This window comes from Streptomyces sp. NPDC050704 (genome assembly GCF_040654355.1).
Taxonomy (GTDB): domain Bacteria; phylum Actinomycetota; class Actinomycetes; order Streptomycetales; family Streptomycetaceae; genus Streptomyces.
In genome coordinates this window covers 1-43,859 of the sequence record NZ_JBFAHW010000036.1, presented here as the reverse complement: position 1 = coordinate 43,859, position 43,859 = coordinate 1, and the positions used below count along the sequence as shown (strand labels likewise).

The following is a 43,859-nucleotide window of genomic DNA, read 5'->3' as shown; positions in this document are numbered from 1 at the left end:
CGGTTTCAGTTTCGGCGAGATCGAGTGCGATCGCGTTGTCCTGGCCCTGCGGCAGGTCGAGCCGGGCGGACGTGCGGTACCAGCGCACGCCGGGCCCGGTCCTCCCGGCCTGCTCGGAAAGGCGGGCGCTCTTCCAACTGCCGTCGGGATATCCCGGCAGCGACCAGCCGGCCCGTTCCCCGTACAGCCCCCCGTTGTTGTACGGACCCCGGGCGGTGTCGACCGGGTCCTCGCCGCCCCGGCTGCCCTGGATCTTCCAGGTGAGCGTGGAGGCCCCGCCGATCACCTCGGCGCCGAGCAGACCGCGCGGCTCCTTGGAGTAGTCGTGGCCCCATTCCTCGTTGTGGCCCGCGTTCTCGGCGAGCACGGAAAGGATGTTGTCGCCTTCTGCCTTGAGCGTCCCTGACGGGATGTCGAAGGTGTGCGCGCCGTCGCCGGAAGTGCCGAGGTAGCTGCCGTTGAGCCAGACCGCGTACTGGCCGGTCGGGCCGGTGTTGGCGTTCAGCGCGAGCGCGGTCGCCTTGCCCGTGGTCTTGAACCGGCCGCGGTACCAGACGTTGCCGTGGTGGTAGCCGTACTCGTCCATCGCGAGGACCGGCAGCGACCCGGCGAGCTCCGGGTTGTTGGCGGTGAGGCGGTCGGCGGTGGTCCAGGTGGAGTCGTCGAAGCCGGGGGCCGCCTCCGGCGCCTCCTCCTTGTACTTCCACGTCGTCAGCTCGGGAAGCTCGACAGGGCGCGGCACCTGGGTGACGGCGACCGTGCGGCCGTTCCAGGTCACCGTCCTGGCGTCCGCGATGACCTCGATCTTCGCGGCTTTGGTGGAGTCGCCGGTCAACTTCAGGGTGCCGCCCGCCAGTTCGGCGGTACGGACGAGGGCCGGGCCGCGTACCAGGACCGGGCCCGCGGCCGTGTCCTGCCGCCACCAGTGCGCGGTCTCGGCGGTGTCGGCGATCAGCAGTTCCATGCCGTTCACCAGCACCCGGGCCAGGCCCTTGTGCGCGTAGTTCAGGCGCAGGTCACCGCGTTCGGCGTCCCAGGTGGTGGTGACATCGCCGTCCAGGACGGTGACCTCGGGCCGCTCGGCGTACCGCAGCACGGTTTCGCCGGTCTCGCCCTCACGCCCGTACAGCAGCGCCACGTCCCGGTCATCGATCCGGGCGTGCGTCATGATCTCCGAGGTGGAGTAGACGAGCCGCTGGTCCTCGCCCAGGTCGTAGCCCGCGACGAGGAGTTTGGCGTCCCGGCCGTCGACGGTGACCGTGCCCTCCTGAGGTACGCGCGGGTAGTCGCCGTCCGCACCCTTCAGCGACAGGGTGGTCTCGTCCTTGTCCTTCACCCGGGTGTCGGCGTGCCGGACGGTGAAGAACTGGGTGCCGTCGTCGGGGTTGACGCGCCGGTCGATGCGCAGGGCGTCGTCGGACGGGGCCGGGGCCTCGGCCTTGTCGGTGCGCGCCAGTGAGGTGACGGAGTTGACCATGTATCCGAGGCGCTTGAACTCCTGGTACTTCTCCGTCAGTTGGCGGGACTCGTTGATCGGGGCCCCGTAGTCGTACGACGTGTAGACCGCGTTGGGGTCGGCCAGCCAGCCCCAGTTGGTGCCGCCGTACGTCATGTAGAAGGACTGGCCGCTCACCCCGGCGGCGATGTTCATCTTGCCGAACACCCGGGTGAAGTCGGTGCCGGTGAGTTTCGCGCAGTCCTGGTATCCGGTGCCGCCCCAGGGGTCGAAGGCGCCGCCTTGCGCCTCCGGGATGATCAGCGGGGACTCGGGCTTCCACTCGTTGACGTACGAGTAGTCGGGCAGGTCCTTCCAAGTGTCGGGGTCCTTGCAGTCGAAGCCCTGCGGGTAGGCGTCGAAGCCGTAGATGTCCGGGGCGCCCTTGCCGCTGACCCAGTTCTTGTTGGCACCGCCGTCGTTGACGAAGGTCGGGACGTCGATGCCGTCCTGCCTCGCCCAGTCGATGAGGGTCTGCATGTAGTCGGCGTCCTCGCGACCGCCCTGGTACTCGTTCTCGACCTGATAGAGGATCACATTGCCTGTGCCGCGCGTGAGTTGGTGCCGCGCGATGATCGGGTTGATCCGGCTCATCCACTCCCGGGCCGCCTTCAGGTACTCCGGCTCGGAGGTGCGGTTCACGCCGGCCTGTGTCTTGCGCCAGGCGGGCATGCCGCCGCCGGAGACCTCCGCGTTGATGTACGGGCCCGGGCGGGCGATCACGTACAGGCCCGCGCGCTCGGCCTCGTCGAGCAGCCGCTCCACATCGCGGGTGCCGGTGAGGTCGTAACTGCCCGGCTTGGCCGAGTGGTAGCCCCAGTCGAAGTACAGCGAGACCGCGTTGAATCCGCCCGCCTTGATCTTCTGGAGCACATCACGCCAGGCATTCGGGCTGGGCAGCCGGAAGTAGTGGAACTCGGCTCCCCAGATGTACAGGGGTTTGCCGTCGACCCGCACGGAGTACTGGTCGTAGGTGACGGTGTGCGTGGTTTTCGGCTTCGCGTCAACCGGTGCCGCAGCAGCACCTGCGCTGGTCAGGGGCATGACAGAGAGGGCTCCGGCGAGCAGCAGTGATCTCCACTTGCCCCTCATGAGGTCAGCCCCTTCACGACGGCCGCCCGCGCGGTCTCGATGTCGCTCACGTCCTTCGTCCGGCCGTCGAGGTTCCGGGTCGCGGTGGTGAGGGCCTCGGTCAGCGCGGCGCTGTCGGCACCGCCGTCCTTCTTCCGCAGCTGGGCGATGAGTTCGTAGTCCTCGATGCCCTCCTTCAGCTGCTCCCAGCGGATGCTGGACATCGGGCCGTCCTTGCCCGGGTAGACCAGGTACTCGTCGCCCTGAGTGAAGATGTGCACCGGCTGCTTGAAGGGGTCGCTGGTCCAGCTGTTGTAGGACCAGCGCAGGAAGCCGTCCAGATTCCGCTGGGCGGAGATCCACGGCAGCATCCGTGACTCGACGGCGGGTGAGTACGACAGCGTGTTGGGGTGGGCCGGCGCCCCGTACACGTAGAAGGTCGTGATCTTGCCCGCCTTGCGCCGCTCCGCGACCTTCTCCTTCGTCATCGCGTCGATGCCGCCCCAGTCGACGGACAGGTTGGACGCGACGCCCTCGGTGCTGATCGAACCGGCCACGGAGATGCGGTCGTCGAAGACCGGCGCGACCTCGTGGACGAAGTCCTTGACGACCGTCATCGTGCTGATGGGCCGCTCGTCGAAGGACAGCCAGGTGTCCTCCAGCCAGCCCTTGGCCTTCAGGTGCTTCTCGAAGGCGGGCAGGAACGTTCCCCATGCCTCGCGCCAGCGGTCGCCGCCCAGATCGACGTTCTCGTAGACGGTCTTGCCGGTGCGGGTGTCGGTGTAGGTGAGGTGCTCCTGGTCCTGGAACGCCAGCATGGAGAAGGCGCCGATGTCGGGCCCGAGACCGGCGCGTCTGGCGGTCTGGACGTACTTGTCCCAGCGGTTGAAGTCGAAGGAGAACGTCTTTCCGTTCCAGGTCCAGCCCACCATGCTGGTGTACGGCGTGGCGGTCTGCGACTCCCGGGTGCCGAGCGACCACTGGTGGTGCCACGGGTTGTCGACGATGGTGGTGTTGATGACTTTCTGGCCGCGCGACGCCAGGTCACGGTTGTACTTCTCGATGAGCTTCCAGTGCTGGTCGGACCAGAGCTTGACGCCGTGGTTCTTGGCCATCGTCTCCGGCTGCGCCCATACGTCGAGGAAGAAGTCGTAGCCCTTCGGGTCGGGCACGCTCGCGTCCGCGACCTCGATGGTCAGCGGGTAGGTGGTCTGGGTGCGGCCGTCGGCGTTGACCTTCACCGTGCCGGTGTAGGTGCCGGGCCTGGCCGACTTGGGGATCCGGAAGGTGAACCACAGCGGCTGCGCCGCGTACGCGGGCACGTCCACCGAGGACTCGTCCTCAAGCGCGTCGCCGACCACATCGGGGTTGCGGTCGCCGGACACCTCCTTGCCGGAACTGACCTGGTCGATGGTGGCGGACCAGTCGACCTCGCTCTTGGAGCGCTGCACGGGCACGTACTTGACGAACCGGACGTCCGTGTCGGCGCCGGACAGCTTCGCGCCGCCGGGCCCGGTGAGGTCGCCGACCACGGCCTTGACGTTGTCGAGGTCCTGGCCTGAGGCGATCGCCAGCTGCGCCGAGACCTGCTCGTTGCGGACGGCGGACAGCTTGAGCTCCTTGGTGTCCTTGCCCTGGATGGCGGTCATCGGGTAGCGCGGGACCCGCTCCTCCGCGGAGCCCGCGAAGGAGCCGGTGGGGACCCAGGTGATGGTGTCCCTGGTGCCCATGGCGTCGGCGACCTTGACGGTCAGCCAGGTGGTGGTGGCCTTGGAATCGAGGTCGGAGCCGGTGGTCGTACCCGTGGTGCCGGTGACGGCTATCGCGGTGGTGCTCGCGGCCACGACCACGCCCGCGACGAAGCCGGCGACAGCTGAGGACGTACGTGCCATGGGGGTGGGTTCCCTCTCTCATGGACGTGCAGGGGCTGGTCCCCGGCAGGCCCCCATGGGGGTGGGGACCTGCCGGGAAGCGGGGTGTGCCAGTGGTGTCGGGAGAGTGGCGCCCATGGAGTCAGCGGCGCCTGCGGTGTCAGGAGGTGACCGAGAATCCGCTGAACACGGCTTCGATGTTCTCGCCGGGGTAGTTCACGTTGGCCGCGCTGGCGACCATCCCGGCGTCGCCGGTGCCGGTGGCGGACGGCACCTGGGCGGTGCCGACCTGCGACCAGGTCTCGCCGTCCTTGCCGGCGTACGCGGTGTAGGTGGCGCCGTCCCGGGTCAGCTTGAGATACGCCGGGTGGTAGGTGGAGCCACCGCCCGCCCAGGTGTCGAGCTTCCCGTCACCGTCGCTGTCGGTCATGAACTCAAGGCCGTACTTCTCGGTCATGACCAGCACCGCGTAACCGCCCTTCTCGGGTGCGGTCAGGTCGTTGGCAAGGGCGACGCCGGCCTTGCCGACCGGTGAGGCGCTGTTCTGGGAGACCAACTGGGCCTGCACGGTGGCCTTCTCCCCGGCCGCGTCGTCGCGGTAGATGACGCCCTTCTCGTCCTTCCAGCCGGACAGGTCCTGGCCGCCCGCCCAGATGGCGAACTGGTCGCCGCCCTGGGCGTATTGGGCGCCCCCGGAGGTCGTGTCGGCCGTCAGGTACGGCTCCTGCACACTGCCCGGGGCGGCCTTCACCTGCGCCGGCACGGTGTCGGACACCTTCTGCGAGCCGTTGGATCCGGTGTAGGTGGCGGTGCCGGTGAGGTCGTGGCTGGCCCAGCGGGCGTCGTCGGCCGGGGTCACCGTCCAGGTGGTGGTGAGTGTGGCGCCGTTCTTGAGGGACTTCGCGGTGGTCGGGCCGGTCGCCTTGGCACTCCAGCCGTCGGGCAAGTCCAGTCCAGCCTTGGCGTTCTTGAGGGTCCCGGTGCTCCAGTTGGTCACCTCGGTGGTCACCTCGAACGGCTTACCGGCGTCGGTGGACGGGGCGTCCGGGGTGATCAGGACAGAGGCGGCCGGCGCGTCGTCGCGCTTGAGCGCCTTGACGGCCTTGGCGGCACCCTTGGCCTTGAGGTTCACGAACGCCGGGGTCACCCCGAGCGGCGCCGCGTACCCCTTGAGGGTCTTGGGACCGCGGATCACGGTGCCCTGGTTCACGTCGTACCAGGTGCCCGGCGGCAGATGGACGGAACGGGTGGCGCCGGTGCTCAGCTTGGGCGCGGCCAGCACGGCCGGGCCGAGCATCCACTCGTCGGTGACCGTGTAACTGGCCTCGTCCTTCGGGAAGTCGAAGAACAGCGGCCGCATGATCGGATCGCCGGTCTTCAAGGTGCTCTGCACCTGATCCCAGATGTACGGGGCGAGCTTCTCGTGCGTCTCGATCGCCTCCCGGTAGAGGTCGACCGTCTCCTGGTCGTAGTCCACCTTCTGGCCGGTGGTGGTGTCGTTCGTATCCACCGGGGAGGTCGAGGCGTACATCAGCGGCATCAGCGAGGCGGACTGCGCCCACCGCACGAGTACGTCCTTCGTCGGTGCGGGCTGGCCGCCGGAGCCGCCGATCATGTCCGACTCGACGAACGGGTAGCCGATGGTGGAGATGGCGAGGTTCTGGGTGGCGGAGGCGCGCAGGGAGTCCCAGCCGGTGCCCTTGTCGACCTGGCGGGTGACGAAGCCCGCCTCGTGGGCCGTCCGGTTCCAGTGCACCCGGATGCCCGCGCCCTGGAGGTCGAACTCGTCGGCGAGCCGCGTGCCCAACTCCTGGTAGTCCGTGGCCTGGTGGCCCTCGCGCGGCGCGCACTTCTCGTCGAAGAAGCGGGTGTCGAACTTCAGCCCGTCGATGTCGTACGTGTCCATCAGCTTCTTGAGGTTGCCCTCGTACCAGGCCTTGGCGTCGGGGTTGGCCAGGTCGATGATCCCGGCCTGGCCGTTCCACCAGGTCACTTCGCACGGCTTGCCGGTGTCCTTGGCGTCCATGAGCAGATAGCCGTTGTCGACCGCGTACTGGTAGTTGTCGGAGTCCAGGTTGATCCACAGGGTGACCCAGATGCCGAAGTCGAAGCCCATGTCGTGGATCTTCTTGGACAGGCCCTTGGGATCGGGGAAGGTCTTGGGATCCCAGGTCAGATTGCCGTAGTTCGACTCCCACTTGTCGTCGAGCTGGATGGTGTGCCCGTCCAGACCGTTGTCGTGGAGGTCGGTGGCGTAGTCGAGCAGCTTCTCCTGGTCGATCTTGGTGTAGAACTGCGCCCAGGAATTCCACAGCGGCTTGGCGTACTGCTCGTACGTGGCGTCGCTCTTGGTCGGCTTGCCCACGATGCCGATGTAGTCGCGGTAGACCTCCAGCGGGGTCGACTCGACGAACACGGTGGCCTTGTAGGTGTCGGGCGACTCGACGATGAACTGGCCGAGGCCGTCCTTGCCCTTGTTGAGCGCCACGTCCATGACGTTCCCGGTGTCGACGCGCAGACCGGTCGACTTGGAGGTGTACCAGAACGGGTCGATCATGTTGTACGACGCCGGGCCGAAGGTCTCGTGGTCGACCTCGCCGGTGTCGAGCGGCCAGGGCTGGTTGACGCCGGGGCCGCCCTGCGGGGTCTCGGCCTCGCCGTGGCCGTACCAGTGGCTGGCCGACGACAGGTCGTAGGCGAGGCCGAGTTGGTCGGGGCTGCCGCCTTCGACGTCCCAGTCCAGCTGGTAGCGGTCGGCCTCGGGTGTGAGCCGGGCCGTGACGGTGGCGCCGTCGAGGGTGGTGTCGGTGGTGAGGGTGAGGACACCGTCCTTCCATGTCCAGTCGGTGACCTCGGTGGCGTGTTCCCACTTCTCGTCGGAGCGGAAGCGGAGTCCTCCGGTGTCGCCGCCCGCGGTGCCGAGCACGGTTTTCCCGGAGCGCTCGGTGGTGAGCGCGAGTTCGTCGGTGGCGATGTCGACGGTGTAGCCGGGTGTGTTCCTGGTGCCCGGCACGGACATGGTGAGGCCGTCCGCGCTCTGGGTCACCTTCGGCCGGTCGACGGTGTCCGCCTGGGCCTTTGGGGTGAGGGGTTCGGTGACGGGCGGTACGAACGTCAAGGCCAGCACGGTGGCCAACAGCGTTGCGGGTCTACGGGATATGCGCCGCCTGAGCGGTTGGGTGCGCACTCATGACCTCCTGCGGGGCGGGGCGTTGCTTCGCGGGGCAGCACGGCAAGATCATGCTCATTTCTGCTCATGTTCTGGCTATAAACGTCAGCTGTCAACATTCACTTCCATGATTCTCGGCAGCATCACGGGCCCCTGTCACCCCTGGTGACGGTGAACCGACCGGGCCGGCGCCCTGCTCAGAGAGGGGGCGGAGCGCGCGGAATCGGCTGTAAATTCTGCGTGAACCCCGCCTGATTCGCTGGGTTCCGCCCCCTCTGCCCGGGTTCACCACACAGGCGGGACTGGCGCGATCACCGCCACTCGGCCGAGGCCGCGACGTAACGCACCGGCAACCCTTTCTCCCTTGACATCATGCGCAGCCCGTTGGGCATGATGGTGATTAATGCTTGAACTGAGCCTGTTTCGAGCAGAAACAATCACTAGGTTGCAGCGAAGGTGGTATCCCGTGAAACGGCACCTCATCGGTATCGCAGCAGGTGTGGCCCTCGGCCTGGTCCTCAGCGGATGCGGCAAGGGAGGTTCGTCCGGCGGCGGCGACTCCGACGGGAAGACGATCAGATTCGTGGCCGCCAAGTACGACGACGACACCCAGCCCTACTGGGACAAGCTCATCAAGGCCTTCGAGGCCGAGAACCCCGGCTACCGGGTCGAGTTGGAGGTCGTCGACTGGGAGCAGCTGGATTCCAAGGTCAAGACGTACGTCCAGACCGGGCAGCAACCCGACGTCCTCAACTACAACAAGTTCTCCGACTTCGCCCGCGACAACCTGATCTACCAGGCCAAGGACATCGTGTCGCCGAAGGTGCTCGACGACTTCCTGCCGCTCTTCGCCGACCAGGCGCGGTACGAAGGCGTCCAGTACGGCCTGCCGTTCATCTCCAGCGCGCGGCTCTTCTTCTACAACAAGGACATCTTCGACAAGGCCAAGGTCTCCGAGCCGCCGTCCAGCTGGGCCGAGGTCGAGGCCGCCGCCAGGAAGATAAAGAAGGCCGGGGACATCCCGTTGGGCCTGCCGCTCGGCGCGGAGGAGGCCCAGGCCGAGTTCTACATCTGGGCGATGAACAACGGCGGCGGCTGGACCGACAAGTCGGGTGAGTGGACGGTCGACCAGCAGGCCAATGTCGAGACGCTGGGCTACCTGCGGAAGCTCACAAAGGCCGGACTGACCCAGCCCAACCCCGAGGCGACCAACCGCAAGGACGTCTTCAACCAGTTCGCCCAGGGGAAGATCGGCATGCTCAACGGCGCCGTCTTCATGCGCAAGGGCTTCATCGACACGGTCGACAAGAACCTGAACTACGGCGTCGCACCGCTGCCGAGCAAGGACGGCACGACGCACAACACGCTCGGTGTCCAGGACTACCTCGTGGCCTTCAAGAAGGACAAGGACAAGAACCGGGAAACCGTCAACAAGTTCCTCGACTTCTTCTACCAGAAGGAGAACGCCTCGAGGTTCCTGTCCACCGAGGGCTTCCTGTCGGTCACCAAGTCGGCCGGTGACGCGCTGAGTTCGGACTCCGCCTACTACAAGCCGTTCGTCGACGCACTGTCCGGCGCACGGTTCGCACCCACCGACAACCCGAACTGGGCGACCGTCGAGGGCGCCGTGAAGCAGCGCATCGGCACCGCGGTGTCGGGCGCCGAGCCCAAGAAGGTCCTGGACGAAATCCAGGAGACCGCCGAGAAGAACGGCTGACGGGGTGGCCGTACAGGACATCACCATGCGCAACGCCGGGTCCGGTGACGGAGATGGGAAGGAACGGACACCGGCACCGGCAGGCGGCTCCCGCCAAACCCGGAACGGTCGCCGTCTGCGAGCGCTGGAACCACTGCTGTGGCTCGGGCCCGCACTCGCACTGATCCTGGCCGTAGTCATCTGGCCCGTCGTCGAGATGGTCCGCACGTCCCTGATGGACATCAGCTCCACCGGACTGACCCGCGGCTTCGCGGGCGGCGACAACTACGCCGAACTGTTCGCCGAGCCCGACCTGCCGGGAGTGGTGCTGCGCACCCTGGTCTGGGTGGTGGGCGTGGTCACGGTCACCATCATCGTCTCGCTGGCACTGGCGCAGTTGCTCAACTCGCGGTTCCCCGGGCGCCGGATGGTCCGCTGGGCACTGATCGTGCCCTGGGCGGCATCGGTCCTGATGACGGCGCTGACCTGGCGCTGGATGCTCAACAACTTCTACGGCGTCGTCAACCGCGTACTGATGGACGTGGGAATCCTGGACAAGCCGGTGAACTGGCTCGCCCACCCGGCCCAGGCGTTCGCCTGGATGATGGCCGTGGCGGTCTTCGTCTCGCTGCCGTTCACCGCGTTCGTCATCCTCTCGGGCCTCGGGACCATCCCGGCCGAGGTGTACGAGGCAGCCCGCCTGGACGGGGCGGGACCGGCCCGCACCTATCTCTTTGTCACGCTGCCCCTGCTGCGCCCCTCCCTGCTGGTCGCCGCCGTCATCAACGTCATCAACGTGTTCAACTCCTTCCCGGTCATCTGGGCCATGACCCGCGGCGGTCCCGGCTTCGCCACGGACACGACCACCACATACATGTACAAGCTCGCGTTCGACAACCAGGCCGTCGGCGAGTCGGCGGCCATGGCCGTCGTGAACTTCTCGCTGATCCTCCTGGTCGTGCTGGTGTACCTGCGCGTCGTGCGCGGGCGAGAGGAGACCGGCTGATGTCCGCCGTCACGGCCCGATCCACAACAGTCGATTCCCGAACAGTCGAATCTGGAACAGTCCAATCCACAACGGCACGGTCCGCGACGGTCCGGCGGCGGCGTCCGCCCCGGCTGCGCACCGTCCTGCTCACCGCCGTGGGCTGGCTGGTGGCCCTGTTCTTCCTGGCGCCGTACCTGCAGATGCTGCTGACAGCCCTGAAGCCGACGCCGGAGCTGATGAAGTCGCCGCCGTCCTATCTGCCGTCGCAGTGGGAGTGGTCGAACTTCGCCGACGTCTGGTCACTGAAGGATCCGCCGGTCTCCGACGCACTCTGGTTCTCGCTGTACGTCGCCGGTATGTCCACGCTCCTCGCCCTCGCCGTGGGGCTGCCCGCCGCGTACTACACCGCCCGCCATCGGTTCCGCGGGCGCGGCGCCTTCCTGCTGCTGGTGCTGGTCACCCAGATGTTCGCGCCGACCGCACTGCTGGTCGGCATCTACCGGGAGATGGTCAGCCTCGATCTGACCGACACCGCGGAGGGGTTGATCCTGGTCAACGCGGCGTTCAACCTGCCGTTCTGCATCTGGATCCTCAACGCGTACTTCGCGAGCATCCCCAGGGAACTGGAGGAGGCGGCGTACATGGACGGGGCCGGCCGACTGGGCGCGATGGTCAGGGTCACCCTCCCGCTGGCGCTGCCCGGTGTGGTGACCGCGCTCGTCTACACGTTCATCGGCGCCTGGAACGAGTACGTCGTCGCCCTCACCATCACCTCGTCCGGCGACCGGACGACGCTGACCAAGGCCATCCCCGGATTCGTCACGGCGTACCAGGAGCAGTGGCAGTACCTCTTCGCCACGTCACTGATCGCGATCGTGCCGGTCGTCGTCCTGTTCGTCTTCGTGGAGCGCTATCTGATCAGCGGTCTGACGGCCGGCGGCATCAAGTGACCGTCAAGTGACCAGCCGGGCCCATCCGTTGGGCCCCTTCCCGAGCAGGCTCAGGCCCGGACGATCTCCACGCCGGCCGCGGCGAACGGCTCGGTCAGTTCCGGGCCCGCCGCCTTGTCGGTCACCAGCACATGGACGTCTTCGACCGGGCAGATCCGGGCGAAGGCCCGCCGACCCAGCTTGGAGGAGTCTGCGACCACGATCACCCGTTCGGCGCGGCGGGCCAACGCCCAGTTGATACCGGCCTCGCCCTCGTCCTGGGCCGTCGCCCCGTGCCGGACGTCGAACGCGTCAACGCCGATGAAGGCATGGTCGAGCGTGAGCTGCGCGAGCATCCCGGTGGCCAGCGGTCCGGTGAGCTCGTACGAGGCCGGGCGGGCCACTCCCCCGGTGACGACGAGCTTCACATGGCGGCGTACGACCAGTTCACTGGCGATGTTCAGTGCGTTGGTGACGACCGTCAGCGAGGGACCGGCGCCCTCCCTGCTCAGCTCGGGCCTGATGGCCAGCGCCCGGGCGACCGCGGTGGTCGTCGTGCCGCCGTTCAGACCCACCACGGAACCCGCCTTCACCAGGCCCGCCGCCGCGCTGGCGATCCGCTCCTTCTCCGGAGCGTTGCGCGCGGCCTTGTAACGGAGCGGCAGGTCGTACGCGATGGCGTTGATCACGGCCCCACCGTGGGTACGAGTGACCATCTGCTGGCGCGCCAGCTCATCCAGATCACGTCGGATCGTGGCGGCGGAGACGTGCAGTACTTCCGCGGCGGCCTCGACCTCGATCCGCCCGTCGCGCGTCAGCATGTCCAGCAAGGCGCTCCATCGGTCCTGCGGTGCCGCCATGCGTCGTCCCCTGTCCATGATGTGCAGACCCGCGACAGCACGAGCCGTGTCCGATTCCCTGCAAGGCAATGCCTGTTTCAGCAGCTTAGACGGCCAAAGCCGACACTTCCGCGCACGATCATCGCAGCCGCGAGAGCAGGCCGGCATCGGCGTTTCGGCCCTCGGGCCGCGCAGCGCGACCCGCGCGACCCAGGGGGATGCACTCCGCATGGTGGGCCTCCGCGCTCCTGTACGGAATCCACTCCGCCCAAAACACGTGCGTTCGACATCGCGGTCGACGTCGTTGGCTGCGGTGTCAGCCCTTCGACGCAACGACCGTGCGGGAGATGCCGGTTGACGCCGGCCACCCCCAAGGACACACAAGCTATCGCCCCACCACCGCCGGCCGAGCGCTCCCGGCCGGAGCCCGCGCATTCGTCGCCGAGGTGACGGACATCCGGGTGTGAACCCCGCCGGATTGTCGATGATTGTCGATGTCATGACAAAACTGACCCCTGCCTTATAGGCTCGGACAATCTGTCACCGACAAGCCCATGGGGGGTCTCGTGACACCACGCCCGTTCGCCGGATCATTCAGAGGGTTACGCCGTATCGCGGTCCTCACCGCACTCGCCCTGACCGTCCCACTGACGGCCACCACCGCCGAGGCACAGAGCGGCGTGGAGGCCGCCCCGGGCAATCCCGTCATCGCCTGGAACATCCACGCCCAGACCGCCATCTACGACACCGCCAAGCAGTCGCCCACCACCGGCAACCGCAGCTTCGCCATCGTGCAGGGCGCCGTGTACGACGCGGTCAACGCCGTCGCCGGCCGTCCGTACGAGCCCCTGGTCAGCGCGCCCCGCAGCCGCCCCGGGGACTCCACCGCCGCGGCGGTGGCCGCGGCCGCCCACGACACGCTGCTGTGGCTCTTCCCCGGGCAGGCCGAGTCGCTGAACGCCCGGTACGACGAGGCGCTGGCCGCGATCCCCGACGGCCGCGCCGAGGACGGCGGGGTGGCCGTCGGCAGGGCCGCCGCCGCGGCGATGACCGAGAGCCGCCGTGACGACGGCTTCGACCCCACCGCGCCGTGGACCGTCGGCACCGAGCCGGGCGAATACCGGCCCACCCCGCCCGGGTACGTCGGCGTCGGCGCCTGGGTGCCGAACCTGAAGCCGTTCGTCGTCCCCGACGCCGGCGTCTACCGGGTCAAGCCCCCGCCGGCCCTGACCGGCGCCGCCTGGGCCCGCGACCTGAACGAGGTCAAGAGCCTCGGCGCGGCCACCAGCACCGTCCGCACCGAGGACCAGACCGAGGCGGCGATCTGGTGGGACGACCCCCAGATGGTCGAATGGTCGATCACCCGGCAACTCGCCGACGCGCACCGCCTCAGCAGCCTCCGGACAGCCCGGCTGCTCGCCATGGTGTACGTGGCCTCCACCGATACCCTGATCGCCTGCTACAAGGCCAAGGCGCACTGGAACTTCTGGCGCCCGGTGACGGCCATTCCGCTCGCCGGCACCGACGGCAACGCGGCCACCGATCCCGACCCGGACTGGACGCCGCTGCGGGTCACCGCCCCGTCGCCGGAGTACCCGTCGGGCCACGCCTGCTTCACCACGGCGGTCATGACGGCCCTGGGGTCGTTCTTCGGCCGTGACGACCTCACGTTCGCCGCGTACAGCCCCGCCTCCGGCACGACCCGCCACTACGACAGCCTTCGGGCGGCCACAGCCGAACTCCTGGAGGCGCGAGTCTGGGCCGGCGTGCATTACCGCTTCGCCTCCGAGCACGGGCACCGGCTCGGGCTGGCGGTCACCCGCGACGTCCTGAACCACGCCTTCCAGCGGCGCTGACGCGGCCGCCCCTTCCACCACCGGGAGGACAGCTCGGAACAGCACCGACACCGGCGCCCTGGCCCGTCTCCTCGAAGCCGACAGATACCGCTTACGGCCGGTCCGTCGCCGTATCCGGTCATGCTGCCTGGTTGTTGGGGCAGGGTGCGACACTCAGCCTTTTCCAACCTCAGTTGAGGCGTGGTTAAGGACGAGAACGGTCTTCACGATGCCGGCGATCCGGTTGGTGCTGCAGCGGAGCTTTCGCAGGAGGCGCCAGCTTTTGAACGTGGCCATGGCCTGCTCGCCGATGCATCGGATCTTGGCGTGGCTGCTGTGGCGGAGGCGTACTGGCCGGCAGCCGCGTCCGCGCGGAGACGACGGGGCCGTTCCCGGTGACACGCACCGGGGACGGGCCCTCGCCCGTTCGTTCAGGAAGCCCGGATCGCCCGGTCGATCTCCGCGCCGGTACGGGCCATGACGATGGGCCACTCCTCCCTGAAGGAGGCGGGCAGAAGCTCGCGGTCCTCGTCCCGCTGGATCATGGTCGGCCCGCCCGGGACGACGAGCACGGCATCCAGCCGGTGCAGCAGGACGGCCAGGAGGTCCATGATCGTTGCCCTTGTCGTACTGTTCTACGGCTACCTGGCCAGGAGCCGCACGGTCATCGGCATCGGAGTGGTGATTCTCCTGTTGCTGCTCGCCCGGCCTGTTGTCTGACACCTCGCACATCCTGCTCCCCGACACCGGCGACACCTCGATCGAGCGCCTCGACCGACCGTCCGTCAGGTCGCCGCCTGGCTGACCCGCTACCCAGACCGACTCACCCAGGACGACAAGCTCCGCGGACTGCGGCGTATGGCCTGGTGATGCTGTTGTCACCGAGCGGCCTCCCAGGCGGTCCACAATCCGGCGTACACACCACCGGCATCAACCAGCTCTCCGTGGGTGCCGGTCTCGATGATCCGGCCGCGCTCCATCACCATGATCCGGTCGCAGGTTGCTGCTTGGGAGAGACGGTGCGCGACTACGACTGCGGTGCGCCCAGCGAGGACAGCATCAGCAGCGCGGTCGAGCTGTCCGGCGTAGGTGGAGCCGGCCTCGGCGGTCGCTTCGTCAAGGATCACCAGATCAGCGTCGGTGAGCAGCAGGCGGGCGAGGGCGAGTTGCTGCGCCTGTGCGTCGGTGAGTGGGTGTCCGCCGACACCCAGCAGGGTGTCCAACCGGTCGGGGAGAACATCGAGGATCGATGCAGCGCCGGTGGCTTCAAGCGCTGTATGGAGGTCGCGGTCGGTGGCCCCGGGTGCGGCGAGGGTGAGGTTGTCGCGCAGGGTGCCCGCGAAGACGTGGCCCTCCTGGGTGATCATCGCGGTACGGCTGGGGCGAGTCACCGTCCCGGTCTCAGGTAGGTGGGTGCCGGCGACCACGCCGGCGAGCGTGGTCTTGCCTGCCCCGGACACGCCGACGACGGCCACGCGCTGACCGGACGGGATGTTGAGGGTGATGTAGTCGAGCACCCGTGGCCCCTCGTCGTAACGGAATGAGACCTCGTCGAGTTGTATGGCGGTGCTCGCGGCCTGCGCTGGGACATCCGACGAGCTGAACGGAATCGTGACCACCCCGATCATGCGGCTCAGCGATGCGAGGGCGGACTGGAGAGTGTCGATGACCAGCAGCAGCTGGTTGACCGGTCCGAGCAGGCGTAGCACGAGCAGCATGGCGGTGGTGGCGCCGCCGACGGTCGATGCCTTGTGGTCGATGAGGACGAAGCCGACGACGAGTACAGCGGCCAGGCTCAGGCACTCCCCGAGGTTGAGCCGGGCATTGAGCATGCTCAGCACGGTGCGTGCGCGTAGCGACTGCCCCGCGACGCGCCAGGAGTTCGTCATCACAGCCCGGTGCCGTTGCTCGGCGAGCCCGAAGCCGAGCACGGTGGCGTAGCCGCGCTGGGACTCGAGGATCTGCTGGGCACGCGCGCTCATCGCCGTGCGCTCGGCGCGGTAGACCCCTAGCCCGATGCGCAGATACCACCGCACGGCCAGCGCGTAGAACGGCAGCACGACGGCGAAGGCGGCCGCGTAGGGCCATTCCAGTGCCGCGAGCCCGCCCAGCGACACGACGATGGTGAATGCGGTGACGGTGAGGACCGGGATCACGGCGGGGGCGGCGTCGGCGACCGCGGTGACGTCGTCGCTGGACCGCGAGATCAGGTCTCCGGTACCGACGCGCTCGACGAGGTGCTGTGGGAGCGTCATGGCGCGGCTCACGAGCTGCTCGCGCAGCGCGGCGAGGATGGAGTGGTAGACGCGGGTGGCGAGCACGATCGTCAGCGCGGTGCCCGCAGCACCGAGGACTGCCGAGAGCGCCATGACGACCGTGACCGTCAGCACTGTGGCGAGGTCCGCGGTGCCGGCCTGCACGCGGTCGACGAGGAATCCGATCGCCACGGAAACGATCAGGTCGACGCCGGTGCTGATGATCCCCAGCACCCCGGTCGCGGCGAGCCGGAGCCGGTACCCGTGGCTGAGTCGCCACACCTCCCTGACCGTCTCCCGGCCGCTCGCGACCGGCAGCCCGGTGTTGGAAGCTGCGGTCTCGGGTACGGCGGAGGTGCCGCTCACTGCGCTGTCCTTGAGGTCGCGGGTACGTCGTCAGGCAGCTCGACGACGCGGTCGCAGGCAGCGAGCAGCGCCGGAGTCGAGGCGATCAGCAGCGTCGAGCGGCCTGCCCGGACACCGCGCAGCCGGCCCGCGATCGTGTGCTCGGTGACCGAGTCGACCGCGGTGGTCGGGTCGTGCAGCACGAGCACCGGTGCGTCGCTCGCCAGGGCGCGGGCGAGCGCGACCCGCTGACGCTGGCCGCCCGAGAGCCGGTTGCCGCCCTCGCCGACCGGGACGTCTAGGTCGGCCGCGAAGTCGTCGCAAGCGGCGGCTCGCACCGCGGCGTCCACCCGCTCGGGCGCGCCCGCGATCACGGCGACGTTGTCGCGGAGGGTGCCGCTGAACAGCGTGACGCGGTGCGGCGCGACGGTGACCCGGGAGCGGTACTCGACCGGGGACAGCTTCCGCGCCGCGATCCCGTCGAGCCGCGCCTCGATCTCTCCTTCGGCCCACGGGTCCAGCAGCGCCTCGACGACACGGGCGGCGGTCCGGTCGTCGGCGCGCACGCCCACGAGCTCGCCGGGCTCGACCCGGATCGTCATGCCGGGCCCGGAGACGCTCGGCACGACCACGTCCAGCTCCGGCAGCGCGGTGACCTCCCGCCGGGTCGCGTCATCGGGCCCAGCCGTCGACGTGGCGTTGTCCCGCAGCACGTCGAGGACACGCATGGACGAGGCGCGGGCGCCGGCGAGGTTGGGGATGGACGTGCTCGCGATCGCCTGGATCTGCGGCAGCAGTGCCTGGGCGAGGCCGACGGCAGTGATCAGCCCGCCGATGCTGAGCTGTCCGTCCACGGCGAACCAGCCCGCCAGCCCCACCACCGCGGCGACGAACGTGCCGCTGACCACGCCTGAGCCCACCAAGAACCTCCCCAGCAGGCCCGCGTTGCGCCTGGCGCCGACAAGGGTTTTTTGGCTTGCCTGCCGGTACCGGCTGGTCGCCTCGGCCTCGGCACGCATCCCCTTGATCACCCGGTAGCCGGCGACCAGGTCCGTGGCCTGTCCGACCGTGGAGGCCAGCAGCTCCTGGTACTCGCGGGTGTCCCAGGAGAGCCGCTGGCTGAGCACGCCCATCGACCAGACCGCGACCGGCGCCCCGAACAGCACCACGAGTCCGAGCAGCCAGTGCGTCGCCAGCAGCGATACCGCGATGAATCCGATGGCTGTGATCCTCGAGACCGGGATGATCATCAGGATCACCGCGTTGGACAGGCGCGCGACGTCGTTCGTCATCACCGAGACCACGTTGCCGTCCGGCGCACGGCCTGTGCCGCCGACCGGGTGCAGCACGCCCGTGGAGAGGGTGCCGCGGAGTCGGTGCTGAAGTACCTGCACCGCATGGGCGGTAAGCCGCAGCGAGAGCCTCGCCGCCGACGTCAGCGCGACGTAGAGGGCCACCAGCATGCCGAGCCACAGGGCCAGCTGTCCCTCATCCCCGGTCGCAACGGCCTGGTCGATCGCGAGTCCCATCACCACCGGGACCGCGGACTCGCCCACCTGCCACACGATCGCCAGCAGCATCGCGGGAACGCTGACTCGTCTCACCGAGAAGATCACGCGCAGCAGGAACCGGCCCGGGGTGGTCCCCGGCCCGCACTCGAACGGCCGAGCACCGAGCGGCTCGGCGGGAGCGAGCAGGAGCACTGGCAGCCAGCGGGTCAGCGGTCCCCGCCCCAGTCCTGCGGTGTCGGCGCCCGAGAAACGCGAAGAGCTGCTCACGCCTGGCTCCCGTCCCTGCTCCTGAGCGGGAAGCACCAGAGCAGGGCATCGGCGAAGATGCCTCGCCACCATGCGTAGTCGTGTCCGCCGGCGAACTCCCGGTAGAGGGTGTCGTAGCCCTTGCCGGTGAGCACGTGGTCGAGCCAGCGGCTGTGGGTGAGCGAGCTCTCCAGCTCACCGACGTCGTGGAAGATGCGGATCGGTGCCGTCTCCTCAGTCAGGAAGTCGGCGATCAGTGTCGGTACGGGGGTGCGGCGCAGCAGCTCACCTGCCCCGGTGCCCCATGTGAGATCGGGGTGGTACCCGCACGACGGGGACTGGAGAATGGCGTTGCCGAACGCACTCGGGTGATGCAGCGCTGTCCAGCCGACACACAAGCCGCCGAAGCTCTCGCCGGCCAGCGCCACGTCGGCGGGGTCGCGCGAGAGCGGATACCGGTGGTGGAGCCACGGCAGCAGTTCTTCGACCAGCATCCGAGAGAACGCCGGATTGCAGAGCAGCTCTTTGTAGCGCTGCAGTCCGAGCTGATCGACGAGGACCACCGCACAGGGCCGGATCAGTCCCGCCTCGACAAGGGCATCACGGACGCTTGGCGCGCTGTGATCCGGTGTCCCGTCCAACTGGATCACGAAGGGCAGTGCGCTCCCGTCCGAGAGCTCGCCAGGGGGCATCGAGACCCAGAAGCGTCGTTCGTTTCCCAGGAACTCACTCGCCAGCACGGCGGAATCCATTGCCGGGGCCGGCCGCGCCTCGGCCTGATCGAGCCAGGCCAACGGCACCGCGTCGGGCAGCACGGCCACCGAGGCCCCGGAGAACCGCTCCACCGAGCACTCCGAGAACCTCCGCGGCGGGTTGAACGGGTCCGCAACCTGTTCGCCCTCGCCTGCCGGCCCACGTCGTGCGAATACGTACGAGAAGCGCAGGTCCGAACGCATCCGCAGGGTGAGAACGCGAAACGGCGTCCCCGCCACCGAGGCGAACTCCGTGTCGATCGGGTTGAAGCCGATTCTGGGGCCGATCACCACCGAGAGGGTGACCGTCGTGTCGTCTCCGGGCTCGTCGACGAAGGTCACCTCCACCTCGTCCGCAGAGACCCGCTCGACAAGCGGTGTACCTGTCTCCTGGAGATGTCGTCTGAACCTCTCCGGGCTCCACTCACCGGTCGACAGCTTCTCGACAGAGGGATCAGACATTTATCGCGCTCTCTGCATCGGTGTTGTCAGCGGACCTGTGCCGGGTTCGTTCGCGGCCGAGCGGCACCACCTGGGGGCTGCCGGCCACCGGATCGCGCATCACCAGGCAGCGCAGACCGAACACCTCCTCGACCAGCTCGGCCGTGACGACCTCGTCCGGAGTACCCGTGGCGACCACGACGCCGTCCTTCATGGCGATCAGGTGGGTGCCGTAGCGGGCAGCGTGGTTCAGGTCGTGCAGTACGGCGACCATGGTGTGGCCGGCGTGGTGCAGGTCGGTGAACAGCTCAAGGAGCTCGATCTGGTGGGTGATGTCGAGGAAGGTGGTCGGTTCGTCGAGCAGCATGATGTCGGTGTGCTGCGCGAGCGCCATCGCCACCCACACGCGCTGGCGCTGCCCGCCCGACAGCTCGTCCACCAGGCGCCCGGACAGGTCGGTGACCGAGGTCTGGCGCATCGCTCTGAGCACGGCCCGCTCGTCGTCCTCGGTCCACTGCCGGATGAACCCCTGGTGGGGGTACCGTCCCCGGGCCACCAGGTCGGCGACGGTGATCCCGTCCGGGGCGATCGAGGTCTGCGGCAGCAGTCCGACCCGCCGCGCCACCTCTTTGGTCTTGTACGAGTTGATGTCGGCGCCGTCGAGGACGATCTGCCCGGCCGACGGCTTCAGCAGTCGGGACAGGCCGCGCAGCAGGGTGGACTTGCCGCACGCGTTCGGGCCGACGATGACCGTGAACGACTCGTCGGGGATCGTCACCGAGAGGTGCTCGGAGATGATCCGCTTGTCGTAGCCGATCGTCGCCGACTCCACGCTCAGGCGCGCGGTGTCGGTCGAGATTGCGCTCACAGGCGTCTCCTTGCTTCGGTGAACAGCAGGTATCCGAGGTAGCCGCCGCCGAGCACGACGGTGATGATGCCGACCGGCAGCGGGGTGGGGGCGACGTGCTGGGCGAGGTAGTCCGACGCCAGGCACAGCAGCGCCCCGACGAAGGCGGCGGGGACGAGGGTGATCCCGGCGGTGCGGGCGAGTCGGCGTGCGATCTGGGGGGCGACCAGGGAGATGAACGCGATCGGCCCCGACGCGGCCGTGACCGTCGCCGTCAGCGCCACTCCCACCAGGATCAGGCCGAGGCGTGCGGACGAGACCCGTACCCCTTGCGAGGCGGCCGCGTCGTCACCCAGCTGCATCTGCCGCATCGGCCGGCTCAACATCCCGGCCAGCAGCAGGAGTACGGCGATGCAGGCGCCGCCGATGACGACCTGGTTCCAGGACAGGCCGTTGAGCGACCCGGCACCCCACGCGGCCGCGGACATCGCCTGGTCCAGGTCGGCCTTGAGGATCAGCCAGGTGTTGAGCGACCCGAGCATCGCCGAGACGCCGATGCCGACGACGATCAGCCGGAACCCCTGCACCCCTCGCCGGTAGGCGAGCACGTACACGGCCACGGCGGTGGCCATCCCGCCCAGCAACGCCCCGCCGACCAGCTGCGCGTAGGTGCCGTTGACGACCAGGATCACGACCAGCGCGCCGGTGTAGGAGCCCTGGGAGAACCCGATGATGCCGGGGTCGGCGAGAGGGTTGCGCAACAGTGACTGGAAGACCGCCCCGCTCACGCCCAGAGCCGCGCCGAACACCAGCGCCGCGGCCACCCGGGGCAGCCGCCACTCGACCACGATCTCGTGGACGAAGCCGGTTTCCCGACCGGTCAGTGCGGAGAGCACCTGCCCGGGACCCAGCGAGTACGAGCCGGTCATCAGCGCGAGCACCGCCGTACCGGCGACCGCGACCGCGAGCACCGTGCAGACGACGACCGAGCGCCACTGGAGCCGGACCGCGATCCGCCGGTGCCGCAGCACCAGCACCCGCCGCCCGAAGTCCACCCGCGGAAGGTTTGTGTTCACAGTCCGCTCGCCTTCTTCCGCCGCACCAGCGCGACGAGGACGGGAGCGCCGACGAAGGCGGTGACGATACCCACGGGGATCTCACCGGGTCTCATCACGACGCGGCCGAGGATGTCGGAGACCAGCAGCAGGCTCGGGGCGAGGAGGATGCTGTAGGCGAAGATCCAGCGTTGGTCCGGGCCGACGATCCAGCGGGCCACGTGCGGCACCATGAGTCCGACGAATCCGATGGGTCCGGCGATCGCGGTGGCGCCACCGGCAAGGAGGGTGAGTGCGATCACCGCGAGCACACGGGTGCGTGCCAACCGGACCCCTTGGGCGACCGCCAGCTCGTCACCCAGAGCCAGAGCGTTGAGCGGGCCCGACACCGCGAAGGCCAGGACGAGTGCCACCGCGAAGAACGGCAGGACCGGCCACACGACCTCGAGCGGGCGACCCGAGATCGACCCGGCGTTCCAGTACCGCATCGCGTCGAAGGCGTCCGGGTCGGTCAACTGGAGCGCTTCCCTGGCGCCGCCGAGCACGGCGCCGACGCAGACCCCGGCGAGCACCATGACCACCGGCGAGGAGCCCTTCCGTGTCGACCCCAGGGCGAGCACCAGGAGCGTGACGATCAGTGCCCCCGCGAACGCGAACCACATGTAGCCCTGCGATTCGCGGACGCCGAGCAGGCCCACGGCGACCGTCACCGCGAAGGACGCACCGGCATGGACGCCGAGGACACCCGGATCGGCCAGAGGGTTGCGGGCGAGCGCCTGGATCAGCGCGCCCGACAGACCGAGTGCGACGCCGACGACCAGACCCACGATCGTGCGCGGCAGCCGGAAGTCGCGGATCGCGAACTGATCAGGGTTGGGAGACGGGTTGAACAGTGCGTCCCAGATCACCGAGACCGGTATCGCTTTGGAGCCGACCATCACGCTGAGCACCATCAGCACGATCAACACGGCGAGGGCTGCGACCAGCCCGATGATGCGGCGGCGTCGATGCGAGACCGCAGGCGGCGGCTCTTCTGTGAGGATCGCCGTTTCCGTTGCGTCCACGAGCGTCATCCGGCCTCGGGCAGCGTTGCGAGCGCCTCCTTGAGCGACTTGAGCGTCGGGACCTTGCTCGCACAGGTCATGGTCCGATTGCACCGAATGCCGAGGGCGCGGCCATCCTTGACCTGCGGCAGCGACTTCCAGATGTTGGTCTTCAGCACCGGCGCGAACTCGGGTTTCACGCTCCCGTCAGCCTCGAGCGGGTAGAGGATCACATCCGCGTCCGCCACGGTGTCACTGAGCTGCTCGATGGACAGTTCCCGGTCGAGGTCTCCGTTGGCCGAAGCTTCAGGGATGATGTCCAGCCCGGCATCCATGGCATAACTCGTGCAATAGGAGCCGGGGTATTCCATATTGAGCGTTCCGGCCTCGGGCGTGAAATCCCCTCCCCAGCGCTGCAGGACCTTGAAGGTCGTAGAGCTGAGAAGGTCGGCGTGCTCGTCCTTGACCTCGGCAAGGCGCCCGACCTGGGTCTTCCAGGTGTCGTTTTTGAGCTCGATGTAGACGGTCGGGGCGATCGACTGGAGCCTCTCCTCGTTGTACGAGTCTCCCGCCAGCGCGTGTTCGGGCTCGTGGACGACGATGAGATCCGGGTCGAGGCCCGCGACCTTCTCATAGTCGACTTCGTCGCCGACCTCGACGACCGAGTCGTTGACCTGCGCCGCCTCCTCGGGGAGCCATGCGAGGTTGAGCTCCGTAGCCTTCTCTCCGAAGGCGATGGGCTTCGCGCCGAGGGCCAGATAGGTCTGTGGCGAGCCGAGTGCGACGATCCGCTGCGGGGCGGTGGGGATCTCGATCGTGCCGTTGTCGGCCTTGAAGCTGCGCGTCTCGCTCGCGGCGCCCGTCTTGTCGGTCGATGTCTTCTCGGGGCTGCCGCTGCACGCGGTGAGGACGAGCGCGGCGCTCACGAGCGCGGCGGCAAGGGCCGTGCCGCGCCGTCTCAGGGGTGTCAAGGTCATCGCCTTGCTCTGCTTTCCTTCGTTGTTGGGAGTGAGGGGCAGTTGGTGTCGTCGGGTCCGAGTCCGTGGATGGTGGTGCCCCGGCCGATGGTGTTCTACTTCGGAGGGAGCGTCGCCAGAGCACGGTCGAGCGAGTCCAGGTACTGCAGGACGGGCCCGTAGGAGTTGTTGCTGGGGCAGAAGAGTCCGAGCGCACGACCGGAGCTCACGGCGGGCAGCGCCTTCCACGTGTTGGTCTTGGTCACCGGCACGAAGGGCTCGGTCGGCGGGCCTTCGGCGTCGACGGGGTAGGTGATCACGTCGTACTTGGACAGCTCACCTATCTGCTCGAACGGCAGGGACTCGTAGGCCAGGGGGTCCTTGCCCTCGGCCGCCTCGGGCAGGTCGAGGCCGATGTCGTCCCGGGCGATCTCGGAGCAGCCGATGTCCGCGATGTAGAACGTTCCGGGATCGCTCCAGTCTCCCCGGGAGACATCGACGAACGAGGTGTCGGCGATGGTCTTGCCGTAGGTCTCCTGGATCTTGCCGACCTTCTCCTTGAACTCCGCCTTCTGCCGGCCGAGTTCGTCCGTGACGTTGCCGGCCTTGGCGATCGCGTCGGCGAGGGCCTTCCACTCGGTGTCGAGCCCCCAGTACACGGTCGGGGCGATCGACTCGAGTCGCTTGCCGACCTTGCCCCAGTCGTTCGAGTGGAACTGGACCAGGATGAGGTCCGGCTTGAGGGCGGCGAGCTTCTCGAGGTCCACCTCACCCCCGTTGCTGCCGATGACCTCGGCTGCCTCGTACGTGGTCTTCTGTTCCTGCGGCAGCACGTCGAGTTCGGAGTTGGACACCTCGGTGACGCCCACCGGCTTGCCACCCAGATCGATGAAGGGGAGGTTCGTGTTGCCGATCGTGACGATCCGCCGGGGGTCGGCGGGAATCTTGACGGTGCCGTTCTCGGCCTTGACGCTGCGGGTCTCAGCGTCGGCCTTGTCGCCGGTGGCGTCGCCGTCACCTCCGCAGGCGGTGAGGACGAGCGACGTACTCAACAGGGCAGCGGCGAGGGCCGTGCCGCGCCTCGTTATAGGCGTGCTGCTCATGGTGGTTTTCTTTCTCTTCTTGCCCGGGTGGAGGGGTGTGCCCGGGTGGAGGGGTGTGCCCGGGTGGAGGGGTGTGCCCGGGTGGAGGGGATCAGTCAGCGGTGGCGCGGACGAGTTCGTGGACGGTGACGCCCAGGCCGACGGTGCGCGCCGACCTGCGCGTGAGGCCGGCCCTTGCGATGACGGCGTCCAGCTCCGCCGCGGTGCGAAGGCCGGAGCCGTGGCAGACCAGGCCGATCAGGTCTTCCTCGCCGTCGTGCTCGTCGAGGTCGTCGGTGTCGAAGACTTCCTCGATCAGCAGCACTCGTCCGCCGGGAGTGAGGTTCTGGGCTGCCCGGCGCAGTGCGTGAGCGGCGTCGGCGTCGGGCAGGGTCTTGAAGGCTCGGCTGATGAGCACGGCGTCGGCTGCCGGGCCGGGCTCGAAGACGGACTGCTCCAGCACGCTGACCCGCGTGCGTTGCCGCTCGTCGGGGATCGTGGCGGGCAGGTCGCGGCGCAGCCAGTCGGCCTGGGCGGGCAGGGCGCAGATCGTCACGCGCAGGCTCTCGTGGGCCGCGACGTACTCACGGGCGTGGGCGCCGGCACCACCGGAGTGGATCACCAGGTGCCGGACTCCGGCGAGCAGGTCGGACGTGGCGATCGGTCCGGCCAGTGCGGGCTGGAACTTCGCCAGGCGCTCCAGGTGACGGTCCTCGTAGTCCTGCTCGGCTCGCACGTCGTCAAAGGTCCGGCCGGTGACCGAGGCGTAGGCGGGCCGGCCGGTGCGAACCGACTCCGTGAGGCCGTGGATCCCGAGCATCTCGCGACCGACCACCCCAGCGGAGTGGAGCCGGTCGGCGATGAACTCGAGAGTGAGGACGTCGCCGACCGGCGTCAGGGCGTAGTGACACGGTTCTGTCTCGGTCACCACGTCCAGGGTGTGCAGGTAACGCAGCAGCTTGCCCAGAGCGCGCTCGTCGGCACCGACCTTGGCGGCCAACTCGGTCACGCTGGTCACGCCGCGGGAGACCAGATCGGGAACGCCCAGCTCGACGGCGGTGCGGATCGCGATCGGCGCGACGAGCTCGGTCATTTCGTGAAGCTTTTGGAACGGGGTGACCGTCCTCTCCGGGTCGGGTACCGCCCCGTCGGACTCCAGAGCGACGACCTCGGAGCGACGCCAGTAGCCGGCGAAGTCGATGTCCTCCTTGGGCACACCACGGTCCTCGACCAGGTGCCGGCGGATGTCCCGGACGGCCATGTGCTCACCGGCCAGCCACACGAACGCCTGGCCTGACCACCACTGCGTACCGCGGACGGCCTCGGTGAGCGGCGAGGCGGCCCCGGCCGTCGCTCCGGAGCGGACCAGCCACGTCACGTCCACCCCGGGCAGCTCACGCAGCTCCTGGCGGTGGGCGTCCTCGGCGATCTCGATGAACACCTGCGCCCGGGCGTCGGACGGGAGCTCGTCGAGCAGGCGGCCGATCGCGGGGAGTGCGGTGTCGTCGCCTGCCACGAGCCACCAGTCGGCGCCGACCGGGAACGCCTTCGACGTGCTCGGGCCGCTGAGGTGGATCCGGTCACTCGGCCGGGTGCGGTAGGCCCACGTCGTTCCCGCGCCCACCCCGTGCTTGACGAAGTCCACGTCCAGCTCGCCGGCCTCGGGGTCCCACCGGCGGACCGTGTAGGCCCTCGAAAGCGGTCGAGGATCCTTGGGCACGGTCAACTTGGCCTCGCCCTGGACCGGGAGCACCGGATCGCGCTGACCTGGGTACGGGAAGTAGAACACGAGGTCGTCGTCGAAGCCTTCGGACTCGAAGGCAGGCCGCGCGAAGCCGTCCTCGGCGGTGAACGCACGCAGCTGTGCGCCGCTCAGTGTGACCCGCCGCATCCCCGGGGTGATGTCGACGGTCCGGACCACCTCGACCTCACGCAGGGTCGGCGGGTGCACGGTGAGCCGGCGCGAGGTCTTGGGCATGCGGGAGACCGAACTTTCTCATCGCTTCGAGGGAAGGAACCGCGCGCCGACATCAGGAGGGCGCGCACCGGTAAGGTTAGGGGAACCTAACCTCGGATAGCGTGCGCAGACTGCCGTACGATTAGGACATGGTCATGCCCTCATCGTTCGCCAAGGGTTCCGGCTGCCCTCCGCCGATTCCGGGCGCGCGGTGGAGTCCGGCGGACGCGCCCGTCCGACCGCTGCTGCTGTGGGTGCGCACCGGCACGGCGCACGTGCGCCTCGGCAGCGGGCCGGTGCTCCACCTCAGGGCCGGCGAAGGCATCTGGATTCCCGCGGACGGCCGGGCGGAGCGGGCGATCACCACCGAGCCGGGCACGGTCGCCTTCCCGCTGTGTCCCCACGCAGGCGTCGGCGCCCGGGGGTTGTCGGAACTGACGCGGTTCGATGTTCCCAGCGGCTGGCAGGACTGGTTGACCCAGCTCTTCAACCTGCAGGTCACTCCTTTCAGCGGCCGCGGATACTCCCCCAAGGCGATCGAGGAGCTCCTTCGGCGTCCCGGCTCGCGCCCACCGGCGCCCCCCGTGGTCGGGCAAGAGCCGAGCCCACAGGGGTTCGCCTCTCCGGCGATGCCGCGAGCCCGCGGCGCCAGAGCCGTCGCCGAGGAACTGATGCGCGACCCCGGGCTCGACCTCACGGTCGAGCGATGGGCATCGCGGGTGCTCTCCAGCGCGCGCACCCTCCGCCGTGACTTCCTCGCCGACACCGGGCTCACGTTCGAGCAGTGGCGGCTGCACTGCCGACTCGGCGCCGCTGTGGAGTTCCTCGCCGCCGGTTACGACGTGGACCAGGTGGCCGCCCAAGTGGGCTTCGCCAGCCGCAACGGCCTCACGCGGGCCTTCAAGGGACAGTTCGGACTGACCCCCCACGAGTTCGGACGGGGACTGTTCGCCCGGCCTGGCTCCGGTGGGCTGACGCAACGGGCGGCGGCGGCACGACAGACCGACGACCTGCTCCGGATGATGCGCGAGACGGACACTCCCGCCGCGCCTGAGACCCTGCCCGCGGCCAGCACGCCGTCACATACCAACGACATCCACGTCCTCAGTTGGATGTACCGAGGCAGCGGGTACCTGGACATCGGCGACCAGCGCTACGAGCGGGAGCGAGGCGTGGCGACCTGGATCCCGGCGGACATGGAGCATGTCACCGGCCTCCGCGAGAACTCCGTCTCCCTGCCGCTGGGCAACGCGAGGACCGCCGACCTCCACCTGACCGCGCCGCTGCAGGTGCGGTTCTCGCCTGCGTGGGACGACTACTTGATGTTCTGCTCGATCAGCGCCCGGTCCGGACTGCGTCCTGACGACCACAACCCCCGCCACATCCTCGACCTGTTCGCGGAACAGGTTGCCGCGCAGCGAGCGCTGTCGGTGCCGATGCCCACGAATCCGCGCGCGCGTGCTGTCGCGATGGAGTGCTTGCGTCGTATCGGCGAGCCTGGCGGGACGCATCATGTTGATGTCGGTATTGAGATCCACCGTGCCTTCCGTGACGAGACAGGTATGACACTGGGTCGCTGGCGCTATGCCGCCCGCATGCGCATCGCTCGCGATCTACTCGCCGGGGGCGCGCCGCCCAGCGCCGTCGCGCGCCGGATCGGGTACGCCCACCTACCCACGTTCAGCGCCGCCTTCTCCCGCTTCCACGGACTGTCTCCGCGCGACTACCAGCAGCGTGAGTCTGAGCGGAACCAGTAGTACCGTTGCGGTCCCTGCAAAGCGGCCCTGTCCTCCGCGACGGCGGAGGGGCCTTGACCCAAGGCCCCTGCACGGTCATGCCGAGATCCGGGACATGCTCAGCACCCGTCCCGGTCCCGAGATGACGCTCCGCCACCTCGTCACCAGCCAGCACTTCCACAGCATCGGGGACACGACCGCCCAGGGCACGGTCTCTGTGATCGCCTACGGCGGACCCGTCCCCGTCGACGACGGCCCCTCCGGCTATCCGGCCGCGAACGCCGGACATATCGTGGAACTGAACGACCACTACCGGCTCGATGCCGGGCACTGGAAGATCACCCACCGCACAGCACACCCGGTCCTCGCCCCGGCCTCCGCCTGATCACCACCACCCACAGGCGGATCACCACCAGACGCAGGATGCGTCACCAGGTCGGGGAGCCGTCGTAGAACATCTCACGGAGGCGGGTCGATGTTGTTTCGGCCGTGTCTGGTGCGGACCGTGGAGGCGTTCTCGGCGAAGCCGGTGTCGCGGACGCGGTGGAGCCGGTCTTCGACGTTCCACTGCGAGCGGCCGACCTTGCGCTGAGTGCGGTGCCTCAGGGTGTGGGGTTGGTTGTCGACCTCGTCCTGGGACTCAACCCGGTAGCGCCCGAAGCCGGCGTGCAAGACCTCAGGACGGGAGAACACCCGGACGAACTCGGTCAGTTGTCCTCGGAAGCCTCTACGACTATCGGCACGCCGTCGGCGTCTCAGCCGAAGACGGCATAGATCTTTCGCAGGGTGGAGCGGACCTCCCATTCGGTCCGCTCCCCCGCGTGCAGGCGTACGACGACGCCGGGGGCCAGTTCGATGCTCTCCCCGGTCTCGAATCGCACGGTCGCGTCTCCGGCGAGCACGACGAAGACCTCGTCGGCCTCGACGTCGCGCACCACACCGGCCGTCAGTGTCCACAGCCCGAGTTCGGTGTCCCGAAACTCGCCCAGAGTCCTCGCGGCTGCCACCGGACGTCCCGCGAGGATGTCCTGCTTCTCCAATGGCAGCGGGTCGAGCTCCACCTTGTGTGCGTTGACGTAACGGTCCATCACGACACCATCCTTGGGTACGAGGTCTGTCAGTTCTCTTCGACCACGAGATCCCCCACCGGAACCGAGCTGCAGAGCAGGATCTGTCCGTCCCGGGGTTCGACGAGCGGGTCGACTAGGTAGGCGGTAGGGCCTTGGACCGTTGCCGCGCAGGTCCCGCACACCCCGGCGCGGCAACTGGCGGGGAGCGTGAGTCCGTTGGCCTGCGCCAGGTCGAGGAGGGTTCCCGACTCGGGGTTCCACTTGGCGGTCGCCCCCGATGGCCGGTAGGTGACCTGGAACGGTCCCGCATGTGGTGCCGGGCGGGGGGTGATGTCCACTGTCCTGGGTGAGTAGAAGGTGTCGTACCGGATCGAGCTCGCAGGCACGCCTGCCGCCCGGACGGCCGCCCTCATGTCGGTCACGAACGGGGTGGGCCCGCACAGGTGGACCTCGGTGGAGGCCGGATCCGTCAGGATGCCGGCGACGCGAGTGGCGTCCGGACGTCCGGGGTGATGTTCCATCGCGGCGTCACCGGGCCGTTGCCCGGTCACGTACAGGTGCAGGCGGGCTCGGCTCAACCGGGCGATGGCTTGCCGGAGTTCGTCCCAGTGCGGCAGGCTTTCGATGTCTGGGACGACGTGTACGAAGTCCACCGGGCGCTCGCTGCGGGCGGCCGCCAGGGCGTGGGCCATGGCGAGCGCCGGAGTGATGCCGATACCGGCTGTCAGGACCAGGAGCGGGCGGTCCCCCTCCGCGTCCAGAACAGCATCCCCGAACGGGCCGGTGACCAGGACCTGTTCGTCCTCGCGCAGGGCGGCCAGCCACGGTGACACGACGCCACCCTCGCGGTACTCCGCGGTGATGCGTGCGGGTCCCTCGCCGGTGCGGCTGATCGTGTAGTTGCGCCATCCCGGAGCATCCAGGTCCGTGCGGTGCACCCGCAGATACTGGCCGGGACGTGCCGCCGCCAGAGCGGGGCTCGGGTCCTCGAACTCGATGCTCGTAGTGGTGGCGGCCGAGCGGGTCACCGAGGCCACCCTGGCCATCCGTGGTGCCGACGCCATCTCCCTCTGGCTCAGTGGCTGGCTCGCGTACGTGAGCGCGCGGCGCCGGCCGACGTACGCATGGTCGCCGACCTTGAGGCTGCCGGGTGTCCTGACCTGGGCGTAGACCCCGCAGTAGAAATGTCCGAAGTGGCCGACGAGGATTCCCGGGACATTGACATCGGTGTTACCGGTGACCGGGTCGACAGCCGTGGCCCTGCATCGCTCGATGGGGCGCAGCACCTCCAGGTCGACCTCACCGATGCGCAGTCGTCCGCCCAGGAGACCGAACTCCGCCCACGGGGGCAGGCCGTCGACGTACAGGTTGGCTCTGAACCGCCGTGGGTCGAGTGGGGTCTTCGCAACGCGCGCGATGTCGCGGACGGTGGCGAGGTTGATGATCGATATCGGGGCGTCGGCGAAGTCCCACAGATGGCTGCCCGAGGAGACCAGGCGCGCGGTCCGGCCCGCGGAACCGAACCAGTTCTGGATCCGGGATGCGCCGAACTCGCCCTCGTCGAAGCCGTCGTCGAGGCGTCCGTCTTCCCGGAGCCGGACCCGCAGGTCTTCGCCGTCCCGGGCCGTGAGCACGACCTCGGCATCCTCCGTGTCGGTGCCCGAGATCCGGGCCGAGTAGCCGCCGAGGGCCGGTCTGGTGTCCAGGGCGTGGAAGGCCTCGTAACTCGTCCAGCTGCCGTAACTCTCCAGTGGAATCACGTCGTTGGCCAAACCGAGCATGCGGTCGAAGCGGAGACCGTCCGGACCGAGGAAGGCTTCGTCGAGCGATTCACCGCCCAGGCCCTTGACCGGGTAGCGCCCGATGCCGGCCAACAGCAGCGGAGGCTGCGTGGTCGTCATTCCTCCGCTCCGAGCACGGTCAACCGCACCTGAGCGGGAAGGCTGTCGCCGACCGACAACGTCTGGGTACTGGTGCGTCCCCGTGCCGCCAGCCACGGGTTCTCCTCGGTCCCGGGATGCCACAGGTAGTGCGGGAAGTCGCTGCACGTCAGCTGGAGGCGCAGGCGGTGGCCGGGACGAAGTCGGTAGCCCGTGTGCCCGAGGTCGATCTCGACGGCCTCGCCGCGCCGGGGCGGGAGCACCGTCTGTCCGCGGACAAGCATGTGGGCCGTACCGTCCGGAAAGACGTCGAAGAGCTTGGCGAACAGATGCATGCCAGGTGCTGTGGAGTCGACGGTGAGTTCGGCCCGTACCGGTCCCGCAAGGTCCAGCGCTGTGGAGACCGGAGCCGCGGTGAAGGTCAGCACGTCGGGACGGGACTGGAGTCCGCTCTCGTCGACCCATTCGCGCAGCGCCGAGAAGGGGTCCCCGGTGATGCTGGGCACCAGGTCGTGCGGGTCGTGGGTCCATCGCACCGTGCGCGGTGAATCGGCGGGGAGCTCCGGGTTCTCGTGCAGTCGGCCGCCGTCCGAGTCCCGTACGGCCAGGGTGGGTTCGGCGAGATACAGCACCAGTTCGCGGGCCTCCGGCGGCGGCCAAACCGTGGAGGTACGGAAGCCCACGTGGCCCAGGTGCCAGCGCACCCGGGGAAGTGACTCCTCGGGCCGCTCGCCCTTGAGGAACACGTCGAAGAACTCCAGCACCGGTGCGACGTAGTGGGCGACGGTCCGGCGCAGCGCCTCGTCGTCGGTGTTGTGGTCGTTCTCCGGTTGTACGGGTGAGTGGGTGAGGCGGTGGTTCTCGTGGTCGATGGAGTCCGCATGCAGGTAGGTCAGCGGGCCCCAGGTGGGGTGTGCCGCCAGGGCCGTGTAGTCGCGTATGGACTCGCCCAGCAGGTTGTCGAACCAGCCGACGCCGTGCAGCGTCGGCACCGGCCGTGCCTGGAACGGGTGCCCGAGGGGGAACAGGTCGGTCGGCTGGGGATGCGGTACGCAGATGTCGAAGGCCACCGACCTGGTTCCCGAGGCGTTGAACGCCTCTTCGAACGCCGCGAGGAGCGGTCGGCGGTCGTGGTCGACAGGGACGTGGACGATGTCGCGGGCTGCCCAGTAGTCGGCGAGGTACTCCGCCCCGTAGAGCGTGACGATCCTCTCCGGATCCCAGCGCGGCACCACCACGGTGTGTTCCGTGGACGTCACACGGGGCACGATCGCCTTCAGGGCGGGATGGCCGGAGGTGACGGCGGCCCACTGGGTGAAGCCGAAGTAGGAGTCGCCGCACATGCCCACGACGGCGTCCGACCACTGCTGCCGGGTGATCCACTCGATGGTGTCGTAGCCGTCCTCGGCTTCGTGGACGAAGGGGACGGTCTCGCCCTGGGAGCGGAACTTGCCGCGGACGTCCTGGACGACCGTGGCGTAGCCGCGTGCGGTGAGTTCCGCGGCGATCTGTTCCATGTAGCAGTAGCGGCTGTTCTTGTCGTACGGCAGACGGACCAGCACCGCGGGGTGACGGCCCGGAGAGGCGGGGAGGTAGACGTCGGTGGCGAGTTCTACGCCGTCCCGCATGGGCACCATGTACTGCTCGGCGACCGCACTCAGGGGGGCGGGGCCTATCCGTTCGGTGGCGATGGGCACTGTGGTGACACTCCGTTCAAGAGGAAGTCCCGTGGCATCGGCCCACCCCACGCGACTGAGGTTCACCGCGAGGCCACGAAGGTGCGCCCAGGCCCTGAAGCGGGATCGATCACCGGGCAGGTTACATAGTCTGCATTATATAACTATCACTACATCACCACAAGGGAGGCCCCGCCGCCACCACGCTGCGATCGCCTACCAGCCGGGCGGCGTTACACCCACGGGGAGAGCACGCAACTTTCATGTAAAGTCTGATGTACGAAACTGACGGGGTGAACGTAAGGGACGCGGGCACCCGCCAGCCGCGGACGGGGAGGAAGCATGCCGAAGTACGTCGATCCGGAGCTGCGCGCGAAAGAGATCACCGACGCGGCCGTTCGCGTTCTGGGCGAAGGCGGGTTCGCCAAGCTCACCTTGAGGAATCTTGCCAAGCGGCTGGGCGGTTCGATCACGCTCGTCACCCACTACTTCCCCAACCGTGATGTGCTCATCACCGGCATTCTTGAGCACTTCTTCGCCGAATCGGACCAGTTCGCCGAGGAGCTCGCCGCTATCGCCGATCCCGCAGAGCGGCTGCACGCGGCGCTCCTCTGGTTTCTGCCTGTTGACGAGGAGACCTTGGTCAGGGAGCGGGGGCGCATCGCGCTGGTCGCTCACCGGGACGCCGACGCGGCGGTCGACGACTTCATCACACGCTTGGAACCGGCCATGAGGGCGATCCTCGCCCAGGGCATCGCGGGCTTCGTCGAAGATGACGAGTTCGAGGTGACGCTGGACCTGTTGCGCTCCTGGACGACCGGCATGGCTCTGTCGGCGGTGGAACATCCGGAGATCTGGACCGTTGAACGTCAACTGCGGGCTCTCGACCGGTTCCTGGCACTGCTCTCGATGCCTGCGGTCCACCGCGTGAACGCCTGAGCCGGTCGGCCGAACCAGCCCTCGTGGGTCCGGCGGAGATTCCTGGCTACACCGGGCTCGGGCGAGATCCGCAGGACGCCGCCTTGGGGCCGGCCGCGGCCGCAGCCCCGCCGCCGCGTGCTCCGGGGCACGCAGCACGTGCGCTCCGGACACGCTCGTACTGTCGTACGGTCCGGAAGGCGCCGCGGTCGGACGCCTGTTACGGCCATCAGGGCGCCGTACGGCACGGTGTCTTCCGTGCGACAGCGCCACGTACGGTCGGAGATCTGTTGCGTGAGGAAGGCCGCACCCACGGGTGTCGCAGGTGCGGCGTCCACACGCGGATGCCGGTCAGGATGACGTTGCCTCTCACGGGACCGGCTCGTCGACCGCAGGACGCCTGTCACGACTTCGGCTGGGCTTCCACCCCGGTCGGGGAACCGCGTCCAGGAGATCCTGTGTGTAGGGATGCTGCGGAGCATCCAGTACCCCTGCGACCTCGCCGCGTTCGACGACCTGGCCGTGGCGCATCACGACGCACGTGTCGCAGACCTGCCGGACCACCGCGAGGTCGTGGGACACGAAGAGGTAGGCCACGTCGAGCGTGTCCCTGATCTCGTTGAGCAAGGTCAGCACCTGCGCCTGAACACTGACGTCGAGCGCGGAGACCGCCTCGTCGAGGATGAGGACCCGGGGTCGCAGTACCAGGGCGCGGGCGATGGCGACCCGCTGGCGCTGGCCGCCGGAGAGCCGACGGGGGTACGCCTGGGCGTGCGAGGCGTCCAGTCCGACCCGTTCGAGCGCCTCGGCCACGCGGGCCCTGGCCGTCGTACGGCCGACGTCGAAGTGCATGGCCAGCAGCTCGGACAGGCCCGCACCGATGCGCTGTCGCGGGTCGAGTGAACCGAACGGGTCCTGGAAGACCATCTGGACCAGGCGCGACCGGGCCAGGCGCTCGGCACGGCCACGCGCGGGACGCGTCCAGTCCTGGCCGGCCACCGTGATGCTGCCTGAGGTGGCCTTTCCCAGTCCCGCGATGATTCTGGCCGTCGTGGTCTTGCCCGACCCGGACTCCCCCACGACGGCCAGTGAGCCTCCGGGCTCCAGCACGAGATCCACGCCTTCGACGGCGTGCAGTTCCTCGCGCGCGCCGTCGTCACCAACCACGGTGAAGCTCTTGTGCAAGCCGGCGACCTCGACGATGGGACTCGTCACGCTCTCACCTCCATGAATGCCTGGTCGGCGATTTCCGCCGTCCGGTGACACGCGACGAGCCGGCCCGACCGAGGTTCGAGTCGCGGTCGCTCGTCACGGCATATCTGCTGGGCGAAGGGACATCGGTCGACGAAGACGCACCCCGGGCCCACCTCGAAGGCGGAGGCGGGGCGCCCCGGGATCGCGACGAGGGGCCGCCTCTCCACCGGACTGGGACGTGAGGCCAGCAGCGCCGCCGTGTAGGGGTGCCCCGGCTGTTCGTGAACGAGGTCCGCGGGGCCGTTCTCCACCACGACCCCGGCGTACATCACGGCCAGCCGGTCCGTCACCGAGGCCGCGAGGTCGAGGTCGTGCGTGATGAAGAGCATCCCGAGCCTGCGGTCCCTGCGCTGCTCGTCCAGGATGGCCATCACGTCGGACTGCACCGTGACGTCGAGCGCCGTCGTCGGTTCATCGGCCAGGATCAGGTCGGGCGAGGTCATGAGGGCCATGACGATCATGACTCGCTGCAGCAGTCCGCCCGAGAGCTGGTGCGGGTACTGCCTCATACGTCGCGGACCGTCGTCCATGCCGACCTCCGCCAGGAGCCGGACGGCCAGCTCGGTCGCCTCCGGACGGCTCATCGCCTTCCGGGACGTGACCCCCTCGAGCAGGAACTCGCCCACGGTGAGGAGCGGATTGGTGTGGGCGCGGGGATCCTGGTAGATCATGCCGACGTGCGACGAGCGGTAGTCGGCAAGCTCCGTACGACTCATCCCCGGCACCGAACGGCCTCGGAACAGGACCTCACCATCGAGCTGGGCGCCTCGCGGCAGCAGTCGCATGACGGCCCGGGTCGTCATGGACTTCCCTGATCCCGACTCGCCCACGAGACCGAGGGACTCCCCTTCGTCGATCGAGAGGCTGACGTCGTGGATGACCCGGCTTCGCTTCCCGTCCCGGTCGAGGTCGACACGGACGTGCCTCAGCTCCAGCAGACGCGCGTCCGGCTTCTTGGGGTCCGTCATCGCTTGGCTCCGATCTTGGAGCTGATCCGCGCCCCGAGGATGTTGAAGCAGACAACGGTGACCACGATCATGGTTCCGGCCCACAGACTCTGCTGGAGCGCGCCGTCGAGGATCTCCGACCGCCCGTCGCTCACCATGAGCCCCCACTCGGCCGAGGGAGGCTGCACACCGAGGCCGAGGAACGACATCGCGCCGAAGTCCATCAGCGCGGAGCCGAAACCGATGGTGGCCTGCGCCAGCACGATCGGCAGGACGTTTCGCAGGATGTGCCTGGTGCAGATCCGCCAGCCGGACAGACCCGCGAGCCGGAGGGCCTCGATGTAGGGACGTCGCCGTTCGGTCGCCGCGACGCTGCGTACGACCCGGGCGACATACGGCGTGTAGATCAGGGACAAGGCGATGACGAGAGCCGTGAAGCCGCGGCCGAAGAGTGCGACCGCGAGCACGGCCACCAGGATGCCCGGGACCGCGAAGACCACGTTGAGCACGCGCTTGACGGCCGAGTCGAAGGCGCCGCCGATCCAGGCCGAGGTCACGGCGACAGCCGTGCCGAGGACCGAGCTGACGAGCACGATGATCCCGGGACCCGCAAAGCTCAGCCGCGCGCCCGCGAGCAGTCGCGAGAGGATGTCGCGGCCCAGAGAGTCGGTGCCCAGAAGGTGTGCGCCCGTAGGACCCTGGCCCGCCGCCAGGATGTTCGTCTGCGCGGGTGGATACGGGGCCAGGAGAGGACCGAACACGGCCAGCAGCGCCAGGAGGCCGCACACGATGCTCAGCGCGAGGAGGAAACGGTCTCCGCCGAGGGGAAGTCGAAACGGGCGTGGCCTGCTGGGCACCCGCTTCAGTGTCGTGGTGCTCATGGGCTGTGCTCCCTGAGGCGAGGATCGACCCGGGTCTGCACGAAGTCGATGACGGTGGTGACGACCACGAAGACCATGACCACCAGAACAGAGATCGCCGTGGTCGGCGCATAGTCCTTGCTGGAGACGCTTTTGACGAGCATCGACCCCACTCCGTCGATGCCGAAGGCGGTCTCCACGACGACGGAACCCGCTACGAGTCCTGCCACCGTCAGCCCGGAAGCCGTCAGCACCGGGATCGACGCGTTGCGCATCACATGCCGCCTGAGAACCAGTGACCTCGGCAGGCCACGCCCGACCGCGGTCTCGACGTGCTCGCGCACCGCCTCTTCCTTCACTGCCGCGGCAGTCATCTGAGCGACGTAGGCGACCCAGCCGATCGAGAGGGCCACCGCCGGCAGAGTGAGGTGCCACAGGCGGTCGACGAATCCTGCCCCGGAGCCGTACGTGGGGAACCAGCCGAGCTGGACGGCGAAGACGCCGATCAGCAGCGTCGAAGCGACGAAGCTCGGAATCGCGACGCCCAGGCCCGTGACACCGTTGACGAACGGGCGGAGACGATCGCTCACACCTCCCACGGCTCCCAGCGCGACCCCGATGACGAGGATGATGACCGCGGACATCAGCACGAGCGTCAGGGTCGTGAGCAGTCGCGGCGCCAGCAGGCTCGCGACGTCCTGCCGGCTGATCAGAGACGTGCCCAGATCGCCGTGCAGGGCATCGCCCAGCCAGTGGAAGTAGCGCACCACCACGGGCTCGTCCAGGCCGAGTTGATGACGCGCGGCTTCGCGCTGCGCGCCCGTCGCCCGGTCACCGACCACACGCGCGACGGGATCGCCGGGCGCCAGGGCAAGCGCCACGAAGATCACAAAGGATGCGGCGAGCACGGTGGTCACCGGCCCGACGACCCAGTGCACGACCCCCCGGGTCAGCGCCCGCGCGCGACGTCGGCCAGAACTACTCGGCCGTGACTCCTTTCCGCGGGACACCCGGCTCACCCGGCGGAACCGATGAGTGCCATGGAGGGCATCGACCAGTACGCGAAGGACGTCACGGCACCCGTCAGGTTCTTGTTGAGGAACGACACGGTGTTGGTGCTGAGGAGCGGGATACCGCCGTTGTCGCGCTCGTAGATGTCCTGGGCTTTGACGAACAGCCGCGCGCGCTCCTGCACATCGAAGCTGGCACGAATCTGGCTGATCAGCTTGGTGACCTCGGGGTTGTCATAATTCGTGTAGTTGTAGACCGACGTGGGCAGATAGACGAAGCCCGTGGCCTCGACCGGATCCTGCACACCGTTGAACGAGGAGTTGAGCATGAGGTCGACGCCGTCCCTCTTCGAGGCGTCGTACTGTGCCTGAGCGAACTCGAGGGACTGCATCGGCCGGAGTTCGATCTCCAGTCCCGCCTGCTTCGCCTGCTGCTGGACCAGCTGGGCAACCTGCCCGTACGTCTGGTTGCCGCCCTCATAAGCCAGGACGATCTTCGTGCCGTCGTACGACGACTCACCGACGAGCCGTTTCGCCGCGGCCTCATCGTGTGCGCGTTCCTTGGCGAAGCGGTCGTAGGCCTTCTGGTAGATGGCGCGTCCACCCTGCTCCCACGTGGTGGTTGTGAGGTGGGTGTAGTTGGGAGTCGCGGCTCCCTTGTAGACGACCTTGGCGAGCGCGTCCCGGTCGACGAGGACCTGAAGGGCCTGCCTCAGTCGGGCGTCTTTGAGCGGGCCGTCGGTGCGCGCCACGTCCAGCGACAGTCCCTGGGTGGACGGCCCGAACCGCAGGGTTCCCGTGGAGGACTTCTCCAGAGCCGGGATGGCGGTCGGCGAGATCTCGTACGCGCCGTCGATCTCGCCGGCGTCCAGGGCCTGGGTCAGGGCGGTCGAATCGCTGATGAAGGTGAACTTCACCGTCGCCGGGCGGGCACGGTAGTCGTCGTTCCAGTAGCGGTCGTTGCGCGTCATCGTGATGCTGTCGCCGCTCTTCCAGCTCTTCAGCTCGAAGGGGCCGCTGCACATCAGACCGCCCGCCGCGGTACCGAACTTCTTCCCCGCGGCCTGCGCGAACTTCTTCTGCACGACGACACCCGCGATGGCTCCCATCTCCTTCGCGAACAGCTCATCGGGTTGCTTGAAGTCGACGGTCACCTCGGCCGGTCCGGTGACCTTGATCGACTTCACCTTCTCGAACACGAAACCGACGATCCGGGAGGGGTCGGCCGAGCGGTTGAGGCTGTAGGCGACATCCTCGGCCGTCAGCTTGGAGCCGTCCCAGAATGTGACGTCGTCACGGATGGACATCACGAGTCGCGTGGGACTGACCTGCTTGAGAGACGCGAGGTTGGGCTCTGTCGAGTAGTCCGCGCGAACCCGTATCAGCGGGTCGCACAAGTTGTCGACCACCGTGCCTCCGCTGTACGTGGCGGCGTTGGCCGGGTCGATGACGTCCGGTTCTCCGGCCGACAGGTTCCACGTCAACCGGTCGATGTCACCGGTGGCGCGGGCGGTCGTGGAGGTCAGTTTCCGGGACGTGTTCGGAGCAGTCGACTCGGACTGGCCACTGCACGCCGCCAGAACGCTCAGAGCGACGATCGAGCCGAGGCCGGCCACCACTCCGCTGCGACCGCGGGAGGGACGTAGATGACGGAACATGCACACCTCCTGGGTGTGGGCACCCAGAGGCCCGGGTGTCACGTAGCGCGCAATATATAACCAGCTCTACATGAAACGCAATGGCCGGTTTGCCGCCGTCCTCGAACACTCGGGAGCGGCCCGTGAGGCATGGCAAGGAGCCCCTCGCATGGAGATGCAGAGGGGCTCCCGCAGCACTGGGCCCGCCGGGCGGATGGCCCCGGACAGGCGGTGAGGTGCGCCGCGAAGCCGCGGCTGCTCCCGGAGACTTCACGGCGAAGGCACGGACCCGCGGCCTGCCGGCGTTCCGGTCACCCAGGCTGCTTCAGGTCGCTGTTCCCTCACGCCACAGCACCTGCTGCTGGACGACGAAGCCGGGCTTCTCTCTGCCCTGCACCTCCGAAGCGATACTCATGCGGAGCAGGAACCCGTCGCCGCGCTCGATGACGTCGTCGACCGTGCCCCGCACACGCCATCGGTCTCTGGCCCGTGTGGGGGACACGAAGCGGACCCGGTCCATCCCGTAGTTCCATGCCACCCATGGGCCTTCGACGTAGAGGACGTGGTTGACCAGGTAGTCGAGGAGTGCGACAAGGTGGTAGCCCTCGACCAGGTCGTCGGGGTAGGCCGTGAGATCGACCTCGTGGGGACTGACGTCGCTGTAGGTCGCACTGTCGAACAGCTCGAGCTTCTCGGGCTCCACCTGAAACCAGTCCGTGAGGAACTCGCGGCCCCGCAACGACGGCGCATCCGAGACCTGCGGGACGACGAGGCGAACGGCCTCGGAACTCTCCTGTACGGAATCCATGGTGCTCACAGTCCTTTCGTCTTCGCCGAAGCCACGATGAGCGCGTCGACCACGCGCACCCGCCCGCTTCCCCGCTCAACCATCACCGGATTGAAGTCGCCCTCTGCCAGCACGTCGGCAAGGTCCGCCGCCAGCCATGCGCAACGCTCGATCAGATCCACCAGAGCCCCTGTGTCCGTCGCACCGTCCTGCCTCCGGTAGCCCGCGAGGAGCCTGCCGAGGCGCGTCCGGTTCAGCAGCTCCGACGCCTCCCCCGGCGCCAGCGGGGCAAGCCCGAGCGAGACGTCCCCGATGAGCTCGACGAGGACACCTCCCGTGCCCACCGTCACCGTGGGCCCCAGGGCGGGATCGCGTACGAAGCCGACCAGCACCTCGTCGGCGTCGCGCACCTGCTCCTGGACCTCGTAACCGTCGATCAGGGCATGCGGCACGAGCGAGGTGACACTCGACTCGATGCCCTTGAACGCCGCTGCCAGCTGTTCCGCCGCCTCGACGCCGGTGACCACGCCGCCCACCTCGCTGCGGTGACTGACGTCCGCCGACGCGACCTTCACCACTACGGGGTACCGCCCGTCCGCCCACCGCTGAGCCTCAGCGGCGTCCTTCACCAGGACCGAACTCACGACGGGTATGCCGTACGCATCCAGCAGACGTCGGCACACGGGCACGGGCAGTGGTCCGGAGTGTGCGGACACCTCACTCCGCAAGGCCTCGACCGCATCGGGTCCGGGCAACCCGGCGGGCCGTTCGACATCCGGGACCACCGGCTGCTGGTTTCCGGCGAGGACCCGGAGCGTCGTGACGGCGTTGGCCAGCCCGCGCAGCACGGGTACCCGCGGACCCGCCATCTGCTGCACCTGCGTGCTCACCGACGCGCTGGTGGGAGAGGCGATGACCACCGGTTTGCCGGTCCCGGACTCCGCCAGCGCCCGGGCAGCCTCGTACATGCCTGCCGCGTAGGACGTCTCCTCCTCGCTCATCGAGGCAAGTGCTTCGACGAGAAGAACGACGCTGTCCACGTTCGCGTCCGCGGCCACGATCGGCATGACCTGCTGATACACGTCCTCCGCAGCCCCCGGGCTGCCTCCCACGTCCAGCGGGTTGCGCGGCTGCATTCCCGGCAGGAGCTCGGCCAGCGTCCGTACGGTGTGCTCCTCGAACTGCGGGAAATCCACTCCGAGCCGCGCGGCGACATCTGCCGCGAGCGCGGCCTCGCCACCGCTGTCCGTGACCACCGCTGCTCGCGGCCCTGCCGCGAGCAGCCCTCCGGGCGAAGCGAGATGAGACAGGGCGACGGCAAGTTCGTCGTAGTCGGACACGAGGGGGACGTCGAGGCGGCGGAAGAGCGCGACGTAGGCATCGTCGCGTCCCACGATCGCTCCGGTGTGTGCCACCGAGGCCTGGGAGCCGGCATCCGTGCGCCCGACCTTGAGCACCACCACCGGCTTGCCGGCAAGCCGGCACCGCCCCACGGCGGCCTCGAACGCGCGAACGTCGCGGATGGACTCCATCACGACGCCGATGGCCTTGGTCTGTGTGTCGTCGGCCAGCCAGTCCAGATAGTCGGCCGTCGACGCGCCCATCTCGTTCCCCGAGGAGATGATGAACGAAAAGCCCACGCCCTCCGCGGCCCGCGCCAGGAACGAGGCCGATCCCGACTGTGTCACCAGTGCGGCGTGACCTGCGGCCACATCGGTGAGCATGCCCTCGTAGAACCACATCGGGACGCCATCGGCGACGTTGAGGACGCCCATGCAGTTGGGTCCGTTGACGACGATGCGCGCGTTCGAGCAGAACTCGCGCAGCGAGGCGCCCTCCTCGGCGGTCAGGCCGGCCGTGGCCACCACGGCGCCGGCCACACCCCGGTTCTCGAGTTCGCTCAGCGCCGGGACAAGGGAGGACGCGGGGATGTTCAGCAACGCGACGTCGACCCCGTCGGGCAGCTCGGCAACCGTCCGGTGAGCCTTGATGCCTTCCACCACACCACCGGCGGGATGCACCACGTGAAGGGAACCCGCGAAGCCTGCGCGGCGCAGATTGCGGATGGCCTCGTTTCCGCCGGCGACGCGCGTGGCGGATGCGCCGAGCACAGCAATGGAGCCCGGCCTCAACAAGCGATCGATGGCTGACCTGCGGCCGGCAGCGTCGTAAATGAGCACACGCACCTCTTTTCATCTCCGTACCGAGGGGCGTAATGTAGCACGCGTTGCATAACCTTCAATATATCTCCGGGAGTGACCTGATGGACAACGACATCGCGTTCATGTCGGCGATCGAACTCGCTCGGGAATACCGAAGCCGCAAGCTCTCCCCCGTCGAAGTCGTCGACGCCCTGATCACCCGCGTCGAAGAGCACAACCCGAAGATCAACGCGTTCGTGACGACCACGTTCGAGGCGGCCAGAGAGGACGCCCGACGCGCGGAGCAGGTGTTCGCGGGCGGTTCCGACGACGCGCCGCCCCTGCTGGGCATCCCCTTGACCATCAAGGACCTCACCCCCACCGCAGGCGTACGTACGACCTATGGCTCACTCCACTTCGCCGACCACGTCCCCACCGAGGACGGCGTGATCTGGGCTCGGCTGAAGGCGGCCGGAGCAGTGCTCCTGGGCAAGACGACCACCCCGGAGTTCGGCGGCCACTCCATCACCGAGAGTCCGTTGACGGGAGTCACCAACAACCCCTGGGACCCCGCTCGGACGACGGGAGGGTCGAGCGGTGGAGCGGCGGCCGCGATCGCCGCGGGCTTCGGGCCCCTGGCGGTCGGCAGCGACGGCGGCGGCTCCATCCGCGTACCGTCGTCCTACTGCGGAGTCGTCGGCCTCAAGGCCTCGATCGGACGCATCCCGCGCCACCCGGAGGCGGAGGCGTTCGAGTCGGTCGGTGCGGTCGGCCCCATGACGCGCACCGTCGCGGACAACGCCCTGATGCTCTCGGTCGTCGCCGGCCCACACTCTCGCGAGCCCTACTCGCTGATGGAGAGCGGAGTCGACTACCTGGCGCTCGCGCAGACCGGATCCCTCGCCGGCGTACGTGTCGCGGTCAGTCCCGAACTCGGCAACCCTCCCATCCAGTCCGACGTGCGCGAAGCCGTCCTGGCAGCCGCAGACGTCTTCGGCACCGAACTCGGCGCGGTCGTCTCCCCCGTCGACGTACACCTCCCCGACCCGATGGAGTACTTCGTCAAATGGTGGGGGCCGATCATCGCGGCCGGGATGGGCGAGTTGGTGGACCACATGAGCGAACCCGAACTCACACATCCGCTGATCCTGTCGTTCATGAAGCGGGCGGACGGTGTGTCGGCGAAGGAGTTCGCGCACACCGCGTTCACCGAACGGCAGCAGATCCACGAGGCGTTCGCCTCGGTCTTCGACGACCATGAGCTCCTCATCTGGGCCACCACACCCACCACCGCCTTCCCCCACCCCGGCCCTGCGGGCGGCCCCCTGACCGTCGCCGGGGCCGAGGTCAGCGAGCCCGCGCTCGACAACCAGCGCCTCACCGAAGCCATCTCGCACGCGGGATACCCCGCCATCTCCATCCCCTGCGGTTTCGACGCCGACGGACTGCCCATCGGCCTGCAGATCGCGGGGCGCCACGGACACCCACCCACAAGACCCGATATCCCCCACGCGAGAACCGCCACCGTCACCGCGAATGCCGCGAAGCCCGCCCACTTGA

General features: G+C 68.5%; 33 protein-coding genes and 1 pseudogene. 8 read left to right on the top strand and 26 right to left on the bottom strand.

The genetic code is table 11. From position 1 onward, the window contains the following. From AB0I18_RS22060 to AB0I18_RS22050, 3 genes are all read right to left on the bottom strand, one after another. Positions 1 to 2,587 (bottom strand): beta-galactosidase (locus AB0I18_RS22060; RefSeq protein ID WP_363107250.1); only part of this gene is annotated, 2,587 nt, incomplete at its 3' end. Next, on the bottom strand, positions 2,584 to 4,458 hold the full coding sequence (locus AB0I18_RS22055) for a glycoside hydrolase domain-containing protein (protein WP_363107249.1): 1,875 nt from the start codon (positions 4,456 to 4,458) through the stop codon (positions 2,584 to 2,586). The genes AB0I18_RS22060 and AB0I18_RS22055, both read right to left, overlap by 4 nt. 139 nt (positions 4,459 to 4,597) lie before the next feature. Beyond that, on the bottom strand, positions 4,598 to 7,456 hold the full coding sequence (locus tag AB0I18_RS22050; protein ID WP_363107290.1) for a TIM-barrel domain-containing protein: 2,859 nt from the start codon (positions 7,454 to 7,456) through the stop codon (positions 4,598 to 4,600). Positions 7,457 to 8,072: 616 nt separating this feature from the next. On the opposite strand from AB0I18_RS22050, the gene AB0I18_RS22045 reads away from it, so the two are divergent. From AB0I18_RS22045 to AB0I18_RS22035, 3 genes are all read left to right on the top strand, one after another. Continuing rightward, positions 8,073 to 9,323, top strand: coding sequence for an extracellular solute-binding protein (locus tag AB0I18_RS22045; RefSeq protein ID WP_363107248.1), 1,251 nt, complete (start codon positions 8,073 to 8,075; stop codon positions 9,321 to 9,323). 4 nt (positions 9,324 to 9,327) lie between these two features. Beyond that, positions 9,328 to 10,308 carry a sugar ABC transporter permease gene (locus AB0I18_RS22040; protein WP_363107247.1) on the top strand — a complete coding sequence of 327 codons (981 nt, stop codon included), beginning with the start codon at positions 9,328 to 9,330 and terminating at the stop codon, positions 10,306 to 10,308. 137 nt (positions 10,309 to 10,445) lie between these two features. Then, positions 10,446 to 11,240 (top strand): carbohydrate ABC transporter permease, encoded by a 795-nt coding sequence (locus AB0I18_RS22035; protein ID WP_363107246.1) that lies wholly within the window; start codon positions 10,446 to 10,448, stop codon positions 11,238 to 11,240. Positions 11,241 to 11,290: 50 nt separating this feature from the next. On the opposite strand, the gene AB0I18_RS22030 is transcribed toward AB0I18_RS22035, so the two are convergent. Then, a complete protein-coding gene (locus tag AB0I18_RS22030) occupies positions 11,291 to 12,079 on the bottom strand; it encodes a DeoR/GlpR family DNA-binding transcription regulator (RefSeq protein ID WP_363107245.1) in 789 nt (262 codons plus the stop codon). 545 nt (positions 12,080 to 12,624) lie between these two features. Here AB0I18_RS22030 and AB0I18_RS22025 point away from each other — a divergent pair. Next, on the top strand, positions 12,625 to 13,914 hold the full coding sequence (locus AB0I18_RS22025) for a vanadium-dependent haloperoxidase (protein ID WP_363107244.1): 1,290 nt from the start codon (positions 12,625 to 12,627) through the stop codon (positions 13,912 to 13,914). A 153-nt stretch (positions 13,915 to 14,067) separates the two neighbouring features. Here the strand turns inward: AB0I18_RS22025 and AB0I18_RS22020 are convergent. The 11 genes and pseudogenes from AB0I18_RS22020 to AB0I18_RS21970 form a co-directional block, all read right to left on the bottom strand. After that, a pseudogene (locus tag AB0I18_RS22020) lies at positions 14,068 to 14,232 on the bottom strand (IS5/IS1182 family transposase); the annotation flags it as partial. Positions 14,233 to 14,324: 92 nt separating this feature from the next. Then, positions 14,325 to 14,504 carry a hypothetical protein gene (locus AB0I18_RS22015; RefSeq protein ID WP_363107243.1) on the bottom strand — a complete coding sequence of 60 codons (180 nt, stop codon included), beginning with the start codon at positions 14,502 to 14,504 and terminating at the stop codon, positions 14,325 to 14,327. Positions 14,505 to 14,771: 267 nt separating this feature from the next. Further along, on the bottom strand, positions 14,772 to 16,514 hold the full coding sequence (locus AB0I18_RS22010; protein ID WP_363107242.1) for an ABC transporter ATP-binding protein: 1,743 nt from the start codon (positions 16,512 to 16,514) through the stop codon (positions 14,772 to 14,774). After that, positions 16,511 to 18,271, bottom strand: coding sequence for an ABC transporter ATP-binding protein (locus AB0I18_RS22005; protein WP_363107241.1), 1,761 nt, complete (start codon positions 18,269 to 18,271; stop codon positions 16,511 to 16,513). Before AB0I18_RS22005 ends, AB0I18_RS22010 begins: the two co-directional genes overlap by 4 nt. Beyond that, the gene (locus AB0I18_RS22000; RefSeq protein ID WP_363107240.1) at positions 18,268 to 19,464 is read right to left on the bottom strand and encodes an alpha/beta hydrolase-fold protein; all 1,197 of its coding nucleotides are present in this window, start codon (positions 19,462 to 19,464) and stop codon (positions 18,268 to 18,270) included. The genes AB0I18_RS22005 and AB0I18_RS22000 overlap by 4 nt, the downstream gene beginning before the upstream one ends. Then, a complete protein-coding gene (locus AB0I18_RS21995; RefSeq protein WP_363107239.1) occupies positions 19,457 to 20,311 on the bottom strand; it encodes an ABC transporter ATP-binding protein in 855 nt (284 codons plus the stop codon). The genes AB0I18_RS22000 and AB0I18_RS21995 overlap by 8 nt, the downstream gene beginning before the upstream one ends. Further along, complete coding sequence (locus tag AB0I18_RS21990) at positions 20,308 to 21,366, bottom strand: iron chelate uptake ABC transporter family permease subunit (RefSeq protein WP_363107238.1); 1,059 nt, start codon at positions 21,364 to 21,366, stop codon at positions 20,308 to 20,310. The genes AB0I18_RS21995 and AB0I18_RS21990 overlap by 4 nt, the downstream gene beginning before the upstream one ends. Beyond that, on the bottom strand, positions 21,363 to 22,418 hold the full coding sequence (locus tag AB0I18_RS21985; protein ID WP_363107237.1) for an iron chelate uptake ABC transporter family permease subunit: 1,056 nt from the start codon (positions 22,416 to 22,418) through the stop codon (positions 21,363 to 21,365). Before AB0I18_RS21985 ends, AB0I18_RS21990 begins: the two co-directional genes overlap by 4 nt. Further along, positions 22,415 to 23,365 (bottom strand): ABC transporter substrate-binding protein, encoded by a 951-nt coding sequence (locus AB0I18_RS21980; RefSeq protein ID WP_363107236.1) that lies wholly within the window; start codon positions 23,363 to 23,365, stop codon positions 22,415 to 22,417. The genes AB0I18_RS21985 and AB0I18_RS21980 overlap by 4 nt, the downstream gene beginning before the upstream one ends. Before the next feature lie 95 nt (positions 23,366 to 23,460). Beyond that, positions 23,461 to 24,447, bottom strand: coding sequence for an ABC transporter substrate-binding protein (locus AB0I18_RS21975; RefSeq protein ID WP_363107235.1), 987 nt, complete (start codon positions 24,445 to 24,447; stop codon positions 23,461 to 23,463). 91 nt (positions 24,448 to 24,538) lie between these two features. Then, complete coding sequence (locus AB0I18_RS21970) at positions 24,539 to 26,404, bottom strand: siderophore-interacting protein (RefSeq protein WP_363107234.1); 1,866 nt, start codon at positions 26,402 to 26,404, stop codon at positions 24,539 to 24,541. 128 nt (positions 26,405 to 26,532) lie between these two features. Here AB0I18_RS21970 and AB0I18_RS21965 point away from each other — a divergent pair, with 128 nt between their 5' ends. Next, positions 26,533 to 28,140, top strand: a complete 1,608-nt coding sequence (locus AB0I18_RS21965) for an AraC family transcriptional regulator (protein ID WP_363107233.1) — start codon at positions 26,533 to 26,535, stop codon at positions 28,138 to 28,140. Next, positions 28,118 to 28,504 (top strand): nuclear transport factor 2 family protein, encoded by a 387-nt coding sequence (locus AB0I18_RS21960; protein ID WP_363107232.1) that lies wholly within the window; start codon positions 28,118 to 28,120, stop codon positions 28,502 to 28,504. The genes AB0I18_RS21965 and AB0I18_RS21960 overlap by 23 nt, the downstream gene beginning before the upstream one ends. Positions 28,505 to 28,578: 74 nt before the next feature. Here AB0I18_RS21960 and AB0I18_RS21955 read toward each other — a convergent pair whose 3' ends face one another. The 4 genes from AB0I18_RS21955 to AB0I18_RS21940 form a co-directional block, all read right to left on the bottom strand. After that, positions 28,579 to 28,791, bottom strand: a complete 213-nt coding sequence (locus AB0I18_RS21955) for a hypothetical protein (protein ID WP_363107231.1) — start codon at positions 28,789 to 28,791, stop codon at positions 28,579 to 28,581. Between the two features lie 83 nt (positions 28,792 to 28,874). After that, positions 28,875 to 29,207 (bottom strand): cupin domain-containing protein, encoded by a 333-nt coding sequence (locus tag AB0I18_RS21950; RefSeq protein WP_363107289.1) that lies wholly within the window; start codon positions 29,205 to 29,207, stop codon positions 28,875 to 28,877. 29 nt (positions 29,208 to 29,236) lie between these two features. Then, positions 29,237 to 31,090, bottom strand: a complete 1,854-nt coding sequence (locus AB0I18_RS21945; RefSeq protein WP_363107230.1) for an MOSC domain-containing protein — start codon at positions 31,088 to 31,090, stop codon at positions 29,237 to 29,239. Beyond that, positions 31,087 to 32,766: a CocE/NonD family hydrolase gene (locus AB0I18_RS21940; protein ID WP_363107229.1), complete on the bottom strand. Its 1,680-nt coding sequence runs from the start codon at positions 32,764 to 32,766 to the stop codon at positions 31,087 to 31,089. The genes AB0I18_RS21945 and AB0I18_RS21940 overlap by 4 nt, the downstream gene beginning before the upstream one ends. A 321-nt stretch (positions 32,767 to 33,087) precedes the next feature. Between AB0I18_RS21940 and AB0I18_RS21935 the strand changes: the two genes are divergently transcribed. Further along, on the top strand, positions 33,088 to 33,684 hold the full coding sequence (locus AB0I18_RS21935) for a TetR/AcrR family transcriptional regulator (protein WP_363107228.1): 597 nt from the start codon (positions 33,088 to 33,090) through the stop codon (positions 33,682 to 33,684). A gap of 348 nt (positions 33,685 to 34,032) precedes the next feature. Here AB0I18_RS21935 and AB0I18_RS21930 read toward each other — a convergent pair whose 3' ends face one another. From AB0I18_RS21930 to AB0I18_RS21900, 7 genes are all read right to left on the bottom strand, one after another. After that, the gene (locus tag AB0I18_RS21930) at positions 34,033 to 34,878 is read right to left on the bottom strand and encodes an ATP-binding cassette domain-containing protein (protein WP_363107227.1); all 846 of its coding nucleotides are present in this window, start codon (positions 34,876 to 34,878) and stop codon (positions 34,033 to 34,035) included. Further along, complete coding sequence (locus AB0I18_RS21925; protein ID WP_363107226.1) at positions 34,875 to 35,885, bottom strand: ABC transporter ATP-binding protein; 1,011 nt, start codon at positions 35,883 to 35,885, stop codon at positions 34,875 to 34,877. The genes AB0I18_RS21930 and AB0I18_RS21925 overlap by 4 nt, the downstream gene beginning before the upstream one ends. Beyond that, positions 35,882 to 36,745 carry an ABC transporter permease gene (locus AB0I18_RS21920; RefSeq protein WP_363107225.1) on the bottom strand — a complete coding sequence of 288 codons (864 nt, stop codon included), beginning with the start codon at positions 36,743 to 36,745 and terminating at the stop codon, positions 35,882 to 35,884. The genes AB0I18_RS21925 and AB0I18_RS21920 overlap by 4 nt, the downstream gene beginning before the upstream one ends. Then, complete coding sequence (locus tag AB0I18_RS21915) at positions 36,742 to 37,662, bottom strand: ABC transporter permease (RefSeq protein WP_363107224.1); 921 nt, start codon at positions 37,660 to 37,662, stop codon at positions 36,742 to 36,744. Before AB0I18_RS21915 ends, AB0I18_RS21920 begins: the two co-directional genes overlap by 4 nt. Positions 37,663 to 37,739: 77 nt before the next feature. Beyond that, positions 37,740 to 39,392: an ABC transporter substrate-binding protein gene (locus AB0I18_RS21910; RefSeq protein ID WP_363107223.1), complete on the bottom strand. Its 1,653-nt coding sequence runs from the start codon at positions 39,390 to 39,392 to the stop codon at positions 37,740 to 37,742. A gap of 304 nt (positions 39,393 to 39,696) precedes the next feature. Further along, on the bottom strand, positions 39,697 to 40,179 hold the full coding sequence (locus tag AB0I18_RS21905) for a hypothetical protein (protein WP_363107222.1): 483 nt from the start codon (positions 40,177 to 40,179) through the stop codon (positions 39,697 to 39,699). Positions 40,180 to 40,184: 5 nt separating this feature from the next. Continuing rightward, complete coding sequence (locus tag AB0I18_RS21900) at positions 40,185 to 42,338, bottom strand: acetate--CoA ligase family protein (RefSeq protein WP_363107221.1); 2,154 nt, start codon at positions 42,336 to 42,338, stop codon at positions 40,185 to 40,187. A gap of 83 nt (positions 42,339 to 42,421) precedes the next feature. Between AB0I18_RS21900 and AB0I18_RS21895 the strand changes: the two genes are divergently transcribed. Next, positions 42,422 to 43,859: amidase (locus tag AB0I18_RS21895; protein ID WP_363107220.1), on the top strand; the 1,438-nt coding region annotated here is incomplete at its 3' end.

Bases quoted from the DNA above. Each gene is read 5' to 3' on its own strand.
- AB0I18_RS22050 (WP_363107290.1), bottom strand. From the start codon at position 7,456: ATGTCCGTGCCGGGCACCAGGAACACACCCGGCTACACCGTCGACATC.
- AB0I18_RS22000 (WP_363107240.1), bottom strand. From the start codon at position 19,464: ATGTCTGATCCCTCTGTCGAGAAGCTGTCGACCGGTGAGTGGAGCCCG.
- AB0I18_RS21985 (WP_363107237.1), bottom strand. From the start codon at position 22,418: ATGACGCTCGTGGACGCAACGGAAACGGCGATCCTCACAGAAGAGCCG.
- AB0I18_RS21950 (WP_363107289.1), bottom strand. From the start codon at position 29,207: ATGGACCGTTACGTCAACGCACACAAGGTGGAGCTCGACCCGCTGCCA.
- AB0I18_RS21970 (WP_363107234.1), bottom strand. From the start codon at position 26,404: ATGCCCAAGACCTCGCGCCGGCTCACCGTGCACCCGCCGACCCTGCGT.
- AB0I18_RS21975 (WP_363107235.1), bottom strand. From the start codon at position 24,447: ATGAGCAGCACGCCTATAACGAGGCGCGGCACGGCCCTCGCCGCTGCC.
- AB0I18_RS21925 (WP_363107226.1), bottom strand. From the start codon at position 35,885: ATGACGGACCCCAAGAAGCCGGACGCGCGTCTGCTGGAGCTGAGGCAC.
- AB0I18_RS22030 (WP_363107245.1), bottom strand. From the start codon at position 12,079: ATGGCGGCACCGCAGGACCGATGGAGCGCCTTGCTGGACATGCTGACG.
- AB0I18_RS21980 (WP_363107236.1), bottom strand. From the start codon at position 23,365: ATGACCTTGACACCCCTGAGACGGCGCGGCACGGCCCTTGCCGCCGCG.
- AB0I18_RS21945 (WP_363107230.1), bottom strand. From the start codon at position 31,090: ATGACGACCACGCAGCCTCCGCTGCTGTTGGCCGGCATCGGGCGCTAC.
- AB0I18_RS21910 (WP_363107223.1), bottom strand. From the start codon at position 39,392: ATGTTCCGTCATCTACGTCCCTCCCGCGGTCGCAGCGGAGTGGTGGCC.
- AB0I18_RS22015 (WP_363107243.1), bottom strand. From the start codon at position 14,504: ATGGACCTCCTGGCCGTCCTGCTGCACCGGCTGGATGCCGTGCTCGTC.
- AB0I18_RS21935 (WP_363107228.1), top strand. From the start codon at position 33,088: ATGCCGAAGTACGTCGATCCGGAGCTGCGCGCGAAAGAGATCACCGAC.
- AB0I18_RS22055 (WP_363107249.1), bottom strand. From the start codon at position 4,458: ATGGCACGTACGTCCTCAGCTGTCGCCGGCTTCGTCGCGGGCGTGGTC.
- AB0I18_RS21920 (WP_363107225.1), bottom strand. From the start codon at position 36,745: ATGAGCACCACGACACTGAAGCGGGTGCCCAGCAGGCCACGCCCGTTT.
- AB0I18_RS21905 (WP_363107222.1), bottom strand. From the start codon at position 40,179: ATGGATTCCGTACAGGAGAGTTCCGAGGCCGTTCGCCTCGTCGTCCCG.
- AB0I18_RS21965 (WP_363107233.1), top strand. From the start codon at position 26,533: ATGGTCATGCCCTCATCGTTCGCCAAGGGTTCCGGCTGCCCTCCGCCG.